Source organism: Sphingomonas sp. AOB5, from assembly GCF_029433115.1.
In the GTDB taxonomy this organism is placed as follows: domain Bacteria; phylum Pseudomonadota; class Alphaproteobacteria; order Sphingomonadales; family Sphingomonadaceae; genus Sphingomonas.
Map to the genome: position 1 here is coordinate 1 of NZ_JARNTV010000020.1, position 54,684 is coordinate 54,684.

Annotated in this window: 61 protein-coding genes and 1 tRNA gene (1 of these 62 only partly in view); 29 read left to right on the forward strand and 33 right to left on the reverse strand. The window is 64.5% G+C overall.

The annotated features are described in order from the left end of the window. The first annotated feature begins 259 nt into the window (after positions 1–259). Positions 260–571: a sigma factor-like helix-turn-helix DNA-binding protein gene (locus P1X14_RS10585; RefSeq protein WP_277315326.1), complete on the forward strand. Its 312-nt coding sequence runs from the start codon at positions 260–262 to the stop codon at positions 569–571. Positions 572–639: 68 nt separating this feature from the next. Further along, positions 640–1,542, forward strand: coding sequence for a HEPN domain-containing protein (locus P1X14_RS10590; protein ID WP_277315327.1), 903 nt, complete (start codon positions 640–642; stop codon positions 1,540–1,542). 21 nt (positions 1,543–1,563) lie between these two features. On the opposite strand, the gene P1X14_RS10595 is transcribed toward P1X14_RS10590, so the two are convergent. The 3 genes from P1X14_RS10595 to P1X14_RS10605 all read right to left on the reverse strand — a co-directional run bounded on the left by P1X14_RS10595 (position 1,564) and on the right by P1X14_RS10605 (position 2,733). Then, positions 1,564–2,070: a MucR family transcriptional regulator gene (locus tag P1X14_RS10595; protein WP_277315329.1), complete on the reverse strand. Its 507-nt coding sequence runs from the start codon at positions 2,068–2,070 to the stop codon at positions 1,564–1,566. Between the two features lie 110 nt (positions 2,071–2,180). Beyond that, on the reverse strand, positions 2,181–2,426 hold the full coding sequence (locus P1X14_RS10600; protein WP_346770454.1) for a conjugal transfer protein TraD: 246 nt from the start codon (positions 2,424–2,426) through the stop codon (positions 2,181–2,183). 4 nt (positions 2,427–2,430) lie between these two features. Then, positions 2,431–2,733 carry a conjugal transfer protein TraD gene (locus tag P1X14_RS10605; RefSeq protein WP_277315330.1) on the reverse strand — a complete coding sequence of 101 codons (303 nt, stop codon included), beginning with the start codon at positions 2,731–2,733 and terminating at the stop codon, positions 2,431–2,433. Between the two features lie 171 nt (positions 2,734–2,904). Between P1X14_RS10605 and traA the strand changes: the two genes are divergently transcribed. Together traA and P1X14_RS10615 are read left to right on the forward strand one after the other, a co-directional pair. Continuing rightward, a complete protein-coding gene (gene traA, locus P1X14_RS10610) occupies positions 2,905–5,802 on the forward strand; it encodes a Ti-type conjugative transfer relaxase TraA (protein ID WP_277315331.1) in 2,898 nt (965 codons plus the stop codon). Positions 5,803–6,000: 198 nt separating this feature from the next. Next, positions 6,001–7,308 (forward strand): SLC13 family permease, encoded by a 1,308-nt coding sequence (locus P1X14_RS10615; RefSeq protein WP_277315332.1) that lies wholly within the window; start codon positions 6,001–6,003, stop codon positions 7,306–7,308. A gap of 21 nt (positions 7,309–7,329) precedes the next feature. Here P1X14_RS10615 and P1X14_RS10620 read toward each other — a convergent pair whose 3' ends face one another. The 4 genes from P1X14_RS10620 to P1X14_RS10635 form a co-directional block, all read right to left on the reverse strand. Beyond that, positions 7,330–8,709: a trehalose-6-phosphate synthase gene (locus P1X14_RS10620; protein ID WP_277315333.1), complete on the reverse strand. Its 1,380-nt coding sequence runs from the start codon at positions 8,707–8,709 to the stop codon at positions 7,330–7,332. Beyond that, positions 8,706–10,487: a glycoside hydrolase family 15 protein gene (locus P1X14_RS10625; RefSeq protein WP_277315334.1), complete on the reverse strand. Its 1,782-nt coding sequence runs from the start codon at positions 10,485–10,487 to the stop codon at positions 8,706–8,708. Before P1X14_RS10625 ends, P1X14_RS10620 begins: the two co-directional genes overlap by 4 nt. Beyond that, on the reverse strand, positions 10,484–11,173 hold the full coding sequence (gene otsB, locus P1X14_RS10630) for a trehalose-phosphatase (protein WP_346770453.1): 690 nt from the start codon (positions 11,171–11,173) through the stop codon (positions 10,484–10,486). Before otsB ends, P1X14_RS10625 begins: the two co-directional genes overlap by 4 nt. Positions 11,174–11,367: 194 nt before the next feature. Next, the gene (locus P1X14_RS10635) at positions 11,368–11,688 is read right to left on the reverse strand and encodes a hypothetical protein (RefSeq protein WP_277315335.1); all 321 of its coding nucleotides are present in this window, start codon (positions 11,686–11,688) and stop codon (positions 11,368–11,370) included. Between the two features lie 263 nt (positions 11,689–11,951). Here P1X14_RS10635 and P1X14_RS10640 point away from each other — a divergent pair, with 263 nt between their 5' ends. The 4 genes from P1X14_RS10640 to P1X14_RS10655 all read left to right on the forward strand — a co-directional run bounded on the left by P1X14_RS10640 (position 11,952) and on the right by P1X14_RS10655 (position 15,778). Then, the gene (locus tag P1X14_RS10640) at positions 11,952–13,445 is read left to right on the forward strand and encodes an ATP-binding protein (RefSeq protein ID WP_277315336.1); all 1,494 of its coding nucleotides are present in this window, start codon (positions 11,952–11,954) and stop codon (positions 13,443–13,445) included. Then, positions 13,445–14,140 carry a response regulator transcription factor gene (locus P1X14_RS10645; RefSeq protein WP_277315337.1) on the forward strand — a complete coding sequence of 232 codons (696 nt, stop codon included), beginning with the start codon at positions 13,445–13,447 and terminating at the stop codon, positions 14,138–14,140. Before P1X14_RS10640 ends, P1X14_RS10645 begins: the two co-directional genes overlap by 1 nt. Continuing rightward, positions 14,137–14,835, forward strand: coding sequence for a pirin family protein (locus P1X14_RS10650; RefSeq protein ID WP_277315338.1), 699 nt, complete (start codon positions 14,137–14,139; stop codon positions 14,833–14,835). The genes P1X14_RS10645 and P1X14_RS10650 overlap by 4 nt, the downstream gene beginning before the upstream one ends. A gap of 118 nt (positions 14,836–14,953) precedes the next feature. Continuing rightward, on the forward strand, positions 14,954–15,778 hold the full coding sequence (locus P1X14_RS10655; RefSeq protein WP_277315339.1) for a hypothetical protein: 825 nt from the start codon (positions 14,954–14,956) through the stop codon (positions 15,776–15,778). A gap of 121 nt (positions 15,779–15,899) precedes the next feature. On the opposite strand, the gene P1X14_RS10660 is transcribed toward P1X14_RS10655, so the two are convergent. After that, complete coding sequence (locus P1X14_RS10660) at positions 15,900–16,268, reverse strand: DUF6768 family protein (RefSeq protein ID WP_277315340.1); 369 nt, start codon at positions 16,266–16,268, stop codon at positions 15,900–15,902. Then, on the reverse strand, positions 16,268–16,966 hold the full coding sequence (locus P1X14_RS10665; protein ID WP_277315341.1) for an RNA polymerase sigma factor: 699 nt from the start codon (positions 16,964–16,966) through the stop codon (positions 16,268–16,270). The genes P1X14_RS10660 and P1X14_RS10665 overlap by 1 nt, the downstream gene beginning before the upstream one ends. Here P1X14_RS10665 and nhaA point away from each other — a divergent pair. After that, positions 16,959–18,251: a Na+/H+ antiporter NhaA gene (gene nhaA / locus P1X14_RS10670; protein WP_277315342.1), complete on the forward strand. Its 1,293-nt coding sequence runs from the start codon at positions 16,959–16,961 to the stop codon at positions 18,249–18,251. The genes P1X14_RS10665 and nhaA overlap by 8 nt on opposite strands. Before the next feature lie 61 nt (positions 18,252–18,312). Here the strand turns inward: nhaA and P1X14_RS10675 are convergent, their stop codons facing one another. The 8 genes from P1X14_RS10675 to P1X14_RS10710 form a co-directional block, all read right to left on the reverse strand. Then, positions 18,313–18,819, reverse strand: a complete 507-nt coding sequence (locus tag P1X14_RS10675; RefSeq protein WP_277315343.1) for a YetF domain-containing protein — start codon at positions 18,817–18,819, stop codon at positions 18,313–18,315. A 54-nt stretch (positions 18,820–18,873) separates the two neighbouring features. Further along, entirely contained in the window at positions 18,874–19,335 is a 462-nt protein-coding gene (locus P1X14_RS10680; protein ID WP_277315344.1) for an MgtC/SapB family protein, read from the reverse strand. Positions 19,336–19,348: 13 nt separating this feature from the next. Beyond that, positions 19,349–20,635, reverse strand: coding sequence for a DUF2254 domain-containing protein (locus P1X14_RS10685; RefSeq protein WP_277315345.1), 1,287 nt, complete (start codon positions 20,633–20,635; stop codon positions 19,349–19,351). Further along, positions 20,632–22,236 carry a L,D-transpeptidase family protein gene (locus P1X14_RS10690; protein WP_277315346.1) on the reverse strand — a complete coding sequence of 535 codons (1,605 nt, stop codon included), beginning with the start codon at positions 22,234–22,236 and terminating at the stop codon, positions 20,632–20,634. Before P1X14_RS10690 ends, P1X14_RS10685 begins: the two co-directional genes overlap by 4 nt. Positions 22,237–22,243: 7 nt before the next feature. Continuing rightward, positions 22,244–22,528 (reverse strand): hypothetical protein, encoded by a 285-nt coding sequence (locus P1X14_RS10695; protein WP_277315347.1) that lies wholly within the window; start codon positions 22,526–22,528, stop codon positions 22,244–22,246. An 88-nt stretch (positions 22,529–22,616) separates the two neighbouring features. Further along, positions 22,617–22,811, reverse strand: coding sequence for a hypothetical protein (locus P1X14_RS10700; protein ID WP_277315348.1), 195 nt, complete (start codon positions 22,809–22,811; stop codon positions 22,617–22,619). 320 nt (positions 22,812–23,131) lie between these two features. Continuing rightward, a complete protein-coding gene (locus P1X14_RS10705) occupies positions 23,132–24,205 on the reverse strand; it encodes a mechanosensitive ion channel domain-containing protein (protein WP_277315350.1) in 1,074 nt (357 codons plus the stop codon). Positions 24,206–24,533: 328 nt separating this feature from the next. Further along, positions 24,534–24,623, reverse strand: a tRNA-Ser gene (locus P1X14_RS10710). 185 nt (positions 24,624–24,808) lie between these two features. Between P1X14_RS10710 and hspQ the strand changes: the two genes are divergently transcribed. The 4 genes from hspQ to P1X14_RS10730 all read left to right on the forward strand — a co-directional run bounded on the left by hspQ (position 24,809) and on the right by P1X14_RS10730 (position 26,758). Then, positions 24,809–25,141 carry a heat shock protein HspQ gene (hspQ, locus tag P1X14_RS10715; RefSeq protein WP_277315400.1) on the forward strand — a complete coding sequence of 111 codons (333 nt, stop codon included), beginning with the start codon at positions 24,809–24,811 and terminating at the stop codon, positions 25,139–25,141. Positions 25,142–25,357: 216 nt separating this feature from the next. Then, positions 25,358–25,741: a 50S ribosomal protein L21 gene (gene rplU / locus P1X14_RS10720; RefSeq protein ID WP_277315351.1), complete on the forward strand. Its 384-nt coding sequence runs from the start codon at positions 25,358–25,360 to the stop codon at positions 25,739–25,741. Between the two features lie 18 nt (positions 25,742–25,759). Then, positions 25,760–26,029: a 50S ribosomal protein L27 gene (rpmA, locus tag P1X14_RS10725; protein WP_277315352.1), complete on the forward strand. Its 270-nt coding sequence runs from the start codon at positions 25,760–25,762 to the stop codon at positions 26,027–26,029. 171 nt (positions 26,030–26,200) lie between these two features. Continuing rightward, positions 26,201–26,758: a GNAT family N-acetyltransferase gene (locus P1X14_RS10730; protein ID WP_277315353.1), complete on the forward strand. Its 558-nt coding sequence runs from the start codon at positions 26,201–26,203 to the stop codon at positions 26,756–26,758. A gap of 107 nt (positions 26,759–26,865) precedes the next feature. Here the strand turns inward: P1X14_RS10730 and P1X14_RS10735 are convergent, their stop codons facing one another. Beyond that, positions 26,866–27,714, reverse strand: coding sequence for a metal-dependent hydrolase (locus P1X14_RS10735; RefSeq protein ID WP_277315355.1), 849 nt, complete (start codon positions 27,712–27,714; stop codon positions 26,866–26,868). A 54-nt stretch (positions 27,715–27,768) separates the two neighbouring features. Between P1X14_RS10735 and P1X14_RS10740 the strand changes: the two genes are divergently transcribed. From P1X14_RS10740 to P1X14_RS10780, 9 genes are all read left to right on the forward strand, one after another. Next, on the forward strand, positions 27,769–28,365 hold the full coding sequence (locus P1X14_RS10740) for a helix-turn-helix domain-containing protein (RefSeq protein WP_277315356.1): 597 nt from the start codon (positions 27,769–27,771) through the stop codon (positions 28,363–28,365). Beyond that, positions 28,362–28,739 (forward strand): hypothetical protein, encoded by a 378-nt coding sequence (locus P1X14_RS10745; RefSeq protein WP_277315357.1) that lies wholly within the window; start codon positions 28,362–28,364, stop codon positions 28,737–28,739. Before P1X14_RS10740 ends, P1X14_RS10745 begins: the two co-directional genes overlap by 4 nt. A 41-nt stretch (positions 28,740–28,780) precedes the next feature. Then, positions 28,781–29,836: a GTPase ObgE gene (gene obgE / locus P1X14_RS10750; RefSeq protein ID WP_277315358.1), complete on the forward strand. Its 1,056-nt coding sequence runs from the start codon at positions 28,781–28,783 to the stop codon at positions 29,834–29,836. A 52-nt stretch (positions 29,837–29,888) separates the two neighbouring features. Then, on the forward strand, positions 29,889–30,659 hold the full coding sequence (locus P1X14_RS10755) for a hypothetical protein (RefSeq protein WP_277315359.1): 771 nt from the start codon (positions 29,889–29,891) through the stop codon (positions 30,657–30,659). A 66-nt stretch (positions 30,660–30,725) separates the two neighbouring features. Further along, positions 30,726–31,838: a glutamate 5-kinase gene (gene proB / locus P1X14_RS10760; protein WP_277315401.1), complete on the forward strand. Its 1,113-nt coding sequence runs from the start codon at positions 30,726–30,728 to the stop codon at positions 31,836–31,838. Further along, on the forward strand, positions 31,835–32,740 hold the full coding sequence (locus P1X14_RS10765) for an NAD(P)H-binding protein (RefSeq protein WP_277315360.1): 906 nt from the start codon (positions 31,835–31,837) through the stop codon (positions 32,738–32,740). Before proB ends, P1X14_RS10765 begins: the two co-directional genes overlap by 4 nt. Positions 32,741–32,807: 67 nt before the next feature. After that, a complete protein-coding gene (locus P1X14_RS10770) occupies positions 32,808–33,050 on the forward strand; it encodes an acyl carrier protein (protein WP_277315361.1) in 243 nt (80 codons plus the stop codon). 8 nt (positions 33,051–33,058) lie between these two features. Further along, positions 33,059–34,312 carry an aminotransferase class I/II-fold pyridoxal phosphate-dependent enzyme gene (locus P1X14_RS10775; protein ID WP_277315362.1) on the forward strand — a complete coding sequence of 418 codons (1,254 nt, stop codon included), beginning with the start codon at positions 33,059–33,061 and terminating at the stop codon, positions 34,310–34,312. Positions 34,313–34,344: 32 nt separating this feature from the next. Then, entirely contained in the window at positions 34,345–36,273 is a 1,929-nt protein-coding gene (locus P1X14_RS10780) for an ATP-binding protein (RefSeq protein ID WP_277315363.1), read from the forward strand. On the opposite strand, the gene P1X14_RS10785 is transcribed toward P1X14_RS10780, so the two are convergent. Beyond that, entirely contained in the window at positions 36,224–36,856 is a 633-nt protein-coding gene (locus P1X14_RS10785; RefSeq protein WP_277315364.1) for a hypothetical protein, read from the reverse strand. The two genes, P1X14_RS10780 and P1X14_RS10785, sit on opposite strands and share 50 nt — an antisense overlap. Positions 36,857–37,014: 158 nt before the next feature. On the opposite strand from P1X14_RS10785, the gene lptF reads away from it, so the two are divergent. Both lptF and lptG read left to right on the forward strand, forming a co-directional pair. Further along, positions 37,015–38,214 carry an LPS export ABC transporter permease LptF gene (lptF, locus tag P1X14_RS10790; protein ID WP_277315365.1) on the forward strand — a complete coding sequence of 400 codons (1,200 nt, stop codon included), beginning with the start codon at positions 37,015–37,017 and terminating at the stop codon, positions 38,212–38,214. Further along, positions 38,211–39,308 (forward strand): LPS export ABC transporter permease LptG, encoded by a 1,098-nt coding sequence (lptG, locus tag P1X14_RS10795; RefSeq protein WP_277315366.1) that lies wholly within the window; start codon positions 38,211–38,213, stop codon positions 39,306–39,308. Before lptF ends, lptG begins: the two co-directional genes overlap by 4 nt. Here lptG and P1X14_RS10800 read toward each other — a convergent pair whose 3' ends face one another. Then, positions 39,309–39,650: a low molecular weight protein tyrosine phosphatase family protein gene (locus tag P1X14_RS10800; RefSeq protein ID WP_277315402.1), complete on the reverse strand. Its 342-nt coding sequence runs from the start codon at positions 39,648–39,650 to the stop codon at positions 39,309–39,311. It abuts the gene before it with no gap. Beyond that, positions 39,647–40,741, reverse strand: a complete 1,095-nt coding sequence (locus tag P1X14_RS10805) for a fatty acid desaturase (protein ID WP_277315367.1) — start codon at positions 40,739–40,741, stop codon at positions 39,647–39,649. Before P1X14_RS10805 ends, P1X14_RS10800 begins: the two co-directional genes overlap by 4 nt. Before the next feature lie 140 nt (positions 40,742–40,881). Here P1X14_RS10805 and P1X14_RS10810 point away from each other — a divergent pair, with 140 nt between their 5' ends. Continuing rightward, positions 40,882–42,039 carry an N-acetyltransferase gene (locus P1X14_RS10810; RefSeq protein WP_277315368.1) on the forward strand — a complete coding sequence of 386 codons (1,158 nt, stop codon included), beginning with the start codon at positions 40,882–40,884 and terminating at the stop codon, positions 42,037–42,039. A 66-nt stretch (positions 42,040–42,105) separates the two neighbouring features. Here the strand turns inward: P1X14_RS10810 and P1X14_RS10815 are convergent, their stop codons facing one another. The 7 genes from P1X14_RS10815 to P1X14_RS10845 form a co-directional block, all read right to left on the reverse strand. Then, positions 42,106–42,381, reverse strand: a complete 276-nt coding sequence (locus P1X14_RS10815; RefSeq protein ID WP_277315369.1) for a hypothetical protein — start codon at positions 42,379–42,381, stop codon at positions 42,106–42,108. A 187-nt stretch (positions 42,382–42,568) separates the two neighbouring features. Further along, positions 42,569–43,342 carry an exodeoxyribonuclease III gene (xth, locus tag P1X14_RS10820; protein ID WP_277315370.1) on the reverse strand — a complete coding sequence of 258 codons (774 nt, stop codon included), beginning with the start codon at positions 43,340–43,342 and terminating at the stop codon, positions 42,569–42,571. Between the two features lie 4 nt (positions 43,343–43,346). Then, positions 43,347–43,688, reverse strand: coding sequence for an iron-sulfur cluster insertion protein ErpA (gene erpA, locus P1X14_RS10825; protein WP_277315371.1), 342 nt, complete (start codon positions 43,686–43,688; stop codon positions 43,347–43,349). Positions 43,689–43,807: 119 nt separating this feature from the next. Further along, a complete protein-coding gene (locus P1X14_RS10830) occupies positions 43,808–45,001 on the reverse strand; it encodes a M23 family metallopeptidase (protein ID WP_277315372.1) in 1,194 nt (397 codons plus the stop codon). A 121-nt stretch (positions 45,002–45,122) separates the two neighbouring features. Continuing rightward, a complete protein-coding gene (locus P1X14_RS10835; protein ID WP_277315373.1) occupies positions 45,123–45,914 on the reverse strand; it encodes a ferritin-like domain-containing protein in 792 nt (263 codons plus the stop codon). A gap of 31 nt (positions 45,915–45,945) precedes the next feature. Next, the gene (locus tag P1X14_RS10840) at positions 45,946–46,458 is read right to left on the reverse strand and encodes a peroxiredoxin (RefSeq protein WP_277315374.1); all 513 of its coding nucleotides are present in this window, start codon (positions 46,456–46,458) and stop codon (positions 45,946–45,948) included. After that, positions 46,428–49,106, reverse strand: coding sequence for a bifunctional [glutamine synthetase] adenylyltransferase/[glutamine synthetase]-adenylyl-L-tyrosine phosphorylase (locus tag P1X14_RS10845; RefSeq protein ID WP_277315375.1), 2,679 nt, complete (start codon positions 49,104–49,106; stop codon positions 46,428–46,430). Before P1X14_RS10845 ends, P1X14_RS10840 begins: the two co-directional genes overlap by 31 nt. Positions 49,107–49,224: 118 nt before the next feature. Between P1X14_RS10845 and P1X14_RS10850 the strand changes: the two genes are divergently transcribed. Next, positions 49,225–49,359, forward strand: a complete 135-nt coding sequence (locus P1X14_RS10850) for a hypothetical protein (RefSeq protein ID WP_277315376.1) — start codon at positions 49,225–49,227, stop codon at positions 49,357–49,359. Between the two features lie 78 nt (positions 49,360–49,437). On the opposite strand, the gene P1X14_RS10855 is transcribed toward P1X14_RS10850, so the two are convergent. The 3 genes from P1X14_RS10855 to P1X14_RS10865 all read right to left on the reverse strand — a co-directional run bounded on the left by P1X14_RS10855 (position 49,438) and on the right by P1X14_RS10865 (position 51,209). Further along, on the reverse strand, positions 49,438–50,094 hold the full coding sequence (locus P1X14_RS10855) for a sigma-70 family RNA polymerase sigma factor (protein WP_277315377.1): 657 nt from the start codon (positions 50,092–50,094) through the stop codon (positions 49,438–49,440). Between the two features lie 96 nt (positions 50,095–50,190). Further along, positions 50,191–50,328, reverse strand: a complete 138-nt coding sequence (locus tag P1X14_RS10860; protein WP_277315378.1) for a hypothetical protein — start codon at positions 50,326–50,328, stop codon at positions 50,191–50,193. A gap of 77 nt (positions 50,329–50,405) precedes the next feature. Continuing rightward, positions 50,406–51,209, reverse strand: coding sequence for a response regulator (locus tag P1X14_RS10865; RefSeq protein WP_277315379.1), 804 nt, complete (start codon positions 51,207–51,209; stop codon positions 50,406–50,408). A gap of 252 nt (positions 51,210–51,461) precedes the next feature. Between P1X14_RS10865 and P1X14_RS10870 the strand changes: the two genes are divergently transcribed. From P1X14_RS10870 to P1X14_RS10880, 3 genes are all read left to right on the forward strand, one after another. Beyond that, entirely contained in the window at positions 51,462–51,632 is a 171-nt protein-coding gene (locus tag P1X14_RS10870; RefSeq protein WP_277315380.1) for a NepR family anti-sigma factor, read from the forward strand. 9 nt (positions 51,633–51,641) lie between these two features. Then, the gene (locus P1X14_RS10875; protein ID WP_277315381.1) at positions 51,642–53,216 is read left to right on the forward strand and encodes a histidine kinase dimerization/phosphoacceptor domain -containing protein; all 1,575 of its coding nucleotides are present in this window, start codon (positions 51,642–51,644) and stop codon (positions 53,214–53,216) included. A 332-nt stretch (positions 53,217–53,548) separates the two neighbouring features. Then, a complete protein-coding gene (locus tag P1X14_RS10880) occupies positions 53,549–53,683 on the forward strand; it encodes an entericidin A/B family lipoprotein (protein WP_277315382.1) in 135 nt (44 codons plus the stop codon). A 42-nt stretch (positions 53,684–53,725) separates the two neighbouring features. Here the strand turns inward: P1X14_RS10880 and tatC are convergent, their stop codons facing one another. Both tatC and tatB read right to left on the reverse strand, forming a co-directional pair. Continuing rightward, the gene (gene tatC, locus P1X14_RS10885) at positions 53,726–54,496 is read right to left on the reverse strand and encodes a twin-arginine translocase subunit TatC (protein ID WP_277315383.1); all 771 of its coding nucleotides are present in this window, start codon (positions 54,494–54,496) and stop codon (positions 53,726–53,728) included. Continuing rightward, positions 54,493–54,684, reverse strand: partial view of a Sec-independent protein translocase protein TatB gene (gene tatB, locus P1X14_RS10890; protein WP_277315384.1) — the end only. It continues 333 nt past the right edge of the window; only the last 192 of its 525 coding nucleotides appear in the window; its start codon lies off the right edge, out of view; it ends in the stop codon at positions 54,493–54,495. Before tatB ends, tatC begins: the two co-directional genes overlap by 4 nt.

A 54,684-nucleotide genomic window follows, 5' to 3' on the forward strand; every position in this document is an offset into this window, starting at 1 on the left:
CTGTTGGGCTCCGGCGGAGCCGCGCAACGCTTTGCGCTGCAAGAGATCTGCGGTCGCCGCGCGGAGCGCGGCGGCGTTGACCTCCGGCGTCGATCTGGCGGGTGGGCGTCGCTACCCTATGGTCCCGCCGCGGCGTGCCGCAACCCCGGCGTTGCCGGGGTCTTCCACTACGTTGCAGCCCTGCGGGTGCAGCCCGCCTCTGCCGGCGGGACCGTCGGTTCGCTCCTGCCGCCTACCCGCCATTCCGGCGCCGGTTGCGGTGTTTGAAGGAGTGAAGAAGATAGGCGTCACGCAGATTGCCGCGCCAGATTTCCCCAAACGCAGCCCTGAGGACGCCTTCGGTGAGGAAGCTGATCCCGCGACGTTGAAGCGGCTGGCGCGCGCGGTGCGCAAGCTGCCCCGGTTGCAGCGTGAAATCTTCCTCGCCGCCCGGCTCGACGACATGGATTATGTCGAGATCGCCGAGCGCACTGGCCTCAGTGTCCGCGAGGTGGAGCGACACATTGCAAAGGCGCTGGTGAGCATCGTCCGCCGCATGGACAGGCAACCCGGGCGCTGGTGGCGTCGATGACCGCGACCTCGCCGGGGTTTGATCCGGCGAGGTTTGCGCTTGCCCCGCCAAGGGCTAGGAGTGCGATAATGAAGACCGATCTCGACCATCTTCCCAGCCAGAAGCAACGCGAATTGCAGCACGTAGTGCGTGTGCTGTTCGAGGAGTTCGAGCGCGAGATCGGCTTGGCGACGCAGCCCTGGAAGAAGCGCGGGCGCATCCTCAAGGTCGTTCTCTACGGCAGCTACGCGCGTGGCGACTGGGTCGATGATGCAGTCGGTGGCTACAAGTCCGACTATGATATCCTGGTCGTCGTAAACGACACGAAGCTGACCGATCCCATTGAATATTGGGGCAAGGCGGACGACCGGCTCATGCGCGACGCTACGATCAACGAAGCCCTAAGCGCGCCGGTCAATTTCATCGTCCACGATCTGGCCGATGTGAACGATCAACTCACGCACGGGCGACCATTCTTTGTCGATATCGCGCAGCAAGGGATCGCGCTGTACGAGGCCGAGGGATTTGAGCTGACAACGCCGCGTGTGCTTCCGCCGGGGGAAGCGCTGGCGGAGGCCGAAACGCATTTCAATCGCTGGTTTTCGAGCGCTTCGGATTTCGTCCGGCTCGCGCAGATGGCCACCAGCGAGAAGATGGCCAACAAAGCCGCATTCCTGCTGCATCAAGCAGCCGAGCAACTCTACCACTGCACGCTTTTAACGCTGACGCTTTATAGCCCCAAGTCCCACAGATTGAACTTTCTGAGGTCACACGCAGAGGAGGTCGCAAGCGATCTAATTGCTGCATGGCCCCGCTCCGACAAGGTGAGCCGACGCCGTTTCGAATTTTTGCGACAAGCCTATGTGAACGCGCGCTACTCGCCGCATTACGAGATCAGCGATGAGGAATTGAACTGGCTCGGCGAGCGCGTCGCCGAGTTGCAGGCGCTGGTCAAAGCGGTGTGTGAGAAGCGGCTCGCGCCGCGCGACTAAGCCGCGCGGCGCTCGTATTCATCAGGCAGATTTTGCCGCGCGCGGAGCGCGCTTTGGCCTATCGGCCGTCGGCTTTGCCGCCGCCGCCTTCGCGGCGCGGCCCTTACTGCCCAGACCGATCTTGTGTGCCATCGCGCGGCGCTGCTCCGAATAGCTTGCGGCGACCATCGGATAGTCAGCCTTGAGATTATAGCGCTCGCGATACTGCTCGGGGGTGAGGCCATGACCTGATAGATGGCGGCGCAGCGTCTTGTAAGGCTTGCCATCGATCAGCGAGATGATGTGATCTTTCGAGGCGAGCGACTTACGCACCGTTACGGCTGGCGTATATTCCTGCGCGGGCGCGACATCTTCGCTGGCATCGGCAGGCGCAGACGTTGCGCCCGCGAGCTCGGTCACCGTCGCGTGCATCGTGCGCAGGAATGCTGGCACGTCTTCGGCCGATACGCGGTTGTTCTGATTGCCCAGCCAGGCAATCGTAAGCTCAGCGGCGAGCTCGACCGCGTTCAAGGAATTCTCTTCAGACATTTTCGACCCTTCGGAGTTGATACCAGCGCCTATGACGCCGTTCGTAGTTGTTTCCCCCCGTTGTTAAGGGCCATGTGCCGCGCAAGTTTCGAAATCAACTGCCGAGATGCTTAACCATCGGCAGTTCCGTTAAATGCACGCTGCCCGCGCCGCCGCCAGAGGATTAGCGTCTGCTCGCGATGCTCGCTCCGCAATGTCGCGGCACTTTCGACCATCAGGCCGAAAATCACGGCGCGATCGTCATCGGTAAGATCAACCAACCCTGCTTTGACGACGAGGCCGCCCAACTCAATTAGATGTCGCGTTCGCCCGCGGCGCTTCGCGATCCAATCCCTTCGGTCGGTTCGAGCGCGCAACGCTTCAAGGCGATTGCGCGCTGCCGTTGCCCGACGCAGCGCTGCCAGAATGTTCGCCAGCGCTTCCACCAGGCCGTGCCGTCCGTTGAAAGAAGGCGGCACCCCGCTTGCGCCAGCTCTCCTTTGCGTTCGACTCCTTGTTCTCGACGCCAGCCAGCAGAAGGCCGGCCAGTTGCTCGATTGGCAGCGCGTCGGCGCCGGTCGCGATGACCAGTTCGCCGAGCTGTTGCAGCTTGCGATCTTTGAGGTGTTTGGCCCTGTCTGTCAGCGCCTTCAGTTCAGCATCGAAATCGCGGGGTTTGCGCATGGTGCAGTCCTCAGTTGAGCATTGAGGCCGCACCAGTTATCGAGCCGTTCGATAAGCTGCAATGCGTTGAAATCATTTGGGACTTCGCAATCCCGAGAAAGATTGAATCTTTTGAGGGCGCGCTTATACGTCGTGCCGACGTAGCTCTTTAGGTGTAATTGGATTGCCGTCATGGCGATCTACCATTTCTCGGCTAAAGTCATCTCGCGCGCTGACGGTTCGAGCGCGCTGGCCTCCGCAGCGTACCGCTCGGCTTCGCGGCTGCATGACCAGCGGCTCGACCGGCATCACGACTTCTCGAACAAGGCAGGCGTCGTTCACGCCGAAGTGATGCTGCCGGATGGCGCCCCCGAGCATCTCTCAGACCGCGAAAAGCTGTGGAACGAGGTCGAGGCAGCCGAGAAGCGGATCGACGCCCAGCTCGCTCGCGAGATCGAGTTCGCGATCCCGCGCGAGATGACCAAGGACCAGGGCATTGAGCTAGCCCGCGAATTCGCGCGCCACGAGTTCGTCGATCGAGGCATGATCGCCGATCTGAACGTGCATTGGGATATCGGCGCCGACGGTGAGGCCAAGCCGCACGCGCATGTGATGCTGACGATGCGCGAGGTTGGCGACGACGGCTTCGGACAGAAGAATCGCGACTGGAATCGAACGGACCTGCTGGAGAAATGGCGCGAGCGCTGGAGCGAGCACGTCAACCAGCGGCTCGCTGAAGTCGATATCGATGCACGGATCGATCATCGTCCGCTTGAGGCGCAGGGCATCGACCTGGAGCCCCAGCACAAGATCGGCCCTGCGGCGTCGCGCATGGCGGCGAAGGGACTGGAGTCCGAACGGCTCGCCGAGCATCTCGAAATCGCTCGCGCAAATGGCGACAGGATCATTGCCAATCCGAACATCGGGCTCGACGCCATCACCCACCAGCAGGCAACCTTCACCACGCGGGATCTCGCGCGGTTCATCCATCGACATAGCGACGGCAAAGAGCAGTTCGATGAGGCGATGAGCGCCGTCCGGACGTCGCCTGACCTGGTGATCCTGGGCAGAGACGGACTCGGTGAGCAAAGGTTCACGTCGCGCGAGATGATCGAAACCGAGCAGCGGCTGGAGCGCGCCGCGCTTCGCCTCGCCGACCGCTCGGATCATAGCCTCCCGGCAGCGGCGATGGACAGAGCCATTGATGCCGCCGGGAGTGACGGCCTCATTCTCGGGGGGGAGCAGAAGGCCGCTCTTGGCCACATAACCGGCCCTCGCGATCTGGCGATAGTCACAGGGTACGCCGGGACCGGCAAATCAGCCATGCTGAGCGTTGCGCGCGATGCATGGAACCTCGCGGGCTACGAGATTCAGGGACTCGCCTTATCCGGCATCGCCGCCGAGAATCTTGAAAGCGGATCGGGCATCGCCTCACGCACCATCGCATCGATCGAGCTTCAATGGGATCAGGGCCGCAACTTGCTGACCCCGAACCATGTGCTGGTGGTCGACGAAGCCGGAATGATCGGCACGCGCCAGATGGATCGCGTCATCTCCGAAGCGGAGAAGCGCGGCGCCAAGGTTGTGCTGGTCGGCGACCCCGAACAGCTCCAGGCGATCGAGGCGGGTGCCGCATTCCGCTCGGTTGCCGAGCGGCATGGCAGCGTCGAGATCACTGAGGTCCGCCGCCAGCATGAGAACTGGCAGCGCGATGCCACGCGGCATCTTGCGACTGAGCGGACGGGTGAAGCGATCCAGGCTTATCACGAGCATGACGCCGTGCATGCCGCCTCGACGCGGGACGAGGCTCGCTATGCGCTGATCGATTGCTGGGACCGCGACCGCATCGCCGATCCGGACGCCTCGCGCATCATCCTCACGCATACGCGCGATGAAGTGCAGGCGTTGAATGTCGCCGCGCGTGATCGGCTCCGGACCGCTGGTGCGCTCGGCGAGGATGTCACCATCGCCACCGAGCGCGGAGCGCGCGATTTTGCGGCCGGCGACCGGATCATGTTCCTCAAGAACGAGCGCAGCCTCGGCGTGAAGAACGGAACGCTCGGGACCGTGGAGAGCGCCAGCGCGGTGCGGATGGCGGTGCAGCTCGACGATGGCCGCTCGGTCGCGTTCGACATCAAGGACTATGTCCAGATCGATCACGGCTATGCCGCCACGATCCACAAGGCGCAGGGCATGACCGTCGATCGAACTTATGTTCTGGCGACGCCGGGGATGGACCGCCATTCGGCCTATGTCGCGTTGTCGCGTCATCGTGACCGCATCGATCTCCATTATGGGCAGGACGACTTCGCGGATCAGGGCAGACTTGCCCGCACGCTGTCACGCGACCGCGCCAAGGAAATGGCAAGCGACTATGCCCATGAGCCGGAACGCCAGTTTGCAGAGCGTCGCGGCATCACCTTCCGTGAGCGCGTTGCCGACCTGGTCCGGCAGGTGCCGGAAAAGGTACGGGGCATGTTCGAGGGACTGCGGCTCCCGGTTGCGCGACCGATGGAGGCAGCCAGATCGGCCGACAACGAAGCGCGTCAGCGACGCAGAAATATCGTTCGGCGGCATGCCCGCGCGGTCGTCAACATCTTCGAGAGATTCGATAAGGGACGTCCCATCGACGCCGGCCAGGTGCAGGAAATCCGCGAAGCGCGCAAAGACCTGAACGCGCTACGCGAGCACGCCTCCACGGACCTTGAGACTGCCTACAAGAAGGACCCGTCGCTCGCCGGGGAAGCCGCCGGTGGCAACTTTACACGCGCGATGCGGGCAATACAGCTTGAAGCCGAGATCCGCACAAATCCGACGCTGCGTGCTGACCGGTTCGTAGAGCGCTGGACCAGCCTCAGCGGTCAGGCCGATCGTGCTTATGTGACGGGCGACATTGCGGGCCGTAAATCAGCGCAAAACGAGATGGCCGGGATGGCAAAGAGCCTCGAACGCGATCCGCAGCTGGAATCGCTTCTCGCCGCGCGGAAGGTCGAGCTGGGCATCTCCATCGACACTGGGCGCAGGCTCGGCGCAGAACTTGCCTTCAATTACGGGATCAATTTCGACCGCGGGCGGGGCCTTAGCCGTTGAAGCGACGATAGTCTCCGTCGTGCCCCAAATCGGTTGTTGAGCGCATTCCGAACTCATCCGACTAGGTTTCCCCATTCCATTCGCCAATACGACCACGACGATTGGAACAGCACGCTCTGCGGCTTATCGCCGACTGCTATCGCTCGATGCTGACTGCTACGTCGGCGAAAGCAGCCATAGTGTGGTAACCACCCGCACATGACTGCCGAACAAATTATCACCCTGCTGGTCCTGGCAGCCGTCGTCGCAGCGCTCATCTGGGACAAGGTCCGCGCTGACGTCGTTGCACTGGCAGGTGCCGCGGTCCTGCTGATCAGCGGGGCAGTCCGACCCAGCGAAGTCCAGGGCGCCTTTGGGAGCCCGGCGATCGTCACGCTCGCCTCTCTATTCGTGATCGCGCACGCGATGGAACTCTCGGGGTTGCTCGACCTTCTGATTCGTCGTGCCGTCCTGGTCTGCCGGCGAACCGGGGCGGCCGGACTTTGGGTGCTGATCGGCTTGTGCGGCGGCGCCTCTTCCTTCCTCAACAACACGCCCATCGTGGTGCTGTCGGCCCCGGTCGTGCGCGATGTCGCGACCTCGCTGAAACTCGACCCCAAGCAGTTCCTGATGCCGCTTTCCTATGTCGCCGTTCTCGGAGGGTGCTGCACCTTGATCGGAACCTCAACCAACCTCCTTGTCGACGACATGGCGAGATCCTCGGGGCAGCCGCCGTTTGGAATCTTTGAAATCACGCCGGTCGGCCTGATCGTGGCGCTCGCGGGCGGGCTCTATCTGCTTGTTTTCGCGCGTCTGCTGAAGGGGCAAACCGAGCCCAGCCCCCAGCGATCAATCCAACATCATGTTACCCACCTGGATGTTGCCGGTGATTCGGTGGGCGATGCGACTGACTTTGCGGTGGAGCGTCCGTTGGCTCCGTTCAAGGCGGTGGCCTCGGTGCTCGTGTTCTTGGGCGTCGTCACCCTTGCCGCGTTCAATGTCGCGCCGATCGCCGCCGCCGCTTTTGCCGGAGCCGTGCTCCTCATTCTCATCCGTGTTATCCGGCCCGAGGAAGCCTATGGCGGCCTTCGGCCCGAAATCCTTATGCTCATAGCCGGCATGGTCGTGCTCGGCATCGCGCTCGAACAAACCGGTCTCGCGGCCGCGGCGACCGACCGGCTGATCGGGTCGGTCGGGGGCTTCGGGCCGCTTGTCGCCCTTGTCCTTCTTTACGGTGCGACCATGCTGCTCACCGAACTTCTATCCAACGCGACGGTGGCGGTGCTGGTGACTCCCGTTGCAGTGGCGCTTGCCGAAAGCCTCGGCGTGAGCCCACGGCCGTTTCTGGTCGCCGTCATGGTTGCGGGAAGTGCCGCTTTCGCAACGCCTTTCGGCTACCAGACCAATGTCCTGGTCTATCAAATGGGGGGGTATCGCTACCTCGACTTCGTCAAGATCGGGCTCCCGCTGAACATCATCACCTGGATCGTCGCCGTCGCGACCATCCCCTGGTTCTTCCCGTTCTAGCGCAAACCGTAGCCGCCGGCTTCACGCCGGGATCGGAACAGCCATTAGTGCCTTGGTAAAGCGTTTGCGCCACCAGATCACGTCCTCGTCGCGGACATTCTCGAACATCGGCCGCCACCGCGCGATCCGCTCCTCGCGCGACATCGCCAGCGCCCGCTCGATCGCGTCGGCGATGTCGTCGGGACTGTACGGATTGACCAAGAGTGCGTTGCCGAGCTGCGCGGCCGCACCGGCGAACTGCGAGAGGATAAGCACCCCGGGGTCCTCGGGGTCCTGAGCCGCGACATATTCCTTGGCGACGAGATTCATCCCGTCACGGAGCGGGGTGACGAGGCCGATCCGGGCGGCGCGATAGACGCCGGCGAGCATGTCGCGCGAAAAGCCCTGATTGACGTAGCGCAGCGGCACCCAATCGATATCGGCAAAGGCGCCGTTAATCCGTCCCGACAGCGCATCGAGCTGTGCGCGGATGTCCTGATAGCTCTGCACCTGCGCCCGGGAAGGCGGGGCGATCTGTAGCAGATAGACGTTGGAATGGGCGTCGGGATGGGTCTCGAGATAGCGCTGATAGCCATTGAAGTGCTCCTCCAACCCCTTGGAATAGTCGAGCCGGTCGACCCCAACGATCAGGCTGCGCCCGATCGAACTTTCGACCATCCGGGCATGCGTCGTCCTCGCCTGTGAGCTGCCGGCGCTGGCGACGAACTCCTTCGCATCGATCCCGATCGGGCAGGCGATAGCGCGGATCGTTCGCCCGCCAACGGTGATGTGTTCATTCTTGCCGATTGATCCGCCCATCTCGCTGATAACATAATCGTGAAAGGTCTCGAGCCACTCGTCGGACTGGAATCCGATAACGTCATAGGCGAACAGCGCCTCCACCAACCGGCGATGTTCAGGCAGCGCCGTGAGCAGCCGCGTCGGCGGCCACGGGATATGGAGGAAGAAGCCGATCCGGTTGGTCAGCCCGCGCTGGCGGAGCACCCAGCCGAGCGGGATCATATGATAGTCGTGCACCCAGATCAGATCATCAGGCTGGATGTGCGGTCCGATGACGTCGCCGAACACGCGATTGACCCGCTCATAGCCGCCCTGAAAATCGCGTTCGAATTCGGTCAGCCCGAGCCGGTAGTGGAATAAAGGCCACAAGGTGCGGTTGGCATAGCCATCATAATATTCCTCGACATCCTGTTCGGGCAGATCGATCGTAGCCGAGGTGACGCCGTCATAGGTCTCGAACTTGAGCTCGCCCGTCTCGCCCGTGTCCCCCGACCAGCCGAACCAGATTCCGTCCGCCTCGCGCAGCGCCGCGGTCAGCGCGACGGCTAGCCCGCCCTGCGCGCCGGGCTGGTCGGCGGTCGGCGCGGAGACGCGGTTCGAGATGACGATGAGCCTGCTCATCGGATCGAGCTCCACGGCTTGCTCAACAGGACTGCGCAATTGATCAGGCCGACCAGCGAGTATGTCTGCGGGTAATTTCCCCATAGCTCGCCGGTCATCGGATCGATGTCCTCGGAGAGCAGTCCCGCAGCTGTGCGCCGGCTCAGCATTTCCTCGAACAAGGCCCGCGCGTCGGTGCTGCGGCCGGTGGAATGCAGCGCCTCGATCAACCAGAAGGTGCAGACGTTGAAAGCGGTCTCGGGCGATCCAAAATCATCCTCGGTGGCATAGCGCAGCATGTGCGAGCCGCGCCGGAGTCCCGCTTCGATCGCGTCGAGCGTATCGAGGAAGCGTGGATCGTCGATCGACAGGAACTTGATCTCGAGCAGTTGCAGGACGCTCGCATCGAGGTCGTCGCCAGCGAAGGTTGCCGACATCCGCCGCGTCTCGGGCCGCCATGCAGCCTCCTCGATCCGCGCGCGGATCTGGTCGGCCCGCTCGCGCCAGAACGCGCTGCGCTCGGGCAGATCTAGTGCCTGGGCGGCGTTGGCAAGCCTGTCGCAGGCGGCCCAGCACATGGCTGAAGAATAGGTATGCACGCTCTGCCGCGTGCGCAGTTCCCACAGGCCCGCGTCCGGATGGTCGTGATGCTCCCATGCGCGCTCGCCGACGCGTTCAAGCGATTCGAAATCCTCGACACCGGCCATGCGGAACAGCCGCTGGTCGAAGAACGCCTGGGTGTTCGACAACACGATCTGGCCATAGGCATCGTGCTGGACCTGCTCATAGGCCTGGTTGCCGACGCGGACCGGCCCCATGCCGCGATAGCCCGGCAGGTCCGGGGCAGTACGTTCTGGCAGCTGGGCTTCGCCAAGTACGCCGTAGAGCGGCTGGATATGCCCGCCCCGGGCATTGTCGACGATGTTGCGGAGATAGACGAGATAGCCCTCGAGAACATCCAGCGCGCCGAGACGGTTGAGCGCCTGGACGGTATAATAGGCGTCGCGGATCCAGCAGTAGCGATAGTCCCAGTTGCGCTGCGAGCCGGCATGCTCGGGGATCGACGTGGTCAGCGCGGCCACGATCGCACCAGTCTCTTCGTGCTGGCACAACTTGAGGGTGATCGCGGCGCGAATGACCGCGTCCTGCCACTCGAAGGGAACAGCGAGGCCGCGAACCCATTCCTGCCATTCCGCAGCGGTGCTCGCGAGCATCGCGTCGAGCGTGCCCGCGACGTCGCCGGCGAAGCTCTCGTCTGGGCCGAGAAAGAAGTGCAGCGTGCCCTCGAGGCGGAAGGGGCGCTCCTCATGGACGAAGCCTACCGGCGCCGTCGTGGTCAGCCGCAGGGTCATCGAGTCGGTCTGGTAGCGGATGTGGTTCGACCCGCCGATCCTCTGCGCGCATTCACCGCCCCAGCCGCAGGTCGGTCGGAGCCGGACCCGGATCCGTGGGGAGCCGCTCAGCGGCCGGACGATGCGCGCGAAAGCGACCGGCCGGTAGTGGCGACCGAGGCGACGAAAATAGGGACAGAAATCGATGACCTCGATGGCGTTGCCCATCGCGTCGGTGTGGCGGGTAACGAGAATTGGGGTGTTGCGACGATATTCCTGCTCGACCGAAATGCCGTCCTCCAGCTCGATATCCCAATAGCCTGCATCGGCCTCGCCGCCGAGCAAAGCAGAGAATAACGGATCGCCGTCGACGCGCGGAACGCATGCCCAGACGAACCGACCTGAGCGGTCGATCAGAGCGCTTACCTGGCAATTGCCGACCGGCCAGAGATCGAGGTTAGCGGTCATGATGCGATCTCCGACAGCCATTCGCGCACGGCGGCCGGATCCGGCAGTCCGAACCTGGCCGCAGTTTCACGGGGCTGGCCGACGAGCACACCTACACCACCCAGCCCAAGCGCTGCTTCGAACGCCGCCTCGTCGGTGATATCGTCGCCGATGAACAAAGGCAGGGTGCCGGTCATGGGCGGTTGGCGCATCAGCCGGCGCACTGCGCTTCCCTTGTCGCCGCCCGGGCAGCGCAACTCGACCATCATCTTTCCGGGCTGCAAGGCCAGGCCGGTGTCGCGCGCGATAGACTCCGCAAGCGCGTACGCATCGGTCTCGGCGCCAGGAGCGAGCCGGAAATGCAATGCCATCCCGAGACTCTTCATCTCGAGGGCCACCCCGTCGCGCTCGGCGGCGAAGGCTCCGAAGCGAACAGCGGCCGTATCCAGTGCGGCGGGCCGTTCGGGTGCCTCTAACACGCCGCGCCAGCGATACTCGCACCCGTGGCTGCCGGTGAGGGCGATCGCGTGCGCGACGGGACCGAGGATCAAGTCGAGTTGCGCCAGCGATCGGCCGCTGACGATCGCGACCCGTCCGTCGAGGCGTGCACTCAGCCGGAGCAACAGCCCACGCAGATCATCGTCGGCAACGACAGCGTCGGGCCGGTCGACGAGATCCAGCAGGGTTCCATCAAGGTCGAGCAGCAAGCTGGCACCGGCAGCCAGCGAAGGGGTCGGGAGTGGTAGAGCAATGCGAGTATCGAGCGAAATAACTGCCACCTGTTGTCTAAGTGTCGATGTAGCCGCGCCCGCCCATGCGGCCTGCAAGGGGAACCGGCACCGGCTTGCGGGGTTCCGTAACCGAACCCGTTCAGTCGTGATCGAGCATCGTCGCGGGCGGCTCAAATCAGCCGCTCCGGGCCAATTGCGAGGCAGTTCAGATAGGGTCCGTCCTCGGCGCCGATCAGGACCGCGCGATCTTCGTCCTGGGCAAAGGCGACAGTGTCGGAACCGTAGCGCGGTCCGAGGGAAAAGGACCGTCTCGTAAGCGGGTAGCGATGGTTTCGAGTGACCACCGTCGCCCGTTCCCCTTCAACGCGAACAGAGAAGGTGATGCCATGGGCACATTGATAGGTGCGCACGACCTCGGCCTGCGCCCCGGTGTCGCTGCTGTCCCCACTGAATGCCGCGAGGACCGCAATATTTAGAAGAACGTCGAACATGCACGCGCCTCGACCACCCGGTGCGGGCGAAGAAGCCGTAGAGGCAAAACGGGTACGCACGTTACTATAGGATTTATATGCATGGACCTTTCACGTTCCGGCGCCCTACTCCGTCCGGACAGCGAGCGCGGTAGCCCACGCTATCCCGCAAGGGTCCCCGGTCTTCCGAAAGGATGCGTTCCTGACTCACCACGGCGGCGAGGCCGTGCTTTCGAGCACGGCCCCGCCGTCGCGGACCAGCAGCGGGGATTCGCGCGTCGCTCATGACCATCGAAGCAACCATCGCCGAGGCGAAACCTCACTTGCGCCCCAGGCTCCAGCAGGCGCTGGTGGCGGCGCTTGTCGTGACATTGTCGACGCTGGGAGCCATGGTCGCCAAGGCGCTGATAGGCCCTGTCGCCGCGGCTCTCATCTTCGTGCTGGGCATTACCGTCGCCGGCGCACTCGGTGGGGTCGTCGCTGCTCTTGTCGCCTCCTTTGCGGCTTTCCTTCTGTATAACTTCTTCCTGACCGACCCTGCCTTCAGCTTCAGGTTCGCGACGAGCCGCGACATCGCTCCGCTCATTATCTTCAATCTGTGTGGCCTAGTCGCCGGCGTGCTCGCGGGTCGGCTCAAGGACCATGCCAAGGCGGCACAGCGCAGCAATCTGCAGCTGGAGAATCTTCTGGAGCTCAGCCGCACCCTGCAGGCAGCCGTTCGACAGCAGGATGTCGTCGCTGCGGTTGCCACGGCGGCATATCATCTTGTCGGCGCAAAAATCTCGCTGTTCCGCCACACGTCCGAAGTGCTGGAACCGATCGATGCCCCGCCGCATGACCCGGAATGGCAGGCGCTGGCCATGCGGGCGCTGGCCGCAGATTCAGCGGCGCTGGAGGAGGACGGACGGATCACTCGCAGGCTCGAGGGGAGCGATGGCAATCTTGGCGTGATGGTGATCGAGGTGTTCCGCCCCGGTAAGCTCGACGCCAACTTCATCGATGCCCTGGCCAATATGATAGCCCTGGCGCTCGAACGCGCCGCGCTGTCCGAGACGATCGCGGAAAGCCGCGCATTGGTCCGTGCCGAAGAGCTGAAGACTGCGCTGCTCGCGTCGGTAAGCCATGATTTCAGAACCCCGCTTGCCGCGATAAGCGCTTCGGCCTCGAGCCTGATCACGTATCGCGACCAGCTGGACGAACCCACTTCAGCGGGCCTGCTTCGCAGCATCGTCGCGGAATGCGAGCGCCTCAATCGGTACACTGCCAACCTGCTTGAGATGAGCCGCCTTGAAGCAGGCGGCGGTCTGGCCGGCTTGCAAACCTTGAGCGTCGCCGAGATGGTCGGCGCCGCGATCAAGCGCGTTCGCCCTCGCGCGGGCGAGCGCACCATCCGCCGCTGCGACGAGAATGACGTCTTGGTGAGCGCCAACGCCGCGTTGTTCGAACTGGTCCTGCTCAACGTGCTCGACAATGCGATCCGCTACAGCAGCGACAAGAGCTCGATCATCATCACGATCGAGCGCGTCCATGATCGTTGCAATCTAACGGTGGCGGACGAGGGGATCGGCATCCCGCCGGACGATCTCGAGCGCGTTTTCACTCGGTTCCATAGGGTATCACGCACCGAATCCGCGCCGCGCGGCAGCGGCCTCGGCCTCGCGATCGCTAAAGGATTTGTCGAAGCGCTCGGCGGCACTATCGAAGCGCGCGTACCCGGTGTCGGCAATGCAGGGACGCGGATCATCATCTCGCTGCCCGCGACCGGGGAGGAAGTGTAATGGCCCACATCCTGCTGATCGACGACGAGCCTTCGCTGGTGGCGGTGCTCGAACCGGTGCTGGGCGCCGCAGGCTATCGCGTCACCGCCGCGGGCGATGGCGCATCGGCGATCTGGCGGTCCGGCAGCGAGCAGCCTGACGTCATTCTGCTCGATCTTGGTCTTCCCGACATGGACGGCAAGGACGTCATCCGCAACATTCGCGCGACGAGCAGCGTCCCGATTATCATCATCTCCGCGCGGCACCAGGAGGGCGAGAAGGTCGCTGCGCTCGATGAAGGCGCGGACGACTATGTCAACAAGCCGTTCGAAATTGGAGAACTGATGGCGCGCGTTCGCGCCGCGCTTCGCCGCAGTTCGAGCCTTCGCCTCCAGCCTGCCGCCTATAGCGGTGGCGGGCTTCACATCGACTTTGCGGAGCGCAGGGTCACGGTCGGCGGCGAGCAGGTCCGGCTTTCGCCCAAGGAGCACGATCTCCTGGTCGCCCTAGCGCTGAGCGCCGGTCAGGTGGTGACGCACAAACGTCTGCTTGCCGCCGGTTGGGGGCCCGAAGGCGCGGACAGCCAGTACCTCAGGGTCTATATTGGCCTGCTGCGGCAGAAGATCGAGGAAGACCCCGCCGAGCCAAGGCTTATCCTCACCGAGCCTGGCGTCGGCTATCGACTCGTCGCGCCCGAGTCGGCTGACGGAGCATGATCGAAGCGCGACCGCGCTCGTCACTCGGCGCAACCTCTTTGGACGGCGTTGAGTCCGCCCATCACTTCTGCTTTGCCGGATATCACGCCGTCGGCCGCGAAGGCTGGGGGGCCTTGAGTGTCCTCAATTATGTAACGCTCGCGCCACGCGCGGCGTTGCGTCCGCAACCGATCGACGGTGTGGAGCTGATCACGGTCGTGCGGAAGGGTGTCATCGCCCACGCCGGCAGCCTTGGAGGCAATTGCCGCACGGTTGCAGGCGAGGTCCAGCTGATCAGCCCAGGTCCGGGTATGACCCATGCCGACATCAATCCGTCGGCGAGGCCGGCGGAATATGTGGAGATCCGCATCCGCAGCCAATCGCCAGGTGATCGAGCGCAGCGCCGGTCGGTCGCCTTTCCTGCGCGCAGTCATAGCGGTCATCTGCTGACACTCGCTAGCGGTTTCGCCGAGGACCGGCCCGCGCCCTCGCTTACCGCGCCAGCACGCGTCCTCGGGGGCCGCATTTCGCCGGGGGACAGGCTAGACTATGTCTTGGAGTCCGACCGGCTCGTCTATCTGGTGGCGCTTAGCGGCTGCGTGGAAGTCAACGGGGTACCGATCGACACGCACGCAGGCGCGGCGGTCGCCGATGAGACCTTGCTGCGAATCGAGGCCGGACGGGCTGCCGAGATCCTGTTTATTGAAACCCGCTAGCCGAAGAGCGAGTTCGCCCGCAAAGCTCGCGATTGTAGATGCCGATCTTCGAGGGACACGACCGGTCCCGCCGCGTTGCGCCGGTCGACTATCCTGCTTCATCTGCTAGGGTGCTGACATGAGCCACGCAGACCCCGCCGGCATGACCCCTGGTGGCGCTCGGGACATCGCTGCTCTCGTCGCGCTGCTGCTGACGGCCGGGTGCGGACAGCCCACCGAAGCGCCAGGCAGCGACGCCCCGGTCAATTCCGGTTCCGTGGAGAGCATCGTTCCGCCGCCTCCTGCGCCGCTCCCACCCCTCGACCGCGCCGGATTGCTTGCCGCAGCCTCTGAAGCGGCGGACGCGACTGCCGCTAGTCGACCCCTTCCGGAAGGGAATCGCGCGCTGATTGGAAGGTCGTTTCAAATCCGACTGCCCTTCGGCTGTTCCGGTCCGATGACCGAGCCGTTATCGACCTGGGCTGGGTGGAGCTACGATCCCAACGCGGGCTCGCTGAAGCTCAGCGCAAGCAATCAGTTTGTCGATCTCCCTGCATGGCTCCCTTCTGTCACTGGCGACCAGCAGATCGATGCCGCTGAAGGGTTCTGGATCGAGCGGCCCTGGACCAGCTCGGAAGCCTGCTCACAGGGCGAACAGCCCGGTGCCGCCGACCCATTGCGCCGAACCCTGGGGGTCGTTCAGTTCTTTGAACCCGATGCGCCGCGAACGATCCAGCGCGGCGCGAGGCCCTACACGGCAACCAAGAAGCTGGAGACGCCACCCGAAGGCGTTACCTATCGGCTTGCCTTGAGCGGACGTATCGTCGGGTTCGCCGACCGCCAGCCGGTCAAATGCTGGAACGAAGCGGATCGCCTCCCGCCCGTCTGCCTAATCTCCGTGGAGATCAGCCGCACCGCCTTCGAAAACTCCAATGGCGACATTTTGTCGGAGTGGCGCCGCTAGCGCTCGCGAAGTTGCGCAAGCGGCGACCATTCAGGTTTATGGCCTCAGTTGCTGTGGCCTTGGCAGAAGCGTCGGTTTCCCGCCTGACGCAGCAAGTACGGCACCCGCCACCGCATTGCGTTTATCGCTTGGCGCCGCGCGCGATCTGTAGCTCGATACGCTTGAGCTCCCGCATGATCTGGTTGGCGTGGATCGGCGCCGCGACGCCAAGCTTTACCGCGAGGGACGCAAGCAGCAACACCGCCGCCGGGAAACCCCAGCGAAGTTGGGTGACCGGATCGCTCGCTTCAAAGAACCCCCACGCCGCCCAGACGCCGGCAAGGAATAGCAGCGTCTGCCCGACCATCATGAAGGTCACCATCCACCCCATGCCGGCGCCGAACAGTCCCATCGCGCGCTCGACGAACCCTGGTTCGTCGCCAATGCTGCGCAGCAGCTCGCGCTCCTCAGCGTCGAGCGCCTCATCGATCAATTCGTCCACGTTACGCATCATGCTTCTCCTTCGAGCGCCGCGCGCAATTTGCGCCGCGCATGCATCAGGCGGGTCTTGACCGTGCCCGCTGGCACGTCGAGCGCCACCGCCACTTCGGCGACGCTCATCTCATCGAAATGGAACAGCGCGATCGCGGCGCGCTGTTCGGGCGGCAATGTCCGGATCGCCGATCGCAGGCGCTCGCTATCCGTCGCGCCGCCGATTAGCGGCTCCGGAGGCATGACTGGTTCGGCGGCCAGTGCATTTCCAACCTCGCGCTGACGCTGGATATCCCGCACCGCGCCGGCACAACGCCGCGAAGTGATCCGGTAAGCCCAAGCCGGGAATGCGCGATCGTCGCGCAACCGTTGTAGCCCGCGCAGGATCTCAATCCAGCTGTCCTGGACCGCGTCGCGTGCGCGCTCGGGATCGCCGGTCAGGCGGGTCGCATGGGCGAGCAGCCGCTTGTGCCAACGATGCACCAGCAACGCGCGAGCCTTGTGACCGCCCGATTTCGCAGCGGCGACGAGATACTCATCCAGGATACGATCATTCGCCACCACCACGTCTTCCCGCTCGATCTGGTGATAAGGTGCGCCGATTGTATGTGCCGGTTCAATCGGCGCGAAAATTGTCCGGCGGGTTATTGTTTGGGAACACGCAGCTGCGGCGTTCCATTGAGGCCAAGCGACCGTTAGAAGGTGGCCGATGACCAAAATTCATTCGGCGAAGCCCCGGCCATCGGCATTACGAACCTTTCTCACGAGTGAGGCAACCGGCGGCGTTCTGCTGATGGCGGCGGCGGCTTTGGCCATGCTCGTGGCCAATTCACCATTGGCGCACGACTATCATGATTTGCTGCATTTGCCGGTGAGCCCGGCGCTGACACCCAAGCTTGGGCCGATGACGCCGCATCTGTGGATCAACGACGGGCTGATGGCCGTATTTTTCCTGCTCGTCGGACTCGAGATCAAACGCGAGTTCGTCGATGGGCGCCTGTCGACATGGTCGAGACGCACGCTGCCCGCGATCGCAGCGGGCGCGGGGATGGCGGTGCCGGCGCTGATCTATCTGCTTACCGCAGGAGGCGTTCCGGCGCTTCGCGACGGCTGGGCAATCCCGGCCGCCACCGACATCGCCTTCGCGATCGGTGTCCTCGCGCTGCTTGGGAGCCGCGCTCCTACTTCGTTGAAGCTTTTTCTGACCACGGTCGCGATCGTTGACGATCTCGGCGCGGTCGCGATCATCGCGTTCTTCTATACTGCGGAGATAAATCTTGCCGCGCTGGCGGCGGCAGCGGCGATCCTCTTGGGAATGTGGCTACTTGGCCGCTTCGGCGTCCGGCGGCTGCCCCTGTTTCTGGTCTTGGCTGCGATGCTTTGGTACGCGGTCTTGCTCTCGGGCGTTCACGCCACCGTCGCAGGCGTGCTGGCCGCGATCATGATCCCGCTCAAGCCGACACCTGGCGCGCCGGATTCGGGAGAATCGCCGCTGCATCGGCTCGAGCATGCCCTGTCGCCGATCGTCGCGTTCGCCATCGTCCCGATCTTCGGCTTCGCGAACGCTGGCGTTTCGCTCGAAGGCGTCGCGCTCGCCGACGTGCTGGCGCCGCTTCCGCTCGGTATCGCCGCGGGGCTGTTTGTCGGCAAGCAGCTCGGGATATTCGGTGCGATTCTCCTGTGCGTGCGCCTTGGGTTCAGCACGCGCCTGCGCGGTGCAACTTGGCTCCAGATATACGGCGTCTCACTGCTTTGCGGGATCGGCTTCACGATGAGCCTCTTCATCGGCGCTCTCGCATTCCCCGCAAATGCCGAGCTGATTGAAGAGGCAAAGATAGGCGTCCTGCTCGGCTCGATCCTGTCGGCGGTCACTGGCTATGTGGTCCTGCGGCTCGCGCCGCCCCATCCCGGCCATATGGAGGAAGAGCGGCTGGAAGCGGCAGAAATCGAGAATGATGAAGATGCCGCTTGCACTGTGGAGCCCGCAGACCCCGTTCGATGAGCTGAAAGCCAAGGCCGGGGCGCCAGCGCCACGAGTTTCGCATTCGGTCGGCGCCACTGCCTCAGCTCCGCACCGAGCGAAGCGCGGTCAGTTCGCCTTCGCCTCCGTGCGAAATGACGCTCATGTTGCCGTCGGTCTCGAGAACCACTGCGGCAACTGCCTCCAGCCGCCCATGCCCTGCATTTCGCACGGCTGCGTCGATCTCGGACGCCGTGATTCGCTCCTTGGCCATCGCGTCGAAGCGAAATTGTCCATTCTCTAGCAGCAGGCGCGGTTCGGAGCGAACAAGCCTTCGGAACACGCCGCTGGATATAGAGAGGCGAGAAACCAGCCACTGCAGGAGCGCCAGCATGCAGAACGCGAGAATTCCCTCGGCCAGCGCGACATCCTTGGCGAGAAGGATTGTAGCCAGCGTAGAGCCCAGCGCTACGGTCACCACCAGGTCGAAGGCGTTGAGCTTGGCGAGCGACCGCTTGCCAGCCACGCGCAGAGTGAGCACGATTGCGGTGTAGGCGAGCAGCGACATCGTCGCCACTCTCAGCAAGCCATGAAAGTCGTCGAAGAACATGTAGATCGAACCCTTGCCAAGAGGCGCTAGTCTCGTACCGATGGAGTTCGCTCCTCAGTCCGGATCGTACTTTCCAGTGAGCGGTGCGCTGGCGACAAGGACCACAAGCACCCCGCCTGCGAGCAACGCGGCCAGCCACAGCATTCCCACGCCGCAGATCAAGCCGATCGCCCCCGCCGCCCAGATCGAGGCGGCCGAGCCGGCGCCCTTCACATAATTCTCTTGGCGGAACATGGCGCCTGCACCGAGAAACCCGATGCCGGTGATTACGCCGGCAAAGATGCGGCTCGGTCCGACATCGACCTGGGGATCGGAGGTCCGCGCGGCCAGTTCCATGATCGCCAAAGCCAGCGTGCAGGCGGCGAGCGCTACGATGACGAATGGACGAAAGTCGATCGGCTTGCGTCGCAGGAAGCGGTCGAGACCGATCAGCAATGGCAGCAGCATCGCGGCGCCGATGCGCAGCAAGGCCTCGGCCCAGGAAATATGGATGGGAGAAAAGGTGCCAGCTTCCATGGCGATCCCCCTCCTAGTGTCGCGCCGGGATCGAAGGCCCAGTCCAGTGCGCGAGATAAGCCGCTCGCACGCACTCAAGATCGGCCTCGAAGGTCATGGCCTGCTCGGAGCGAGCCATCGCGTCGGCGGCGCGGTACGCGAGCAGTCCGCGCACCCAGGGGGCCATGTCGGCTAACTCGCCGAGCGACCGCTGCAACTTGATCGCCACCTCGACCAGGGCCGCGCCATCGCGGGCGATTGGCCGGACAAGGTCGTCGAAGAGATCGCCGACGAACAAGCTGGGCAGCCGGACCTTTGCGTCGAAGGCGGGCTTGGACCTGCCCTCTTCCAGGAAGGCGGCCATGACCCGGACGCCCGATCCGAGCACCGCGATCGCGGTTCCGGGATCGTTGACTGCAGGAGAAAGCGCCCGCGACGCGATCTCGGAGAGAACGATCAAACCCAGACGTGGATCATGATCGAACTGACGGTGATGATCGAAGGTGAAGGCCGCGCGGATTTCCGCCTCGGTTCGGGAATCGGCGCGATCTAGCGACGCGATCGCCCGCCCGGTCGTCACGAATGTGCCCGGCAGAACATGCACGTCGATCGCGCAATCCAGGCGGCCGGCCAGGTCCTCAAGAGCACCGAGATCGAGATGGGTGACGTAACCGATCCTGTCGGCCAGGACGGGATGCTTGTGCGGGCTTGGAGCGCTCGTCACCGGAGCGGTGCTGAGGCTATAGCCCGATCGGTCGGTTGCCGCCCGGATCACCGTTTCGAGCCGGTCGATGGTGCTACCTACCCTGCCGAAGCTGGACAGGTGCCCGATCCAGCGCAGAAGGGTGACGACGATGACGGCAATGACGATGATCGTGCCGACGAAAAGGATCACGCGACCCGATGTTCCATAGATCCCGGTCGATAGCGCGCAGATCCCGACGATCGCGAAAAGAAACGCTCCAAGGAACGTCGACAAGGCATTTTGTGCGGTGGAATCCTCGACCAGCAGCTGCGTCGCGCGCGGGGTTATCGTGCTGTTGACGCCGGCGAACACCGATACCATCGCGGTGAGCGAGAAGGTCGTCACCGCCAACATGCTCGACGCGAGGATCGTCAGAATGTTGTCGACTGCTTCAGAGCCGATCTTGGTGCTGATCTCATAGGGTATATAGGGGGCGATGAACGCGGCCAGCAGCGCAAGCGCCACCGAGAACACCGAGAAGAGCGCGGCGCGGAACCAGATCTGGCGCAGGACCAGCCCCAACACCCATAGCCATCGTGACGACATTCGGGATCCCCGCCGCGCGCCGCCGCTCATGGGGCGATATCAATTTCATCGCTGCGCACGCGGGCCTCACGGCGGTCGGGGAAGCCCAGCGCCTTGGCGATCGGGGCGTTCCATCCGTACGGATCGGTACGGAAGGCCAGATCGCCCTGAAGATCGATGAACACGTTCTGATACAGGAGTCTGACGGGTATGGGCGTGGCGAGTGCCACGAAGCGTTGCTGGCCGCCGGCTTGCGCCGCCTGCCACTCTGCCTCCACGCCCTGGTCCTGCGCCAGCAGCCTTGCAAATCCCAGTGCATCCTCGACCCGCACGCAGCCGTGACTGCGATGGCGCTGGCTGCGCGCGAACAGCGCCGGCGCGGAGGTGTCGTGCAGATAGATTGCGTGGCCGTTATGCATATCGAACTTGACCAGACCAAGGGCATTGCCCGGTCCGGGGCCCTGCACGATCCAGCCGTTCCTCAAGGTCATATTGTGCCGCCGCAGATAGGCGCGCCCGACATGGGCGAGCTCGCCGCGCTGGATCGATTTGGGAACCGTCCAGGTTGGATTGGCGACGAGCCGGTAGATAGGCGACTGGAGCGCCGGTGTCTCGGTGCCGGGCTTGCCGACGATGACGCGGCGCGAATCGATCATCTTGCCGTCGCGATAATAATAGAGGCGTGATGCCGCCGTGTTGACGTCGATCCTCGTCGCGGGTGCGGTGCGCTGCAGCCAGCGCCGGCGCTCGAGAGCGACTGCTATCGCCCGGGCGCGGTCTCCAGGACCCAGATTGAGCACAGCAAGTGTGTTCGGCCCGACCACCCCATCGGCGGCGATGCCATAGTCGCGCTGAAGGCGCTCAACCGCTTCCGCGATCTCCCTGGTGTAGAGGGTGGAGACGGGCACGCTTTCCGGCACGGCGCCCGTCGGCGTCGTCGGTGCGTCGAGATACTCATCGTCGATAAGCTGATCGACGATGATGGGGACGCGGCTATCCGAGCCTCCCACCCTGATGATTCCCTCGCCGATCCTCGGCGGGCGCGCATCCTGCCGCTCGGCCCTGAAGTCCAGATAGGCTCGCGAGAGGCGCATATATTCCTCGTCACGGGGAGCCAGTGCCGCCAGCCATTCGCGCAGATCGCCACGAGCGATCGCCGCTGCGAGACCTGCGGCGACATCGACTTCGACGCGCGGCAGCGTGTAGATCTGGTGCAGCGTGGCGGGATCGACAATCCCGCGCGCCAGCGCATCGCCATAGCGCAAGGCGGCTTCGGTATAGGCCAGTTCGTCCTCAGCCGCTCCGCGAGGCTCGCCAGCGCGATCTAGGAACGAGACAAGGTCCAGTCCGTGACGGCTCCGATCGGCGAGCGCGGCTTCGAGCGCTGCCCTGGATGCGTCGTCCCACACTGCACGCCAGCCGACTGCTTCATAGAAGTCCCGAACTCGCCCGCTTGCCGCCCGATGCAGAGATTCCGCCGAGACGCTGGCCGACAAGTCATGCGACGCGCCCCGCTGGTGAAGCAGCGAGGCGCCCGCTGCGCCGTCAAGGCGCGACGCCGGTATGACGAGCGACCCGATAAGCAGGGCGGCTATCGAGAGGAGGCGACCCCTTGGGGTACGCGCGCCGCCCGGGCGGACAAAGTCGAGCATGACGAACCTATCGGACTGCCGGCGCTTCGTTCGCGACGATTGCGTCCCGCTGCTCCTGGGTCATCGCCGCGACGTTTCGGCCCGCAGCGTCAATCGCATCGGCACGCTCGTCGCCGCCTTCGCGGATTCGCCTGGCCTGATCCTTCAGCTCCTCGGCCTGCTTCTCTAGCGCGGCGGCGCGCGCCTCCGCGGCGTTCTCGACCCGGGCGGCAAGCTTGTCGGCAGGGGATTGATTGCAGCCCGCGACGGCGAGTGCGCACAACGTGGCACATAGGATTGTTACGGATTTCATGGGTGGGGTCCTTTGGATGGGGCACGGGTGCGGCGAAGGATTGGATGCGTCGGGATGTTTGCCCGTTGCTTGACAGCAGGCTCGCCGGTCATTGCGCGTTTCGGGCGCGCTCGGATTCCGGTTTGATTTCCTCGTCGGCGGCCGGGGGAGTATCCTCGGCGAGGGGATCCGGGTCGGCGCGTGCCGGCCCCCCGTCGAGGTTGACGCGGCCAATGCTCATCAGGAACCAGACTACCAGTCCCAGCGAAGCCAGAAGCCCGATCAATATGCCGGCGCCGTTCATTGGATTTTGCTCCCATTGTCTTGTCGCGCTCGGCCACGCCTGCGAACCGGTCAGCTCGCGAACCTGTGGCTCGGGCCGATTTCGCTGCCGAGCGCATTCGATCGATCTCGCTCCACGAGCCGCCGAAAACAGGCGCCGGCCTGGCCGTGCTTCCCAGCGCCGAGCGCTACGGACATGGTTACGGAGACCGCCGAGGAATATTCAGCTTGCCGGCCGAAGAATGGCCGCCACGCTCGACCCGAGCAGGGATGGGGCAATCAGGCCGCAGCGTCCATGCATAGGAATCCTATAGGAACGCGCTCACGGCTTCGCTGGCTTTGCTAGGCGCCCTGAGGGCCAGGTTGCTCGAAGCTCAGCGCACCGCGCCGGCGGACAATCGCCTCGGGCATGGTGTCGCGGATGAACGCAAGCAATGCTTCGCGAATCTCACAGCGCAAGTCGAATGCGGTGGACGCATCCTTGGCGGTCATCAGCCCCCGAACCTCGATCGCCTCAGGCTTGGCGTCGGTCACCTGGAGGTTGCAGAACCGGCCGTCCCAGCGAGGGTTCGCCTTGACCAATTGTTCTAGCTGGTCGCGAAGCCGGGGCACATCTGCTGCGGGATCCAGATACCAGAAGACGCTACCGAGGATCTGGCTCGTCTGACGCGTCCAGTTCTGGAAGCTCTCCTCTAGAAATTTGGAGACCGGCACCACCAGACGCCGCTCGTCCCAGACCTTCACAACGACATAGGTCAGCCGGATTTCCTCGATCCTTCCCCATTCGCCATCGATGATGACCACGTCGTCAAGACGGATCGGCTCGGTAAAGACCATCTGCAGGCCGCCGATCAAATTCTTGAGTGCCGGTTGGGCGGCGGCGCCGACCGCGAGTGCGGCGAGGCCGGCCGAGGCGATCAGGGTAACGCCGATGTTGCGGACGCTGGGAATTGACATCAGCATCATGCAGAATGTCGCAAGCAGCAAGACGAAGACGCCGATGCGGTGAAGGATGTCGGCGCGTGTCCGGCGCCGACGCGCCTGTAGATTGTCAGGCGCGCTGATGTCGGCGCGCGCCTTGATCAGGTCGGCCGCGACGCCGAATACCGAGATCGCCATCCATCCGACAAGCGCGGGGAATGCGAGGCCGGCAACCCGGCTCCAGGCGCTTGCGCCGAGCTCGCCGAGTGCGAGGCCGGGCTGGATCGCCGACAGCGCAAATGCGACCAGCATCCAGCGGACCGGGGTGTGGAGGCGCCGAACCACAATATCGTCTGTCGTGGTGGCGGTCTTGGCAGCCGCACTTCGCACGACCTTCATCAGCAACCAGTGCAGCACAAGAGCTGCGGTTATCGCGGCGGCAACAAGTGTCAGGCTCGTTAGCCATGCGGGAAAGGCGGCAGCGAACCGCTCCATGATCTGCTCCTTCGATTTTGGACTTGGGTTTCGAACCGCGTGGCCCGGGCGATTGGTTCCGCGGCAGCGTCCTTTGAACACCTGGCGGTCAAGGGCTACCGCCATCTGCGCCAAGCGAAAGATCTATCGAACCCTCAACTGCGATTCGCACGCTCTCGCGGTCTCGACTGAGATAGTCACAAGGATCGAATAGCCAGATCAACGTTGGAGTTGGTACATCCACCGACATTGGGTCTGCACAGTATCCGGCGGTAAGTGGGACCGCAAATGGGACCCAGTTCGCGGATTCTGAAACTGTCCTTGAAGAACAGAGGGTTAGCAGGAGACTTGGCGGAGAGGGTGGGATTCGAACCCACGGTACCCGTAAAGGCACGCCGCATTTCGAGTGCGGTACATTCGACCACTCTGCCACCTCTCCGCGAGGTCATGTGATGCGTCCCTGCGGATGCACCGGTCGATTTGAGCGGGCGCCTCTAGCGCAATGATTCTGGGCACACAAGGCCTGCTTCGCGCTGTTTGCTTGTAGAGCGTCGCAGACGCACTAGATTAACACTTATGAACCTGTCCGCGACTCCAGACCTTCCGCTTGATCCCGGCGTGCCGATGCCGCCCGTCGCCACCGCGCGCTTCGCGATCGGAGATGTGGTGAAGCACCGGCTGTTCGATTTCCGCGGCGTGATCTTCGACGTCGATCCGGTCTTCGCCAATACCGAGGAATGGTATGAGGCGATTCCCGAGGACGTGCGCCCGCGCAAGGACCAGCCCTTCTACCATCTCCTCGCCGAGAACGCCGAATCGAGCTATGTCGCTTATGTCAGCCAGCAGAATCTGGTGACCGACGACAGCGGCGAACCGGTCGATCACCCCGCCATCGCCGAGATGTTCGATGGCGATGACGAGGGCCGTTACCATCTGAAGCCCGCTCTTCGGCACTAGTTTTTGCGCCGCACCGGCCCGCTCCCCCACCCGGCCACCCATAGAGTAAACTTCCGTTGGGTGGCCGGGTGGGGGAGCAGGCCGGTGCCGTCATTCGATGGATGACGGAATTAAGGCATTTTGGGTTGACTTGAACGGCCTCCTCCCTTAGCTGCGCCCTTCCTCCTGCCGGGGTAGACCCTGGCGGGCACATGCATTTGGTTAGAGAAGAGACCCATGTTCGCTATCGTGCGCACGGGCGGCAAGCAGTATCGCGTTGCCGCAGGAGACAAGATCGTCGTCGAGAAGCTCGACGGTGAAGCCGGCTCGTCGATTTCGCTCACCGACATCCTGCTCGCAGGTGAAGGTTCGGAGCTGAAGTCGGTCGAAGGCCTCACGGTCTCGGCTGAAATCATCGCGCAGGCGAAGGCGGACAAGGTCATCGTCTTCAAGAAGCGCCGTCGCCACAACTATCGTCGTCGCAACGGCCATCGCCAGCAGCACACGATCCTGAAGATCACCGCAATCGGTGCCCAGGAAGAGAAGAAGAAGGCCGCGCCGAAGGCGAAGAAGGCCGACGCTCCCGTTGCCGAGGCTGCCGCCCCGGCCACCGAAGCGTAAGCACGAGGAGCACGGACAATGGCACATAAGAAAGCAGGCGGTTCTTCGCGCAACGGTCGCGACTCTGCTGGCCGCCGCCTCGGCGTGAAGAAGTTCGGCGGCGAAGCCGTCGTCGCGGGCAACATCATCATCCGTCAGCGCGGTACCAAAGTGTATCCGGGCGTGAACGTTGGCATGGGCAAGGACCATACCCTCTTCGCGCTGACCGACGGTCGCGTAACCTTCAACAAGGGCAAGCTCGGCCGCAAGTTCGCTTCGGTCGAGATGATTGCGGAAGCAGCCGAATAACATCGGGCAGCCAGCCGGGTTGCCCACCAGGGTGACCCGGGTTCGCAACGAACCAGCTGAAAAGGGAGACGGGTCGCCCCGGCTCCCTTTTTTTCATGCTCCCTCCCCTGCGGTGTCTCCGCCCCGTCATCCGACGCGGGCAAAGGCGCGCCGAATACGAGGAGAGTGGTCATGTTCGTGCGTACACAGCGACTGACATTGCGGCCGGGCTGGATCGAGGATGCCCCCGAACTCGCCCGCGCGATCAACCATTGGGAAGTGTGCTCGAAGCTCGAGACCGCCCCCTGGCCCTATAGCCAGCTCGACGCCGAGGATTTCCTCGGCCGGATGAGCGTGTCCAGCGACGCGTTCTTCCTGATCTGCGCGCATGAGGGCGGCGTGACGCGTCTCGTCGGCGGCATGGGCGTGCATGCGAAGGGCAATGACGAACATGAGCTGGGCTACTGGCTGATGCCGGATGCCTGGGGCCGCGGCTATGCGACCGAGGCCGGCATGGGCGTGGTCCGCCTGGCCCGCGAATCGCTGCGGCTGAAGCGGCTGGTCGCCGGCCACTTCATCGACAACCCCGCCTCGGGCAAGGTGCTGCGCAAGCTCGGCTTTCGCCCCACCGGCCGGATCGTCCAGCGCGAATCGCGCGCACGCAGCGGCCAGACGCCCTGCGCGATGTTCGAACTCGATCTCTGTTCGGAAGCAGCCGACAACGACCCGCGAACCCGAATGGCGGCTTGAGGCTTGGAGAGCCCCTCCTCTTCAGGGAGGGGCTCTCCATGGACGCAAAAAAGACCCCTCCCCGTTACCGGAAAGGGGGAGGAGGTGCCTCGTCTAGTCCGTGATGTTCAGGCGGCCGCGGCAACCGCCGCCGCATAGTCGCTCTCGGCCTTGCCGATCAGCGCGCGGTCGTCATGGTTCCACGGGTGGAAGCCCGGCAGGAAGAAGGCGATCCAGCCCGGCACGATCTTGCGCAGCAGGCCCGGCGAGCCGACCAGATACCAGGCGAGACGGCCCCATGCCTTCGGTCCGGAAATGCCGTCCTGCCGCAGCAGATCGAGCGTGCCTTCGATGCGATGCTTCCAGAATTTCACCGAAATCACCAGCATCATCAGCGACTTGATCTTCCAGCGCTGCCAGCGCGACCAGTCGCGCGTGGCGTGCATCCAGGTGTCGTACGCCACACCCTTGTGTTCGACCTCCTCGATCGCGTGCCAGCGCCACATCGCCGCGCTTTCGGCATCGGCGCCGGCCATCATCTTCGGATTGCGCAGGATCTCGGCGGCGAGGATCGCGGTATAATGTTCCAGCGCCATCGTCGCAGCGAGGCTGGCGATCTTGGGCCGCTGCGCGGCTTCGGCCAACACCTGATCGATCCGCGCCTCCAGCCGGGTCACGTCATATCCGGCATCGGTCACGCACTTGTTGAACGCCACATGCTCGCGGCTGTGCATCACTTCCTGCTGCACAAAGGCACGGATTTCCTGCGCCAGCTTGGGCGGAACCCCCTCGCGAAACGCCTTCACGCTCTCGATGAAGAACGCCTCGCCCTTGGGAAAGGTGACCGACAGCGCATTCATGAACGCCGAGGCGATCGGATCGCCACCCAGCCACCAGCGCGCCTGCTCGTTACCGCGCCCGAAGCGACGGTCACGCGGGGTGATCGTCAGGTCCGCGGGAGTTTTTGCTTCCACCACGCGATTTCTCCACTAAGCCTTGATTCCACTGGGGCATAGAACTTACTTACATTGATGTCAATAACAACAACACGTCGCCGTCTGTCACCCGAGGAATCCCGTGACGCCGCACTGGAAGCCGCCCGCGAGCTGCTGCTCGAGGATGGGCCGCAAGCCGTCACGCTCAAGGCGGTCGCTGCGAAGATCGGGCGGACGCACGCCAATCTGCTCCACCATTTCGGCTCGGCCGCGGGGCTGCAAAAGGCGCTCGTCGCCAGTCTCGCCGAGGGCGTCACCGCCAAGATCGGCGAAGCAATCCTTCGTGCGCGAGAGACCGACCATAATCCACGCGAAGTGGTCGACCTGACGTTCGACGCGTTCGACAAGGGTGGTGCGGGCGCGCTGGCCAGCTGGATGATCCTCAGCGGCAATCACGACGTGCTCGATCCGATCCTCGAGGCGATCCAGAAGCTGGTCGACATGATCGCCAAGGATCATGACCATGAGGGTCTGTCGCTGCAGGAGGAAACGCTCCAGCTGGTGCTGACCGCGATGGGCGACGCCCTGCTCGGCGCGCCGATGGCCAAGGCGCTGGGCCTGCCCCGCGAAACCGCGCGCGATCTGGCGACGAAGGCGATGATGCAGGCGCATCTGCACCCGGAACACAAATGATCCTGCTGGCGGCGCTGGCCTTGGCCCAGACCGCCCCCTGCCCTGTGCCGTCCCATTGGCGGAGGATCAGTGCCACCGAAGCGGTGCAAAGCGGCGCGACACGGGTCGATATCGTTCGCGACGGCGCGCTGTGGAACGGCGCTTGGCTCGGCGAGGCCCGGTTGCGCGATTATTCGCATCGCATGCTGAAGGACTATGCCGATATGCAGCTGGTGCGCGATCACAGCGCGCCGCTGATCGTGCTGAACGTCCGGAACCTCTCCTGCGGCACAGTGCGCCGTTATGCCGATATGATCGACAAGGCAGGCGGCTGCATACCGACATATTGCGCGATCGCGTCGCTTCCCCCCCGGCAGACAAGCCGGCGGCGCTGATCCCGGTTCTATTTCGCAGCCTTTTCGTATAGAGGCCCGCGATGCATTTTCTCGACCAAGCAAAGATCTTCGTCCGTTCGGGCGCGGGCGGCCCCGGCGCCGTCAGCTTCCGGCGTGAAAAGTTCATCGAATATGGCGGCCCCGATGGTGGCAATGGCGGCAAGGGCGGCGACATCGTGTTCGAGGCCGTGCCCGGCCTGAACACGCTGATCGACTTCCGTTACACCCAGCATTTCCGCGCGCCCCGCGGCAAGGGCGGCGCGGGTTCGAACATGACCGGTGCCGGCGGCGACGACCTGGTGATCAAGGTTCCGGTCGGCACGCAGGTGCTGGCCGATGACGAGGACCGTACCCTGCTGGTCGATCTCACCAAGGTCGGTCAGCGCGTGGTATTCCTGCGCGGCGGCGATGGCGGGCGTGGCAATGCCAGCTACAAGACCTCGACCAACCGCACCCCGCGCCAGCACGGCACCGGCTGGCCGAGCGAGGAAACCTATGTCTGGCTGCGGCTGAAGCTGCTGGCCGATGCGGGCCTTGTCGGCCTGCCCAATGCAGGCAAATCGACCTTCATCAACGCGGTGACCAATGCCCAGGCAAAGGTCGGCGCCTATGCCTTCACCACCCTGCGGCCCCAACTCGGCGTGGTACGGCACAAGATGCGCGAATTCGTGATCGCCGATATTCCCGGCCTGATCGCAGGCGCGGCGGAAGGCGCGGGCGTGGGCGACCGCTTCCTCGGCCATATCGAGCGGTGCCGCGTGCTGCTCCATCTGGTCGACGCGAACGACCGCGACGTGGCCGAGAGCTACAACATCGTCCGCGACGAGCTGGAAGCCTATGGCGCCGGCCTGACCGACAAGAAGGTGATCATCGCGCTCAACAAGATCGACACGCTCGACGACGAGCTGATCGCGGCGCTGTCGGCCGAGCTGGAAGAAGCCAGCGGCGCGGAAGTGATCCCGCTCTCGGGCGCGGCCGGCACCGGCGTGGACTGGGTGCTCGACAAGCTGCTCGAAGCGATTGGTCCCGGCGACAGCACGATCGAGGTGCCGGAGGGCGATTCGGGCGAAGTTACGATCGAGTGGTCGCCGATCTGAAGCATTTCGCGGTCAGCTTGGGCCTCCACCCGATGATTCGACAGGAGGATGCGTGAGTCTTGGCAGTCTGTTTCGCCGTTGGTTCGGCGGGAAACCCGCCCCGTCCCCTGCCCCCGTCCCGGCGACGCCTTCCGCTGCGGACGAATCCTTCGATGCACGGCTACGCTTCTGGGAAGCCATCGGAACGGTCGAGTCCGATGTCATCAGCCATCTGATCAGCCCGGGCCTGATGGGTGGCCCCGCCTGGCCGACCACGCGGCAGGCCTATCGCGTGATCCGCCGCGCGAACGGCGCCACGATCCTCGCCACCGATGGTCTGTCCGATCCGTTCGACGATGGCGCCGATGGCAATGGCTATGGCATGGAAGTCTTCATCGAATGCGCCGACCTTCCGCCCGAGCTGGCCGGAACGCCCGGCGATGTGACGCCGCTTCAGAAAAGCTGGATGTTCGCCCTGCTCAGCCATGTCGCCGGGATCGTCGCCAGCAATGGCGGGATCGTGCCGCTGCTCGATCGCTATGGCGGCCTGTTGTCGATGGAGCTTCCGGGTGTCTCGGAGTCCGGCACGATCCAGTCGCAGATTCCCGAGCATTATGTCACCGCGGACGATGTGTTGGGCGTGCTGATCGGGGGACCCGCGCCGGATTTCTCGAACGTGATCCCCGGCATGCCGCTTTCGCCGGTCCGCGCGGTGCCGATCGTGCTGCTGACCGCGGGCGAGCTGGCCGAGGTCCGGGCGGGCGACGAGACCACGCGACTGGCCGTCGCCGACGCGTTGGCAAAGCAGCCCTATACCCATGTCAACAGGGACTCGCTCGTCTAGGGCTTGGGTGTCGCCCCGCGCACGGCTAAGAGCCGCTCCATGACCGCGCGCGCCAACCCCAAGGACATGACCCTGTTCGCGCCCGCCGCGTGCCCGCGGCTGATCGTGAAGGTCGGCTCGGCGCTACTGGTCGATCGCGAGGGACAGGTGCGCCGCGACTGGCTCGCCGGGCTGGTCGCGGACCTGACCGAACGGGTGCAGGCGGGACAGCAGATCGCGATCGTCTCGTCGGGTGCGATCGCGCTGGGCGCGCGGCGACTAAAGCTGCCCAAGGGCGGCCGCGCCAGCCTTGAGGACGCGCAGGCCGCGGCGGCCACCGGCCAGATCGCGCTTTCCGGCGTCTGGGCCGAACTGCTCCACGCACAGGGACTGACCGCGGCGCAGATCCTCGTCACGCTCGACGATCTCGAGGATCGCCGCCGCTACCTCAACGTCTCGGCCACGCTCGACCGTCTGCTGAAGCTCGGCGTGGTACCGGTGATCAACGAGAATGACTCGGTCGCGACCGAGGAGATCCGCTTCGGCGACAATGACCGCCTCGCCGCTCGCGTGGCCAGCGCGGCGGGCGCGGATGGCGTGATCCTGCTCTCCGATGTCGACGGACTGTACGACAGCAACCCGACCACCAACCCGGGCGCAACGCTGATCCCGCTGGTCGAGAAGCTCGACGCGCGGATCGAGGCGATGGCCGATAGCGGCTCGGCATCGGGCATGGGATCGGGCGGGATGGTCTCGAAGATCGAAGCCGCGCGGATCGCGATCAGCGCCGGTGCACACCTCGCCATCGCCACCGGAAAGGTGGATCATCCGCTGGCGCGGCTGGCCGAGGGCGGGACGATCTTCCTCGCGAAACAGAACGCGCGCGCGCGCAAGGCCTGGCTGCGCGGCGGGCTGACCGCCAAGGGCATGATCCATATCGATGCCGGCGCGGTGAATGCGCTGAAGCAGGGCCGCAGCCTGCTCTCGGCTGGCGCAACCCGGGTGGAAGGCCGCTTCGCGCGCGGCGACCTGATCGTGGTGGTCGGCCCTGACGGCACACAGCTCGCGCGCGGTCTGGCCGAATACGACCATAGCGACGCCCATCGCATCACCGGCAAACGCAGCGAGGAACTGGCCGACATCCTCGGCTATGCCCCGCGCGCGGCACTGGTGCATCGCAGCCATATGGCGCTGCTGTGAGCGTCCTCGCCATCACCGGCGGCACCGGCTTTGTCGGTGGTCGCCTGATCGCGGAGGCGCTGGCGGGCGGCCACGCGATCCGCGCGCTCACCCGGCGTGAACAGGCCGCGCGCGAGGGGATCGAATGGATCCCCGGCGACCTGAACGACAAGCCTGCCCTCGCCCGGCTGTGCGAAGGCGCGGATGCGGTCATCCATGTCGCGGGCGTGGTCAACGCGCCCGACCGCGCAGGCTTCGCCAAGGGCAATATCGAAGGCACGGCGAACATGATCGCGGCAGCCGAAGGTGCCGGCGCCAAACGCTTCGTCCATGTCTCGTCGCTGGCGGCCCGCGAGCCGCAAATGTCGGACTATGGCTGGTCCAAGGCCGAAGGCGACAAGCTGGTGCAGGCCTCGTCGCTCGACTGGTCGATCGTCTGCCCGCCCGCCATTTACGGCCCCGGCGATATGGAGATGCTCGAGCTGTTCCGGCTGGCGAAGCGCGGCCTTGCACTGACCCCGCCCGCCGGACGCATGTCGGTGATCGAAGTTGGCGATCTCGCGCGGCTGCTGCTGGCGCTCGCCCTCACCGACGCACCTGGCCTGAGCCTCGACGCCGATGACGGCACCGAGGGCGGCTGGAGCCACAAGGATTTCGGCCGCGCGATCGGCACGGCGCTGGGCAAGCGCGTCGCCGCGATCGCCCTGCCCCGCATGATCCTGATGGCCGGCGCGCATCTCGACCGGCTGGTCCGCGGCAAGGGCGCGAAGCTGACGCCCGACCGGGTTGCCTATTTCTGCCACGAGGACTGGGTGATCGATCCCGCACGCCGCCCGCCAGAGAATCTGTGGAAACCGCAGGTGCCGACCGAAGAAGGGCTGGCAGCGACGGCAGCATGGTATCGCTCGCAAGGACTGCTATAGCGCCGTCAACAAGCCGCCGCATTTGCTTGGCAGTGCGGCCCTGCACTCACGAAAACAGGGAAATTCCGTGACCGACCGCGCCGCAATCTTCGAAACCGTCACCGCGCAGATCGAGCCTTTCAACAAAAAGGGCGTCGCGCTGACCGATTCCACCACCTTCGCCGGCGATCTCGAATGGGACAGCCTGACCGTGATGGATTTCGTCGCCGCGATCGAGGACGAGTTCGACATCATCATCACGATGAACATGCAGGCCGAGATCGAGAATATCGGTCAGCTGGTCGATGCCGTGGCCAAGCTGAAGGGCTGAGCGGCGCCATGACCGACAGCATCCAGACGCCGGACGCACCTGCCCCCGCCGAGGCGCATGACCGCGATCTGATGAGCAAGTTCGACGGCCTGATCGCCGAGCGGCAGATGCTGCTCGACAGCGGGGTCACCGATCCCTTCGCCATCGTGATGGAGAAGGTGAAGTCGCCGACCGAGGCTGTCATCAAGGGCAAGGACACGATCCTGCTCGGCACCTATAATTATATGGGCATGACGTTCGATCCGGACGTGATCCAGGCCGGCAAGGATGCGCTCGACCAGTTCGGCAGCGGCACCAATGGCAGCCGCATGCTCAACGGCACGTTCCGCGACCATATGGAAGTCGAGCAGGCGCTGCGCGACTTCTACGGCACCACCGGCGCGATCGTGTTCTCGACCGGATACATGGCCAATCTGGGCATGATCTCCACGCTGGCCGGCAAGGGGGATTACATCATCCTCGACGCCGATAGCCACGCGTCGATCTATGACGGCTGCAAGCAGGGTTATGCGGAAATCGTCCGTTTCCGCCACAACTCGGTCGAGGATCTCGACAAGCGCCTTGGCCGCCTGCCCAAGGAAGCCGGCAAGCTGGTCGTTCTCGAGGGCGTCTATTCGATGCTGGGCGATATCGCCCCGCTCGACCAGATGGTCGCGGTCGCGAAGAAGCACGGCGCGATGGTGCTCTCCGACGAAGCGCATTCGATGGGCTTTTTCGGCCCCAACGGCCGCGGCGTCTATGAAGCGCAGGGTTGCGAAGGCGATGTCGATTTCATCGTCGGCACCTTCTCCAAGTCGGTCGGCACGGTCGGCGGCTTCTGCGTGTCGAACCACCCGAAGTTCGAGGCGATCCGCCTCGCCTGCCGCCCCTATATCTTCACTGCATCGCTGCCCCCATCGGTGGTGGCGACCGCGGCGATGTCGATCCGCAAGCTGATGCATGCGCACAACAAGCGCGCGCATCTGTGGGAAAATGCCCGCACGCTGCATGGCGGGCTGAAGGCGATGGGCTTCGAGCTGGGCACCGAGAATCCCGACAGCGCGATCATCGCGGTGATCCTGAAGGATCAGGAACAGGCAGTGATGATGTGGCAGGCGCTGCTGGATGGCGGCCTGTACGTCAACATGGCCCGCCCGCCCGCGACTCCCGCAGGCACCTTCCTGCTGCGCTGCTCGCTGTGCGCCGAGCATACGAGCGAGCAGATCGAACAGGTGCTGGGCATGTTCAAGGCGGCCGGCCAGGCGACCGGCGTCATCGCCTAGACCCGGACGGGCGCCTGCCCTAGAATTGCTGCATGAGCGAAACCGGCGCATCTGACGAAGCCCCGGTCCGGCAAACGGACTGGCGGATGGTGCTGCTCGGGGTGCTGGCATTGGTCGGCACCGGCGTGCTGGTCGTGCTGCTCAACCTGCAGGCGACCACCGATCGCGAGCGTGACGCTGCGCTGGACCGGCAGGCGCGGACCTATGAGGTCATCATCCGCGCGGGCCAGCTTTCCAGCGCGATGGCCGACGCCGAAGCCTCGCTCGGCCGCTATGTGGTGAGCGGCGATGCGGCGGTGGGGCGGCAATTCGCCGACAAATGGGCGCAGGCGAACGAGCATCTCAACCGGCTGACGATCCAGATCGGCGGCGATCCGGCACAGCAGATCCGCATGGCCAAGCTGCGTGCTGCGTTCGCGACGCGGGGTAAGGAACTGGGCACGACTTCAGGCTACACCGTCCACAAGCGCAACCGCGACGCGCTGGGCAGCTATTACCAGAACAGCGCCACCCTCGCCCGGGCCGAGACCGAACTGGTGCTGCGTGAGATCGTGGACAATGAGCGCGCGCGCCTGCTCGAACGCAAGGGCGACACCGCCAAGCTGGTGGCAAGTTCGCACCTTGCCACCAACGTGCTGGGGCTGTTCGGCCTGCTGGTGGTCGGCGGATCGATCCTGCTCGGCTGGATGACCGTTCAGGCCTCGGCCGGGCGCGCCGAAGCCGATGCCGATGCGGACGCCGAACGGGTCCGCGCCGCAGAACTGCAGCAGGCCGTGGACGCCGCAACCGGGCAGTTGCGCGAAGAAATGCGCGAGCGCGAACAGGCCGAGGCACAGCTTCGCCAGGTACAGAAGATGGAAGCCGTCGGCCAGCTCACCGGCGGCATCGCCCATGATTTCAACAACATGCTGGCGGTCACGCTCGGCGGGCTGGAACTCGCCAAGCGGCACCTGACGACCGGCGGTCCCGACGCACAGAAGCATATCGAGAATGCCATGGAAGGCGCCAACCGCGCCGCGGCGCTCACCCGCCGCCTGCTGGTCTTCTCGCGCGAGGAAGCCCTGCTGCCCAGCGCGATCGAGGCGGGGCCGGTAATCCAGGGCATGTCGGACCTGTTCGACCGGACGCTGGGCGGCGCGATCGAAGTCGAGACGAAGGATTCCGGGCTTGGCTGGACGGTGTTCGCCGACAAGCATCAGCTCGAAAATGCGCTGCTGAACCTTGCGGTGAACGCGCGCGATGCGATGAACGGTCGCGGTACCCTCAGCTTCGCTACGGGCGGACGGACGCTGAAGCGCAAGGAAGTCGGCGAAGCGGCGGCGGGCGAATATGTGACCATCGCCGTCTCAGACACCGGCAGCGGCATGACGCCCGAGGTGCTGGAGCGTGTGTTCGAACCCTTTTTCACCACCAAGCCCGTCGGCAAGGGAACCGGCCTGGGCCTCAGCCAGATCTTCGGTTTCGTGCGCCAGTCGGGCGGCGAGATCGGCATCGATACGGTGCTGGGCGAAGGCACCACCGTGACGCTCTATCTGCCGCGTCATCAGGGCGAGGCCGATGCGCCGGTCGCCAGCGAAGCCGCACTCGACCCCGATGCCCCGACACAGGCGCTGGATATCCTGGTGGTGGAGGATGATCCGCGAGTCCTCTCCGCAACGATGAGCGCGCTGACCGAACTCGGGCACCGGCCGCTGGCGTGCGACGATCCGATGCATGCCGAAACCTGTCTCGACCGGATGGACTCGGTCGACCTGATCCTGACCGACGTGCTGATGCCCGGCCGCACCGGCCCCGAAATGATCGCGGCACTGGGCGAGCGGATCGCGGGAATCCCGGTACTCTACGTCACCGGCTATGCCGGCGAAGCGGATGCCAGCGCGTTCGGCGGGCACATGGTGCTGCGCAAGCCCTTCACAATGTCCGCACTGGCGAAGGCGGTGGAAGGTTCAACTCGCGGCTGATCCGCCAATGAATATCGGGCGACTTGCAGCCCTTGCGCGGCAGCCCCACCGTCTTGCCGTCCGAGGCGCGGGTGACCTGCACCTCGCGCATCTTCCACGGCCAGATCTCGACCAGATCGCCGTTCGCCATCTCGTAATAGAGGACCATGATGCCGGAGCCGTGCGTATAGTCGGGCAATCCCCACAGCTGGTGGGCGGTACCCATCATCGCGAAGCACAGGTCGAGTTGCTCGATATAGCGTGTCCTGGCGCGGGGATTGTCGTGGAACAGCGTCTCGCTGGTGCCATCGGGACGGTATCGCTTCGCCGTGACCAGCCGGTGCGGCGCCTCGGGGTTGAACAACAGGTGTAGTTCACCGCCGCCGCGGGTCGGGTACAGGCGCCAGTTCCAGTCGCGGAACGACGTATCGCCCCAGCGCGCCACTGCCTGATCGCGCGTCAGGTCCGCATTCAATATCAGGCCGTCCATCGCGATCCGCGAAATCCGCGCCGGCCAGTCTTCCGGTTTGAGACTGGTCTGCGCCGCGACGGGCATCGCGAAACAGAGCGCGAGCCCCAGCGTCATCAGCGTGCGGATCGGCATCGGATCGCGTCTCCCCTCACCAACAGCCTAACGCCGATTGCATTCGGCGCAACTTTGCTGCTGACGCCCCGCGGAACCACCGGTATAGCCATTGCGCTTACTCCTTCGCGGTGCCAACGCCGCGGAACCCAACGACAAAAAGGCCCACGCCAGAGCGCATGAATTCGATCGATCGCTATATGGCGCGGCTGATCGCGGTGCCGCTCATTTCTACGCTGGTCATCTCGGCGATGCTGCTGGTCCTCGACCGCATGCTGCGCCTGTTCGACTTCGTGGCGACCGAGGGCGGGCCGGTGAGCGTCGTGTGGCGCATGCTCGCCAATCTGCTGCCCGAATATCTGGGTCTCGGCATACCGATCGGCCTGATGCTCGGCATCCTGCTGGCATTCCGCAGGCTGGCCACTTCGTCCGAGCTGGACGTGCTGCGCGCGGTGGGGATGAGCTATGGCCGGTTGCTGCGCGTGCCCTTCATGTTCGCCTTCGCGCTTGCCGCGCTGAACCTGGCGATCGTCGGCTTCATCCAGCCCAAGGCGCGCTACAATTACGAGCAGCTCCGCTTCGAACTGCGCACCGGGGCGCTGGGCGCGTCGATCAAGGTCGGTGAGTTCACCAGCTTCGGCAGCCGCATGACCCTGAGGATCGAGGACAGCAAGGACAGCGGCCGCGCGCTTTCCGGCATCTTCGTCCACTTCAAAAGCCCCAAGGGCTGGTACACGATCACTGCGGAGCGTGGCACCTTTCTACGCACCGACAATCCCGACGAGATCGTGTTCCAGCTGACCAACGGCAAGCTGATCCAGAAGAGCGAGGATTCACCGGTCCCGCGCGTGTTGAGCTTCAACGTCCACAATCAGCCGATCGCGCTGCCCAAATACGAGAATTTCCGCGTCCGCGGCGCAGGCAATCTCGAACGGACCCTGCCGGAGTTGGCGAAGATCGGCAGCAATCCGAAGGAAGAAACGGTGAAACGCGAGACGAGCCGCGCTGCCTTCCACTTCCGCGTCGCCGAAGTCGCGTCGATGTTCCTGCTGCCGTTCCTCGCGGTCGCGCTGGGCGTGCCGCCGAAGCGATCGACATCCGCGCTGGGCGTGTTCCTGTCGATCATCATGATCGTGACCTATCACAAGATAAACGAGTATGGGCAGGCGATCGGCAGCCTTGGGCGGATCGATCCGATCATCGCCTTGTGGGTGCCCTTCGCGCTGTTCGCGGCGCTGACCTTCTGGATGTATTACCAGATCGCGCACGTCCCCGGCGGCCAGCCGATCGGCGCGCTGGAGAAGGCGTTCGAGAAGGCGTTGAAGGCGATCACCAGCCGCCTGCCCGGCCGGCGGCGGAAGAATGAGGCGACGGCATGAACTTCGCCAATTTCTTCCCGTCGCGGACAATCTCGCTCTACATGGCGAAGATGTTCGTCATCCGCACCTTCGCCATTCTTGGGGCGCTGGTGCTGATCCTTCAGGCGCTCGACCTGCTGAGCGAATCCGGCAAGATCCTTGCGGTGGCGGGCAATGGCGACACCGAGGTGTGGCGCTATATCGGCATGCGTACGCCGCAGATCATCGAGACGTTCCTGCCCTTCTCGGTCCTGCTCGGCACGATCCTGACCCTGTCGCAGCTCAACCAGAACAGCGAAGTGATCGCGATGAAGGCCGGCGGGCTTTCTGCGCATCAGGTGCTGGCGCCGCTGATGGTGGCGGGACTGGTGGTCGCAGCGATCTCGTTCACCTTCAACGAGCGCGTGGTCGCGCGGGCCACCGCGACGCTGACCCAGTGGAAGAAGGTCGACTACGGCCCCCTGCCCATCGATCGTGGCGACCGCACCAATGTGTGGGTCCGCGATGGCGATCATCTGATCGAAGTGGAATCGATCAAGGGCCGCGGCGATGCGGCGCAGCTGACCGGCATCACCGTCAACGAACGCAAGAACCAGAGCCTCGTCTCGATCATCACCGGCAGCACCGGGCGGCGCGACGGCAATGGCTGGCGGATCGAGAATGCGCAGCGTTTCGACGTGGCCAGCGGCAATTTGACCAAGCTTGGATCGGTCGTCGTGGCCAATGGCGTGCGACCCGATCAGTTCACCCTGTCGACCGTGGATGCCGACGGGCTGTCCTTCACCGCGCTGGCCGAGGCGATCGACGATTTGAAGCTGGCCGGGCGGCCGACACAGGCGCTCGAAGGATCGCTGTGGCACAAATTCTCCGGCCCGCTCTCGGCGGTGCTGATGCCGCTGCTGGGTGCAGTCGCGGCGTTCGGCCTCGCGCGTTCGGGCAAGCTGTTCGTGCGCGCGGTGATCGGAATGGCGCTCGGCTTCCTCTATTTCGTCGCCGACAATTTCGCGATCGCGATGGGCAATCTTGGCGCCTATCCGCCGATCATCGCCGCATGGGGCCCATTCTGGCTGTTCCTGGCGATCGGCGAAGCGGTGCTGCTGCGGACCGAGGAATAGTCAGTCCGCGGGCCTTGCCGATGGCAAGTGACGCGCCATTCGCGCCTCGAGCAGATCGATCAGTTCCGGGTCCATGAATTCATAGTCGTCGGGAATATCCAGACAGACGATATGCTTGCCGTGCAGGTGCCGCCCGAAGCGCTTCTGCAACTTGTTGCGGTGCGTACGCTCCATCACGACGATGATGTCCGCCCAAGCAAGCTCCTCTGGCGTGACCGGATTCTCGGCATCGTGATTGGTGCCGGCGGATGACACCTCGATATCGGTCCGCGACGCGAAAACCTGTTCGGCCGTAGGGCTGCGCAGCTTGTTCTGGCTGCAGATGAACAGGAATCGCTTCAGCGGCGATCGATCATCGTGCTGCGGGCGATCTTGCCGACCAGCCCGGGGAGGCCCGGATAGCTCGCCTTGTGGTAGGGCGAACCGGTTTCCAGCGACGCAGACAGGCGGCGATGCGCCGCACCCAGATTGTGATAAGGCACGCTGGGCAGCAGATGGTGCAGCGCGTGGTAACGCAGGCCGACCGGCGCCCACAGCATCGGGAGCAGCGCGGGCGGCGGCACGTTGACGCTGTCGAGATACTGGGCGGTGACCGTCATCGCCTCCCCCTCATTCTCCCAAAGATGCGCGACCAGCGTGCGGATCTGGTTGATCACTGTCGTAACCGAGACGATGGCGAGGAAGATCAGAAACGCCTTCACCGGGATGATACCGGTGACGAGCAGCGCGATCAGCGCAATCGCCCAGATGCTCGCACCCGCCTCCATCGCCAGCCATTCGGCGCGGAAGCGGCCTTCCGGCATGCGGCGGCGATAGGATGGGTTGATGACCAGTCCCGAATAACGCTCGACGACATGCTTGCGCAGCGCCGGGATCACCAGCGACAGCGGCGAGAGGATCGCATAGCGGATCAGCAGCCCGATCGGCGCCAGCACCGCGACGAGCACGAACATCGGCAGCGTCCAAGGCTTCATCAGCGCGAGCGGCAGATATTCGGGATCCTCCACCGTGCCATATTTGGTGCGGGCGTGATGGTGGACGTGCACATCCTCATACATGAAGGACGGCACCATCAGCGGGATGCCGACCAGCATGTTCCAGCCGACGCGGAAACCCGGCACCGAATGCGGCTTCATGTGCGAAATCTCGTGGATGAAGCTGACCGCACGATACAGCGCGAGCGCCGAGACGAGGCCGGCGATCAGGCCGAGCGCCAGTCCGTTCGCAGTGATCGCGATCGCCAGCGCGCCATAGCCGATCACGACCGACGCGATCAGGTCGCCCCAATAGACGGCGGGGCGATAGGCGGCGAGGTCGCGCGCCATTTCGGCCGCAGCGCGCAGCATCGCCTTGTCGTCGGCAATCCGCGGCGCAACCGCCTTCGCGGGCACCGCTTCGGCCTCACGGCGATCGAGGGCAATCGAACTGTTCATGGTGTGTGCCATTGCTCCGAGATAGTGGCTACATGGTGGCATGAACAGGGTAGCGGCCTTCCGCATTGTTCCGGATCAAAGCGCTTGACACTGCGCGGTCCACGCAGGACTTCCGCGTCATCCATGAAAGGGGTCAGCTCTTGGCCAACGCAGCGCTTTCCATTCGTCCCGTTTCCACCAAGGCCGACACCAAGGCCTTCATCGAAGTCGCCTACCGCATCAATGCGGGCGATCCCAACTGGGTGCCGCCGCTGCGAAGCGAAGTCGCCGCCACGATCAGCCCGGAGAAGAATGGCTGGTTCGCCCATGCCGAGGCGCAGCTGTTCCTGGCCGAGCGCGGCGGGAAGGTCGTTGGCCGGATCTCGGCGCATCTCGATTTCCTCGCGCTGGAAATGGCGCCCGAACAGGGTTTCGGCCCCGGCACCGGCTTTTGGGGCATGTTCGAGGCCGAGGACGAAAACACCGCCAAGGCGCTGGTCAACACCGCCGAACAATGGCTGCGCAACAAGGGGATGACCCGCGCGATCGGCCCGGTGAGCCTTTCGATCTGGGAGGAGCCCGGCCTGCTGGTGAAGGGTCACGATCATCCGCCAACCGTGCTGATGGGCCATCATCTGGCGCATTATCAGGGCTGGATCGAAGCGATGGGCTATACCAAGGCCAAGTCGCTCTACACCTATGAGCTGGACGTCACGAAGAACTTCCCGCCGCTGATCCAGCGCATCGTCGATATGGGCGAGCGCAACCCGAAGATTCGCGTGCGCGAGATCGACAAGGATAATTTCGACAAGGAAGCCAAGATCATCGTCGATATCCTGAACGACGCATGGTCTGACAATTGGGGCTTCGTGCCGCTGACCCAGCGCGAGGTGGACGATGTCGGCACCAAGCTGAAGCCGCTGGTGCGCAAGGAGATGATCCGCGTCGCCGAGCTGGAAGGCGAACCGGTGGCGTTCATGATCGCCCTGCCCGATCTCAACGAGCCGCTGAAGCCGCTCAAGGGATCGCTGTTGCCATTCGGCTGGCTGAAGCTGCTGCTGTGGCTGCGCAAGCCGGTGTCGCGCACCGCGCGCGTGCCGCTGATGGGCGTGGTGAAGCGCCTGCAATCCTCGCGCATGGCGAGCCAGCTGGCCTTCATGATGATCGAATATATCCGCCGGGCATCGGTGGCCAAATATGGCGCGCAACGCGGTGAGGTTGGCTGGATCCTGGAGGACAATCAGGGAATGGTGGCGATCGCCGACGCGATCGAGAGCCATATCAACCGCGAATATATCATCTACCAGAAGCCGCTCTGACACGCGGCGTGTCCGCGCCCGGCCGCCCGTAATACGCTACGGCGGGCGGCCGGGGCGAACGGCCGATCAGTTCGCGCTGCGCGCACCGATCGGATCGAAACCGTCTTCCGAAATCCACTGATCGCGGGTCTTGCACAGGCGGCGCTGCAGGCGGCTGCCGACCTGATCGGTGGTGATGCAGTAGCGATTGGACTTCTTGGCGGTCGGCGCGGTGGCCTCGTCCTGCGACGAGCGGACGGGGACCGGATCACGCGAGGCGGCGGTGGCGGGGGCGACCGAACCAAGCACCAGCGCGACAGCTGCAGCGACGGCCGACGAACGACCCATCTGAATCTTGGACATTGCGAATACTCCTCTACTTCCCGAACAAGGCAGGCTTTCCGCCAACCCGAGCAATGCATTGCATGGGCCGTGCCAGAGTCGATAAATGAGGAATTTCAGATATTTAGTTTCGGTAGCACAATAGCACCGGTGCTATAATACAGTAAAACACGCCAACATTTAGTATATAGTGCGATTAGCAATATACTCAGCGAAGGCTAACCCAGGTCGGCGCGTGATCGCTGGCCTTCTCCCGCCCGCGATACTCCTTGTCGACGCCTGCCCCGGTCATCCGGTCGGCTGCCTGCGGGCTGAGCAGCAGGTGATCGATGCGGAAGCCGGCATCGCGCTGCCAGGCGCCGGCCTGATAGTCCCAGAAGGTCCAGATGCCGCCCGACGGGAAGCGCGTACGCAGGCTGTCGGTCCAGCCCTGTGCCAGCAGCGCACGGTACCGATCGCGCGATTCAGGCTGCATCAGTGCGTCTTCGGCCATTGCCCGAACCGAGAAAGTGTCGTCGTCGTTGGGAATGACATTATAGTCGCCCGCCAGCACCACAGGGCGCTCCTCCGCGAGCAGCGCCCGCGCACGATCGGCCAGCCGCTCCATCCATTTAAGCTTATAGTCGAACTTGGGGCCAGGCTGCGGATTGCCGTTGGGCAGATAGATGGAAGCGACGATCAGATCGCCGACTTCGCATTCGATATAGCGGCTATGCTCGTCCTCGGGATCGCCGGCGAGGCCGCGCTGGCGCTCGACGGGTTGCTGCCCGCGGGCGAGGATCGCAACCCCGTTGAAACCCTTCTGCCCGTGATAGACGGCACCATAGCCCGCAGCCTCGATCTCCTTCGTCGGGATCGTGTCGTCGGAGCTTTTCAGTTCCTGCAGGCAGACAATGTCCGGCTTGGCCTCGTTCAGATACTCGACCAGACGCTCGAGACGCGCCTTGATGCCGTTCACATTGTACGTGACGATGCGCGGCAAGGGATCAGACCGCGAAGCTGGAGCCGCAACCGCACCCGGCCGCCGCGTTGGGATTGGTCACCTTGAACGCCGCGCCGCCCAGCGATTCCGCATAGTCGACGCTGGAGCCGCGCACGAGATCGAGGCTGATCGAATCCACCACCAGCTTCACGCCATCGGTCTCGACCTGGACGTCATCGCCCTCGATGCCGTCTGCGAAACCGAACTTGTACTGAAAGCCCGAACAGCCCCCGCCCTCGACCGAGAGGCGCAGGATGGCAGGCTTGCCGGTCTTGGCCGAAATCGCCGCGACACGCGCCGCGGCGGCGGGGGTCAGCGCGATCTCGGGCTGTGTGATCGTGGTCATGGAGTGGAGATAGGCGTGGGAGGGCATGGAGGCAATGTCGCCCTCGCCTTCAGGCCCATAAACGACGGGGGCGGCCTCTATGGACCGCCCCTCGCTCCCTCTCCGAACCGTGAAAAAGCTCAGTTGCCCTTGGCGGGTCCGCCCATGGCGGTGCCGGTCTGGCGATCCTGGATCGCGACCAGATACTCACCGTCCTGCAGGAACGGGATCGGGTTGACCGCCTTACCGTCGACGCGGACTTCATAGTGAAGGTGGCTGCCGGTCGAACGGCCGGTCGAGCCCATCAGGCCGATCAGCTGGCCGCGCTTCACGCGGGTGTTCGCCGGAACGATGATCTTCGAAAGATGGCCATAGCGGGTCTGGATGCCGCGGCCGTGATTGATCTCGACCAGATTGCCGTAGCCGCCATAGCGGCCCGAGCGGCCGACGACGCCATCGGCGGTCGCATAGATCGGGGTGCCGATCGCGCCGGGGATATCCACGCCGGCATGCATCGCGGCGGTGCCGCGGAACGGATCGGAACGCACGCCAAAGCTGCTGGTGAACTGGATATTGTCGACCGGCTGCATCGAAGGGATCGAAATCACGGTCTGCTCGAGCGTATCGAGACGGCGCCAGGTGACGAAGAGCGAGCGGAACTGCGCATCGGCTTCGGCGGTCGCAGCGCCCTCGTCGTTATCGACTTCCTCGAACGGGCCGCCCATGCCGCCCTGCACGATGGCCGGAACGTAGCGATTGGGGTCGAGGCCGAGGCGGCGGATCTGCGCCGCGGTCTGTTCGAACCGGGCTTCGCCGGTGGCGCGGGCCTGAGCTGCGAGAACGACCTGACGGGCTTCGAGCTTGCGCAGCGGCTCGAGCACTTCCTCGGTCAGCGCGCTGGTCTTGAGATGGGTGTCGGAGGGGATTTCACGGGTGACCTTGGAACGGTCGCCCTCGCCGGTGGCGGTCAGCTTGATCAGTTCCTGGCGGGCTTCGACGCGATCGGCGTGGATCTTGGCGGCCTGCTTGGCGGCTTCGACGTCCGCCTGCATCTGATCGACCTGGGCGCGCATCTTTTCCATCTGCGCTTCGGGGGTCGATGCCTCGCCGGTAATGCCGCTCAGCGAGACGACGCCGACCATCGCCTGAGCGACGCCATAGCTGGAGAAGACGATCGCGATGCCGGCGACGCCAGCCAGCACAGCCTGGGTACGGCCGGCGATGCTGAAGCGGCGCAGATCGCGGCCGTCATGGAAAATGAAATCGCGCGTCGTGAAGAATTCGCGGAACCGGGCGCCGAGAGACGCGTTCTTGTTGTTCGAAGCGTTAGCCATGTTTCCCCGGCAACCCCAAAACAGCAAACGCGCCAGTTAGCGACCCGGCGTTTGCCCTAAATCTCGAATGTCTCGACTGCAGCCCCTCCGCGCCGTGACCGCGATTGTGTGACTGATTCAATCATCTGTCGGCAAGAGGCTGGTAGTATTTGCGGGTCAGACCGGCTGACTCGCGCGCCGAGTCGTTGAACGGAGCCTTAATCAAACCCCTGTAATAGCGCGTTACTAGGTGTTGCCACGTAGCCTCCGGCTCCAGCTTTTCCGCACTGCACACCGATTCGAACCAGCGTGTTCCGGCACGGACATGATGGACTTCATCGTCCAGAATCCGCGTCAATATGCGCGCTGTCGTGGAATCGCCGACCGCCGAAAAGCGTTCGATCGTGGCCGGCGTGACATCGAGTCCCCTGGCTTCCAGCACCATCGGCACCACCGCGATCCGGCCGAGTACGTCGTTCGCAGTTGCAGCAGCGGCGTCCCACAGCCCGTCATGCGCGGGAAGCGCACCATAATGGCTGCCGAGCGCGACGAGTCGCCGTTCCAGCAGCGCGAAATGGATCGCCTCCTGCGCGCCGACCCGCATCCAGTCATCGGCAAAGGCGCGCGGGAACGCTTCGCCGAACCGCCCGGCCATGTCGAAAGCCAGGTCGATCGCGGCAAATTCGATATGGGCGAGCGCGTGGATCAGCGCGATGCGGCCATGCTCAGAACCCTTGCCGCGCTTCGGCATGCGATTGGGTGGCAGCAGTTCGGGGCGATCCGGACGTGCGGGCCGATCCGGCATCGCGACGTCGAAGCGATGATCGAGCCGCCCGAGCCGCCAATCCAGCGCAGCCGCACGCGCCGCCTTCACCTTGGCACGCGGCTCCGCGGTCGTGAGGACGGTGCGGCAGGCCTGGGCAAGACTGGTCATGATCGTACGGCCTGCGCCCGCGAATTGCGGGTCAGCGAGTGAGTTCGCGAACCGATTCCAGCACTTCGATGGCGTGTCCGGGCACCTTCACCCGGCGCCACGAGCGGAACAGCTTGCCTTCGGAATCGAACAGGAAGGTCGAGCGATCGATGCCCATATATTTCTTGCCGTAGAGCTGTTTCTCGACCCACACGCCGAACGCCTGCATCGCGCTGTCGTCGGTGTCGGTCGCCAGCGGCACGGTCAGATCGTATTTCGAGATGAATTTCTGGTGCTTGATCGCATTGTCCTTCGACACGCCCAGGACCGACGCGCCCAGCGCCTCGAACTCGGGCATCAGCGCCGAGAAATCCTGTGCTTCACGGGTGCAGCCCGAGGTGTCGTCCTTGGGATAGAAATAGAGGATGAACGGGTGGCCGACATGGTCGCGCAGCGCGATGTTGCCGCCGCCGGTGCTTGCCAGCTCGATCGCCGGGATCTTGTCACCTTCCTCGATTGCCATCTGCGTCTTCCTCAACTCCGGGCGCGGATCGCGGCCCAGCATGCGCGCACCTCCTGCCGGACCCGGTCCAGCTCCGCAACCACCTCGTCCCAAGTCTCGACGCCGACAGCGCGCGCGACCAGCGGGCGGGTGGCCGGCGAAGGCGGCTGGCTGTCGGGCGCGACGAGGCGTAACGTGACCAGCAGGCGCGTGAGGAAATCATGCGCGCCGAGCATGCCGGGTGCGAGATGCCCTTCCCTAACCAGTGCATCGATCGCATCGGGCAAATAGGAAGCGAAGGCGGTGCGGTGCTTGAGCTGGAGCGTATGGACCGCGAACTCCAGATCGACGAGCCCGCCGTCGAGCAGCTTGGCGTCGAGCGGCCCCTTCGCCGGTTTATGGGTCGCCATCTCCTCCCGCATCTTGCCCGCTTCCGCGATGACGTCGCGGTCCGGGCGCTTGCCGCCCAGCACCTCGGCGATCACCGCGGCAACCTGAGTACGCGCTTCAGGCGAACCGAACACCGGCCGGGCACGGGTCAGCGCCATATGCTCCCAGGTCCAGGCATCTTCCTCCTGATAGCGGCGGAAGCCGTCGAGCGAGACCGACAGCGGCCCTTGCGCGCCAGAGGGACGCAGGCGGGTATCGACTTCGTAGAGCGGGCCGGACGCAGTCGGCACCGACAACGCGCCGGTGATCCGCTGGCTGAGCCGATTGTAATAGGTGACCGCGCCGAGCGGCTTCGCGCCGTCGCTCTCGGCCATGTGATCGCCGGTGAACAGGAAGATCAGGTCGAGGTCAGAGGCGTGGGTCAGCGCCTGACCACCCAGCCTGCCGAGCGCCAGGATCACCAGCTCGCTGCCGGGGACGCGGCCATGCGCGATCTCGAACTCGTCGATCGTGGCCCGCGCCAGCGTCTCGATCGCGGCTTCGGCAACACGGGCATAGCCTGCGGACACGGTGAGCGGATCGCTGGCGCCCGCGACCACCTGAGTGCCCAGTGCGAACCGTTTCTCGTTCACCAGCCGGCGGACATGATCGAGCTGCCACTGATAGTCCCCGCCCCGCTCGCGCCGGCGCATCTCGGCAACGAGATCGGCAACGCTTGCGACCGGCTTGAGCGCACTCGCGTCGATCAATCCATCGAGCAGTTCGGCGCGCCGGCCCAGCGCATCGGCCAGCGTCGGCGCGTGGCACAGGATGGCGCTCATCAGACGGGCCAGCGCGGGCTGGGCCTCGAGCAGGCGGAAGAAGTTGATCGCGCTGGGCAGCTTCGCCAGCATCGCGTCGAACCGGGCGATGGCATGCGCCGGATCGGGCGCCTCTCCCATCGCCTGGATCAGTCCGGGCAGCACCGATTCGAGCGCCTCGCGTGCCGTGGAAGTGCGCAGCGCGGGGTAGCCGCCGCCGCGCCACGTCTCGATCAGGCGCAGCGCATTGGCGGGGTCCGGGAAGCCCGCCTCCGCCAGCCGTTGTTGCAGCGTATCCGTATCGCCCGAAAGCCGCTCCGATCCGTCTCCGGCGAGATCGTCATAGACCCGGCCCACGCGATCGACATGCGGGCGGAGCGAGGCGATCAGCGCGTCGGTATCGCACCCGTCCAGCGCCGCGACATTGGCCAGCGCGGCGGGATCGGCCGGCAAGCTGTGGGTCTGGCGATCGTCGACCATCTGCAAGCGATGCTCGACGGTGCGGAAGCGTTCATAGGCGGCGATCAGCGCCGACGCATTCTCGGGATCGATCCACCCCGCCCCGGCCAGCGCCGCCAGCGCGTCGCGGGTCGCGGGCGCCCTCAGCGCGGGATCGCGACCGCCATGGATGAGCTGGTGGATCTGCGCATAGAATTCGACTTCGCGGATACCGCCGCGGCCGCGCTTCAGGTCGTAACCCGGGCCGAACGCCTGCCCCTGCGCATGGTGATCGCGGATGCGGCGGCTGATGTCGTGGATCTCGCCGATCGCCCCGAAATCGAGCGCGCGGCGCCACACGAACGGACGGATCGCTTCGAGGAAATAGGCCCCCAGCCCCGCATCGCCGCCGCACGCGCGGGACCGGATGAAGGCGGCACGCTCCCATGGCAGCGCCTGGGACTCGTAGTAGGAGATCGCCGCCTCGACCGGCAGCACGATCGGAGTGACCTCGGGCGAAGGCCGGAGGCGCAGGTCGACGCGCAGCACATAGCCGTCCGCATCGCGTGCCTGAAGCAGTTCGACCATGCGGCGGCCGATGCGGACCGCGGCTTCGCCCGACTCTTCGCGCGGTTTGAGCGGCAAGGTCTCGGGATCGAAGATCAGGATCGGATCGATGTCCGACGAATAGTTCAGCTCGCGGCTGCCCAGCTTGCCGAGGCCGATCGCGGCGAAGCCCACAGGCTCGGCGTCAGGCGTGCGCTCAAGGATCGCGGCGCGGATCGCGCGGTCGACCGCGGAGTCTGCGAAGTCGCTCAGCAGGTTCGTGACGCGGGTCAGGCCGTAGCGGCCGGACAGATCGCCGATGGCCACCAGCAGCGCCAGCCGGCGGCGTTCCAAGCGCAAACGCCGGGCCGCCGGCAGATCGCCCTCGACCCGCGCCGCGGCGGCCGGATCGTCCAGCGCGGCCTCGAGTCCTTCGACAAGCGCCGGTTCGCGATCGAGCAGGTTGGTCAAAAATGGCGAATGGCTGCGAATTCGCGCAATTATGTCACACAGCGGAATAAGTTCTGATGTTTCCATTCTAATCAGCGCTCTTTGGCGGGAATTTGCTCTGCATCAAGAAACAAATCGGAAACTCGACCGTTTTACCTGCATGAAACGCCCTGCATCTTCTCCTGATGAAGCGCCCGGTTACCGGGTGCAAGCACCGCGACAGGGCGATGCCATCGGGCTGGCGCTGCGCGATGCCTATGAGCAGGATCTGGGCCTCCCCGAAGACATGGCCGCGATGCTCCGGCGACTGAACGGCGCCACCACCCGTCAGTACGGCTAAGACCAGCTTCCCAACGACAGATACGAAAACGCCGCCATTCCCGAAGGAACAGCGGCGCTTCTTTTTGGGTCCTGCGGATCAGCGTTCGCGGCTGAGATCGTCGACTTCGCCCATGATCGTGTCGAGCGCGCTCTTGCCGCCAGGATTGGCCGGGTGCGACTGGCGCGAGGGAAGCTGGCCCTCGCTCAGCAACTGCTCGAGCGCGACGCGACCGCGTGCCACGCGGCTCTTGATCGTGCCGACGGCAACGCCGCAAATCTCGGCTGCTTCCTCATAGGCAAAGCCGCCTGCGCCGACCAGGATCAGCGCCTCGCGCTGCGGCTGGGGCAGATGGAGCAACGCGCGTTGCATGTCGGTCAGCTCGATATGCCGGTCCTGGCTGGCGGGCGCCGCAAGGATGCGGTCCGCGACCAGATCGTCCCACTCGCCCTTGAAGCGCGCGCGGCGCATTTGGCTGAGATAGAGATTGCGCAGGATGATGAAGGTCCAGGCCCGCATGTTGGTGCCGGCCTGGAACCGCTTGCGCGCGGCCCATGCCTTCAGCAGCGTTTCCTGCACCAGATCGTCGGCGGTATCGCGATTTCCCGACAGCGAGCGGCCAAAGGCGCGCAGATGCGGGATGACGATCGCAAGCTGTTGCTTGAATTCGGGATCGGAAAGCGAGACGTGCTCCACCGGAGCCTCGTCGTGCGATCCTTCCTCAGCTGAATCATCCGTATGTTCGGATTCAGTCATTAGACCCCGTTCATTGATACGCGCCGCAAAGCGGCTGTGATTGGAGATAGGGCGCGCGACAGCGCTTGCCAATTGCATCGATCAACCTCCGCCGGGCTAGGCGTAGAGGATGATGGCAAAGGCGATAATGACGAGGACCAGCCCGAAACCCAGCACGTAGCGCGTCACATGGGGTGTCGCGCCCGCGCGGGCATCTTCGGTGTCCAGGTGAATGGGTTCGTTGTTCTCAGCCATACCCCATCAACCCACGAAAACCGTTTTGGGTCCGTATCATATGGAACCCGAGACGATTTTTCGTGGGCTGGATGCGGTCAGCCGTTGGCGGGAACCGTTGCCTGATCGAAGAACAGCGCCTGCGCGATGGTGGTCTTCACCGTCTCGCGCTGGAAGGGCTTGGTGATCAGGAAGGTGGGTTCCGGACGCTCGCCGGTGAGCAGGCGTTCGGGGAAGGCGGTGATGAAGATCACCGGCACGCTGAACTCGGCGAGGATGTCCTTCACCGCGTCGATGCCCGAGCTGTCATCGGCCAGCTGGATATCGGCGAGCACCAGGCCCGGCCGCTCTTCCATCGCCAGCGCGACCGCTTCGTCACGGGTAACGGCGACACCGGTCACTTCATGGCCCATGTCGCGAACGATGGTTTCCAGATCCATCGCGATCAGCGGCTCGTCCTCGATCACCAGCACGCGCGTGCGCGTCTGCGATTCGATTTCGGAGATGGCGTCGGCGACCAGACCCGAGACGTCGTTAGAATCCTTGCCGATCAGATAGCCGGTATCCTCGATGCTGAAGCCTTCCATCGCGGTGAGCAGCAGCGCCTGACGCGACAGCGGCGCGAGACGGGCGAGACGCTTGCGCGCGATCGCTTCCGGCTCGCTCGGCTGATCCTCGCCCGAATCGCTCTCTTCGAGATGGGTGGTCTGCCAGATCGCCTGGAAGGTACGATACAGACCCAGCCGCGGTTCGATGTCGCGCGGAAATTCTTCCGGTGCTGCCACGATCGCCTCGAGCGAGGCGCGGACATAGCGGTCGCCCTCACCCTGGCTTCCGGTAAGCGCGCGCGCGTAGCGGCGAAGGAACGGCAGGTGCGGTGCGAGTTGCTGACCAAGCGACATAAGCGATTGTTTCTCCCTCGGAACGTTCCGGCTTGTCGCGCCGGCGAACCGTCTTTGCAAATGTTTCGTGCGGACCGAAGGATACCCCCCGCGGTTTTCGCATCGCATGTGGAACAAACGACGCGCTCTTTGGTTTCATCGCATAAGCCGCTTCGTGTGGCTTTCGCACCGCCGGGCACTTGCGTCCGGCGGCGTTAATTATATTTTCCGGTCGCGCTTGCGGCCGGGGATGGTCGACAATAGTCCGGGGGAATGGTGCGTTCCGCAAATGATCCGATGAAGAAAACGCCATCAAACAAGGGCGGAGGCGGAAGCGATCGCACCGGTAAAGCGGTGGGAGACGCCTTGCGCGAAGCCTATGACGAGGCAATCGGCGAGGCGATTCCGGCAGAAATGCTCGATCTGCTGAAGAAGCTCGACTAGCCCTTCATAATGGAAAAGCTGGATCTTCCGCCGCTAGGCCAAGGGCCGGCGGCGGCGTTTGCGCGCATGCCGACGGGCGCGAAGGTATTCCTGATTCTGGTGGGCGCCCTGCTCCCGCTCGCGCTGATCGCGCTGTTCACCACGCTCCAGACCACCCGCAGCGCTGACGAGGAAGCGCGCGCGCGGCTGAATGCCGTGGTCAAGGAAAGCTCCGGCGTGCTGGCCAATGTGCTGGCCAATCATGTCGGCGAGTTGCGCGAAGGCCTTGCGGCGCTGGAACGCGACCGCGGCGATGCGCCGAGTTGCACCCGGCTGGCCGGGGCCTTTGCGTCGCTCTCCGAAGGCGGGACACGGTTCGCGATCACCGACGGCCGCGGCGCGGTGCTGTGCGGCCAGCGGCTCGCGATCACCGGCGTGGCGGTGCTGAAGCCGGGCGAAGTCGATGCCGCGCTGGTCGACAAGGGGCTGGCGCTGCGGGTCGGCGGGCAGTCCGGCGCCAGTGCCACCGCTTATTATCCCGTCGCCGCGCTGGCCACGCTCGGCCGCCCCAGCGGCTTTGTTCCCGAATATGGTTCGGCGCTGGTCAAGGCCGATGGCGGATCGCTGACGTTGCGTACGCTCGGGGATGGCCCCCTTACCCGCCGCGAGACGATGCGTGCGCAGCTCGGCGTCGACGATCTGATCCTGCAGATGTCGATGCCGGGCGCGCCGATCGCGTCGCCGCTGATGATCGCCACCGTGCTGCTGGTGCTGATGTGGATCGCCGCCTCGGCGATCGGCTGGTTCGTGGTCGACCGGCTGCTGATCCGCCCGCTGCGCCGCCTGCGCCGCGTGGTGCGCGCCTATCAGCCGGGCGAAGTGATCGACCCCGCATTTTATGGCCACCTGCCCGCCGCCGAGATTCGCGAGCTGGGCGACACGTTCCGCGACATCAGCCGTACCGTGCAGCTTCACGAAGCCGATCTCGCCGAGGGACTGGTGCGCCAGACGCGGCTGACCCGCGAAGTGCATCACCGGGTGAAGAACAATCTGCAGGTCATTTCCAGCCTGATCAATTTCCACGCGCGCGGCGCCAAGGGGCCGGAAGCGAGCGAGGCCTACGCCTCGATCCAGCGCCGGGTCGACGCGCTCGCCGTGGTCCATCGGCACCATTATGCCGAGATGGAGGAAAATCGCGGGATCGAGCTGCGCCCGGTGATCGGCGAACTGGCATCGAACATCCGCGCCACCGCCCCGCCTCAAGCCGCCGGGATCGGCATCACGCTGGAAGTCGATCCGCTGCTGGTGACGCAGGATACCGCGGTCGCAGTCGCCTTCCTGATCACCGAGATCGTCGAGCTGGCGATCACCTGCAATCCGGCAGCACAGGTCCGCATCTCCGCCAAGGCGCTGCCCGAGGGCGACCGGGCGGTGGTGCGGGTCAGCTCACCGGCGCTGGTCGACAGCACCGAGCTGCAGACGTTCCTCGAGAACCGCTATTCGCGCGTGATGACCGGCCTTGCGCGGCAGCTGCGTACCCAGCTTCATCACGATCCGCTGACCGGTGCCTATGAGGCAAGTATCGCCGTAAACGGACGCCCCTGACGCGAGATAAGCCGAGGTTTCGGCCTGAAATAGCTGGAAATACTCCGGAAAAAATAATTCAAAATTTTTTTGAAAAATACGGAACCCCGGAGCGCATTGACCGTTTTACACTTCGGATAGTGACCTTTTGCCCCCCCGCTCTCGCTATCCAAGACATGGGCCCGGAAGCGTCAACCCTCCCCCCCCCGGTGACGCTTCCGGGCCTAACACTTTTCCAGACCATCGATATCCGATCCGCCGTTCCGGGCTGCGCTTTCGTTCGCTCGCGGAACGATTTGGCGCGTCCGGGCTTTCTCCTCCCGACCGTTTCAACGGATCAGTGGAGACAAGACATGCGTAAGATCCTGACCCTCGCCGCGCTCGGCTGCGCGTTCGCCATTTCGGCCTGCAACACCATCGAAGGCGTCGGTCGCGACGTTTCGTCGGCAGGCGATACCGTCGCCCGGACCGCCGACGACGCCAAGTGAGGTAATGAATGGCCCCTCCCCGCACGGGAGGGGCTTTTCGCGTCAGGCCTCGGACTCGACCCGGCTCTCGCGCCGATTGCGGGTGAACTTGATGGCCACCAGCGCGAGGAAATAGAGACAGCAGAGCGGTATCGCGAGCAGCAGCTGCGAACCGACATCCGGCGGGGTCAGCACCGCGGCGATCCCGAAGGCACCAACCACGGCATAGCGCCACGCGCCCTTGAGCTGTTCGTAGGTTACGATGCCGGCATGCTCAAGCAGCATCAGCAGCACCGGCAGCAGGAACGACAGCCCGAAGCCGAAGATGAACTGCATCACGAACTTCAGATAGTCGTTTACGTCGGGCAGCGGCGTCTGGGTGACGCCAGTATCGCCCACTTGCCCCTGGAAGCTCAGCAGGAATTTCAACGCGGTCGGGATCGCGATGAAATAGGCCATCGCGGCGCCCGCGGCGAACAGCACCGGGGTCGCCAACAGGAATGGTAATAGCGCGCGCTTTTCCTTGCGATACAGGCCAGGCGCGACGAACTGCCACAGCTGATTGGCCACCACCGGAAAAGCGATCATCAGCGCCGCAAAGAAGGCGATCTTGATCTCGACGAGGAAGCCGCCGAACACCTGCGTATTGATGATCGTCAGCTGGCCCGCGGCCTTTAGCGGGGCGACCAGAATCGCGAAGATGGATCGCGCGAAATACAGGCTGCCGGCAAATGCCACCGCAAGCGCGAGGACGGACCAGAGCAGGCGGCGGCGCAGTTCGATCAGGTGATCGAGCAGCGGAGCTTGCGTGTCGTCGATCTCCGCGCCGCTCACGACGCTGCCTTTGCGCGCGGCTTGCGGGTCTTCGGCTTGGGCGCTTCGATCGTTGCACCGGCCTTCGGCGCCGATTCGGGAGCTTCGATCAGGTCGCTGGTCTTGGGCTTGCGTGCCCGCGGCTTGGCCTTGGGCTTCACTTCGGGTTCCGGAGCGGGCTCGGCTTCCCAGCTGTCCTTGATAACCGG

Excerpts from the sequence above, each read along its gene's own strand:
- P1X14_RS10650 (WP_277315338.1), top strand. The coding sequence starts at position 14,137 with ATGATCGAAGCGCGACCGCGCTCGTCACTCGGCGCAACCTCTTTGGAC.
- rplU (WP_277315351.1), top strand. The coding sequence starts at position 25,358 with ATGTTCGCTATCGTGCGCACGGGCGGCAAGCAGTATCGCGTTGCCGCA.
- erpA (WP_277315371.1), bottom strand. The coding sequence starts at position 43,688 with ATGACCACGATCACACAGCCCGAGATCGCGCTGACCCCCGCCGCCGCG.
- P1X14_RS10860 (WP_277315378.1), bottom strand. The coding sequence starts at position 50,328 with ATGGCTGAGAACAACGAACCCATTCACCTGGACACCGAAGATGCCCGC.
- P1X14_RS10655 (WP_277315339.1), top strand. The coding sequence starts at position 14,954 with ATGAGCCACGCAGACCCCGCCGGCATGACCCCTGGTGGCGCTCGGGAC.
- P1X14_RS10590 (WP_277315327.1), top strand. The coding sequence starts at position 640 with ATGAAGACCGATCTCGACCATCTTCCCAGCCAGAAGCAACGCGAATTG.
- P1X14_RS10845 (WP_277315375.1), bottom strand. The coding sequence starts at position 49,106 with ATGGAAACATCAGAACTTATTCCGCTGTGTGACATAATTGCGCGAATT.
- P1X14_RS10740 (WP_277315356.1), top strand. The coding sequence starts at position 27,769 with ATGTCAATAACAACAACACGTCGCCGTCTGTCACCCGAGGAATCCCGT.
- P1X14_RS10880 (WP_277315382.1), top strand. The coding sequence starts at position 53,549 with ATGCGTAAGATCCTGACCCTCGCCGCGCTCGGCTGCGCGTTCGCCATT.
- P1X14_RS10840 (WP_277315374.1), bottom strand. The coding sequence starts at position 46,458 with ATGCTGGGCCGCGATCCGCGCCCGGAGTTGAGGAAGACGCAGATGGCA.
- P1X14_RS10780 (WP_277315363.1), top strand. The coding sequence starts at position 34,345 with ATGAGCGAAACCGGCGCATCTGACGAAGCCCCGGTCCGGCAAACGGAC.
- P1X14_RS10690 (WP_277315346.1), bottom strand. The coding sequence starts at position 22,236 with ATGCTCGACTTTGTCCGCCCGGGCGGCGCGCGTACCCCAAGGGGTCGC.
- P1X14_RS10805 (WP_277315367.1), bottom strand. The coding sequence starts at position 40,741 with ATGAACAGTTCGATTGCCCTCGATCGCCGTGAGGCCGAAGCGGTGCCC.
- P1X14_RS10785 (WP_277315364.1), bottom strand. The coding sequence starts at position 36,856 with ATGCCGATCCGCACGCTGATGACGCTGGGGCTCGCGCTCTGTTTCGCG.
- P1X14_RS10730 (WP_277315353.1), top strand. The coding sequence starts at position 26,201 with ATGTTCGTGCGTACACAGCGACTGACATTGCGGCCGGGCTGGATCGAG.
- P1X14_RS10685 (WP_277315345.1), bottom strand. The coding sequence starts at position 20,635 with ATGAGCGGCGGCGCGCGGCGGGGATCCCGAATGTCGTCACGATGGCTA.
- nhaA (WP_277315342.1), top strand. The coding sequence starts at position 16,959 with ATGACCAAAATTCATTCGGCGAAGCCCCGGCCATCGGCATTACGAACC.
- P1X14_RS10870 (WP_277315380.1), top strand. The coding sequence starts at position 51,462 with ATGGTGCGTTCCGCAAATGATCCGATGAAGAAAACGCCATCAAACAAG.
- P1X14_RS10645 (WP_277315337.1), top strand. The coding sequence starts at position 13,445 with ATGGCCCACATCCTGCTGATCGACGACGAGCCTTCGCTGGTGGCGGTG.
- P1X14_RS10675 (WP_277315343.1), bottom strand. The coding sequence starts at position 18,819 with ATGTTCTTCGACGACTTTCATGGCTTGCTGAGAGTGGCGACGATGTCG.
- proB (WP_277315401.1), top strand. The coding sequence starts at position 30,726 with ATGACCCTGTTCGCGCCCGCCGCGTGCCCGCGGCTGATCGTGAAGGTC.
- P1X14_RS10625 (WP_277315334.1), bottom strand. The coding sequence starts at position 10,487 with ATGACCGCTAACCTCGATCTCTGGCCGGTCGGCAATTGCCAGGTAAGC.
- hspQ (WP_277315400.1), top strand. The coding sequence starts at position 24,809 with ATGCCGCCCGTCGCCACCGCGCGCTTCGCGATCGGAGATGTGGTGAAG.
- P1X14_RS10705 (WP_277315350.1), bottom strand. The coding sequence starts at position 24,205 with ATGGAGCGGTTCGCTGCCGCCTTTCCCGCATGGCTAACGAGCCTGACA.
- P1X14_RS10815 (WP_277315369.1), bottom strand. The coding sequence starts at position 42,381 with ATGTCCAAGATTCAGATGGGTCGTTCGTCGGCCGTCGCTGCAGCTGTC.
- P1X14_RS10695 (WP_277315347.1), bottom strand. The coding sequence starts at position 22,528 with ATGAAATCCGTAACAATCCTATGTGCCACGTTGTGCGCACTCGCCGTC.
- lptG (WP_277315366.1), top strand. The coding sequence starts at position 38,211 with ATGAACTTCGCCAATTTCTTCCCGTCGCGGACAATCTCGCTCTACATG.
- P1X14_RS10835 (WP_277315373.1), bottom strand. The coding sequence starts at position 45,914 with ATGACCAGTCTTGCCCAGGCCTGCCGCACCGTCCTCACGACCGCGGAG.
- P1X14_RS10775 (WP_277315362.1), top strand. The coding sequence starts at position 33,059 with ATGACCGACAGCATCCAGACGCCGGACGCACCTGCCCCCGCCGAGGCG.
- P1X14_RS10830 (WP_277315372.1), bottom strand. The coding sequence starts at position 45,001 with ATGGCTAACGCTTCGAACAACAAGAACGCGTCTCTCGGCGCCCGGTTC.
- P1X14_RS10660 (WP_277315340.1), bottom strand. The coding sequence starts at position 16,268 with ATGCGTAACGTGGACGAATTGATCGATGAGGCGCTCGACGCTGAGGAG.
- P1X14_RS10680 (WP_277315344.1), bottom strand. The coding sequence starts at position 19,335 with ATGGAAGCTGGCACCTTTTCTCCCATCCATATTTCCTGGGCCGAGGCC.
- P1X14_RS10615 (WP_277315332.1), top strand. The coding sequence starts at position 6,001 with ATGACTGCCGAACAAATTATCACCCTGCTGGTCCTGGCAGCCGTCGTC.
- P1X14_RS10855 (WP_277315377.1), bottom strand. The coding sequence starts at position 50,094 with ATGACTGAATCCGAACATACGGATGATTCAGCTGAGGAAGGATCGCAC.
- P1X14_RS10635 (WP_277315335.1), bottom strand. The coding sequence starts at position 11,688 with ATGTTCGACGTTCTTCTAAATATTGCGGTCCTCGCGGCATTCAGTGGG.
- P1X14_RS10620 (WP_277315333.1), bottom strand. The coding sequence starts at position 8,709 with ATGAGCAGGCTCATCGTCATCTCGAACCGCGTCTCCGCGCCGACCGCC.
- P1X14_RS10605 (WP_277315330.1), bottom strand. The coding sequence starts at position 2,733 with ATGCGCAAACCCCGCGATTTCGATGCTGAACTGAAGGCGCTGACAGAC.
- P1X14_RS10700 (WP_277315348.1), bottom strand. The coding sequence starts at position 22,811 with ATGAACGGCGCCGGCATATTGATCGGGCTTCTGGCTTCGCTGGGACTG.
- P1X14_RS10745 (WP_277315357.1), top strand. The coding sequence starts at position 28,362 with ATGATCCTGCTGGCGGCGCTGGCCTTGGCCCAGACCGCCCCCTGCCCT.
- P1X14_RS10875 (WP_277315381.1), top strand. The coding sequence starts at position 51,642 with ATGGAAAAGCTGGATCTTCCGCCGCTAGGCCAAGGGCCGGCGGCGGCG.
- P1X14_RS10865 (WP_277315379.1), bottom strand. The coding sequence starts at position 51,209 with ATGTCGCTTGGTCAGCAACTCGCACCGCACCTGCCGTTCCTTCGCCGC.
- P1X14_RS10640 (WP_277315336.1), top strand. The coding sequence starts at position 11,952 with ATGACCATCGAAGCAACCATCGCCGAGGCGAAACCTCACTTGCGCCCC.
- traA (WP_277315331.1), top strand. The coding sequence starts at position 2,905 with ATGGCGATCTACCATTTCTCGGCTAAAGTCATCTCGCGCGCTGACGGT.
- obgE (WP_277315358.1), top strand. The coding sequence starts at position 28,781 with ATGCATTTTCTCGACCAAGCAAAGATCTTCGTCCGTTCGGGCGCGGGC.
- lptF (WP_277315365.1), top strand. The coding sequence starts at position 37,015 with ATGAATTCGATCGATCGCTATATGGCGCGGCTGATCGCGGTGCCGCTC.
- rpmA (WP_277315352.1), top strand. The coding sequence starts at position 25,760 with ATGGCACATAAGAAAGCAGGCGGTTCTTCGCGCAACGGTCGCGACTCT.
- P1X14_RS10595 (WP_277315329.1), bottom strand. The coding sequence starts at position 2,070 with ATGTCTGAAGAGAATTCCTTGAACGCGGTCGAGCTCGCCGCTGAGCTT.